This window comes from Nocardia sp. NPDC050378, assembly GCF_040655675.1.
In the GTDB taxonomy this organism is placed as follows: domain Bacteria; phylum Actinomycetota; class Actinomycetes; order Mycobacteriales; family Mycobacteriaceae; genus Nocardia; species Nocardia coubleae.
This window is the reverse complement of sequence record NZ_JBFAKI010000008.1, coordinates 1-55167: the sequence shown is the minus strand read 5'-3', so window position 1 is coordinate 55167 and position 55167 is coordinate 1. Positions and strand designations below refer to the sequence as shown.

Below are 55167 nucleotides of genomic sequence, written 5' to 3'. Positions count from 1 at the left end.
CGAATCCGGTGTCCACGCCACCGTGATGCCCGAGGCCGGACTCACCAACCGCGCGACCGTCTCCTCCGGCACCGGCGGACGGATCGTGTTCGCCCGCCTGGCCTGGCCCGGCTACACAGCCACCCTCGGCCCGAGCGAGATACCGACCCGCGCGGTGGCGGGCACCTTCCTCGCCGTCGACATTCCGCCCGGCACGCACAATGCCCAGCTCACCATCACCTGGCGACCACCCGGCCTGTCGATCAGCCTTACGGCGGCGCTGCTCGCCGTGCTCGGCATCGCGGCGCTGCACTGGTGGTACCGGCGCGCGGACGAACCGACGGTCGAGGAGCCGGCCGCCGAGCGCCCCCGCGTCGCGGTCAGCTGATCGCGGCGGCCAGGTGCGGCCAGGCTTCGTGCAGGTCGGCCTCGAACTGACCCCAGGTGTGCGAACCGGTCGGCCGGTGCACGTGCACTGCCGGGATACCCAGCTGGGCGAGGCGCCCGGCGAAGGCGGCCGTGCAGGCGCCCGCGATGGTCTCGAGCGGCGGCATCGGCAGACCACGGTCGGCGGCGCCCGGTGCGCCCGTCGCGGCGGCGAGGAAGATCGACTTGCCCGCGAGCCGACCGGCATTGGCGAACACGTCGTGCTCGCGCCAGGTCGGTCCGCCCGGCACGCCCCACATGTTGCCCGGGTTGCCGCCGCCGCGCACGGCCTGGGCGCTCGCCATCGCGATACCCATCGGGTCGGCCGCCCACGGGCATCCGCTCAACGCCGCCACCGCCGAGAACCTCGGACCGCCCTGGATCGCCAGATCCAGCGCCGACGCCGCGCTCATCGACACACCGGCGATGGCGTTGCGGCCGTTGGTGCCGAGCGCGTCGTCGATCACGCCGGGCAGTTCCTCGGTCAGGTAGGTCTCCCATCGCACGCGCCCGACGGCGGGATCATCGGAGATCCAGTCGGTGTACAGGGTGAACGCACCGCCGACCGGCATCACCACATTGACGAACTTGTCGGCGAAGAAGTGCCGCACATCGGTGTTGTCCCACCAGGAGATGCCGTCGGCGCCACCGCCCGCACCCGTGAGCAGGTACAGCGTCGGCGCACCCGCGCCCGCCGCCTTGATCACCTTGTTCTGCACGACCCGCCCCATCGCGGGTGAGTACACGTCGATCTGGGCGGCCCGGCCGCCCAACGGCACCTCCCCCGTCACATGAGCCCCCGGATCGGCTGACGCCCGGCCCCCGCCGACAACAGCAACGATCGCGCACATCACCGCAAGCCACACCCTCGATGTAGTCACCGATCCGGTATACCCCCTGCTCCCGGGTTCGACACCGAAACACACGCGGTCGGCCGACACCGCCACCGGATGGTGACCAGGGTCACTGCGACCTGGACGTATGACCTATGAGGTGCTGGTGAGCTGCTGTTTCCGCCGACAGCCGAGCACTCGGCGCCCGGAAAACCAGATGATTTGTGTCGGTGGTGACCGGAATACTTGCCCGCGCCCGATGAGTTGGACCGACGGCCCCCGTCTTCTTTCTTGTGGTGCCCGCACACCCGCCGTTCCCCGCCCCGGAGGTTTACCCGAATGCCAGCCGACATATCCGCACCTGCCGCGAAGGAGCGGACGCCCACTGTCATCCGGGTCCTGGTGCTCGCGACCTTCGTCGTGATCCTCAACGAGACCATCATGATCAACGCGATCCCCCGGCTGATGGAGGATCTGAAGGTCACCGAGGTGGCCGCGCAGTGGGTGTCCACCGCGTTCATGCTCACCATGGCGGCGATCATCCCCACCACCGGCTGGTTCCTGCAGCGGGTCACGACCAGGACGGCCTACGCCACGGCGATGGCCACCTTCATGGCCGGCACCGTGCTCTCGGCCGTCGCGCCCACCTTCGCCGTGCTGCTCATCGGCCGGATCATCCAGGCCGGTGGCACCGCGGTGATGATGCCGCTGCTGATGACCACGCTGATGACCGTCGTCGCGGAGAAGGACCGCGGCCGGGTGATGGGTAACGTCACCCTGGCCATCTCGGTCGCGCCCGCGATGGGGCCGGTGGTCTCGGGGCTGATCCTGCAGGTGAGCGTGCCCCAGATCGACTCGTGGCGACTGCTTTTCGTCGTGATGCTGCCGATCACCGCGATCGTCACCTGGCTGGGTCTTCGCCAGCTCGAGAACGTCGGCGAGCCCGCGGCCGGGGCCATCGACCTGCTCAGTGTCGCGCTGGCGGCGCTCGGTTTCGGTGGGCTGGTGTACGGGCTCAGCAAGTTCCACGGTGACGACTACACGACCGCGATCGCGATCGTCGCCGTCGGCCTGGCCCTGATCGGCGCGTTCGCGCTGCGTCAGGTGCGGTTGCAGCGCACCGGCACCCCGCTGCTCGACCTGCGCGTGCTGCTCGCGGGCACCTACACCAAGGCACTCGTGCTGATGTCGGTCGCGTTCCTGGCGATGATGGGTTCGATGATCCTGCTGCCGCTGTACCTGCAGAACCTGCGGCACCTGAGCCCGCTGGAGACCGGTCTGCTGGTGATGCCGGGTGGTCTGGCGATGGGTCTGCTCGGGCCGACCGTCGGCAAGCTGTTCGACAGGTTCGGTGGGCGCGTGCTGGTGATCCCCGGCTCGATCGGCATCACTGTCTCGCTGGCGGGCTTCACCCAGATCTCGACGGATATGCCTTACTGGCAGCTGCTCGGCCTGCACATCCTGATGATGGTGTCGCTGGCGGCCACGTTCACCCCGGTGTTCACCCTCGGCCTCGGCGCCCTGCCGATGAACCTGTACTCGCACGGCAGCTCGATGCTCGGCACCCTGCAGCAGGTGGCCGCCGCGTTCGGTACCGCGCTGGTGGTCACCGTGATGTCGGCGCGCAGTACCTCGCTCATCGATGCGGGCACCGACCCGGCGACGGCCGGCCTGGACGGTATGCGCCTGGCCTTCGGTGTCTCCGCCGTCCTCGCCCTGATCGTCATCGCGATGGCGGTGCTGCTGCCGGCTCGCGCGGCGGCCGACCCACACGCCGCCCCGATGGTGCGGGACGCCGAGGAGGAAACCCCGGAGCTGGTCAAGAACTGACCTGATCCCCGCGAAGCCCCCGTTCCTCGTGGACGGGGGCTTCGTCGTTGTCCCGGCCGGTCAGGCCGCGGGACGGATGATGATGTCGCCGACGGTGTTCCGCGCGTGCAGGCGCACCGACTCACCGTTCGGGGCGACCGGCACGATCGTGTTGCGCACCGCGCCGACGGTCGCCTCGGTCTCGAGCTGCACGGCGGTGCCGGGGCGGACGCCCACCTCCAGTTCACCCATGGAGGTCTCCACCCGGATCTCGCCGCTGGTCACCTCACCGATGCGGATGTCGCCCTTGGCGACCTTGGCGGTGACCGGACCCGCGGGCCGTTCGAGGACGATGTCGCCGAGGGAGATCGTCAGGTCGCAGGCGCCGAGCGCACCGTTGCCGCGCAGCTGCCCGACCCCGGCCGTTCCGGTGAGGTGCGAGCCGGTGGGCACCTCGATGGTCAGCTCGATCGACGGGTTACCACCGAACGGACTGTGGGTGCGCCAGCTCTTGGGCGTGACCACCGTGAGCTTGCCGTCGGCGAAGTTCACCTCGGTCTGTTCGGCGACGCGCACGTCGCCCTTCTTGCCCGGATCGGACGGTGCGACGGTGACGACGGCGTCGGTGCGGTCGGAGGCGATGACGGTGACGCCTGCCGACAGGACATCGACGCTGACGGTGACCGGTGCGGTGGTGGCGAAGGTGTACATCGGGTGCTCCTCGGTGGATCCGTTCGGTTGATGACCATACTGTCGCGACCGGCGCTGACACGAGGCTGACACCACCCTGACGCACCCGGGGACACCATATCCGGACAGACGACCAGCTGTGGTGGGCATCGCCCGGTCACCCGGTGCACAATGGGCGACGTGCAGATCGGAATGCTCGGGCCGCTGGAGATCCGGACAGCAGACGGTGGATCGATAGCGATACCCGGCGCCCGACTGCGGGCACTGCTCATCGCCCTCGCGCTGGAACCGGGCCGCGCCATCCCCAAATCCCGGCTCGTCGACCTGATCTGGGACGAACAACCTCCGGCCGACGCCGCGAATGCCTTGCAGGCGCTGGTTTCCCGGCTGCGCAGACTGCTGCCCGACGGTTCACTCGAGGTGCGAGCGGGCGGGTACCGTCTCGCCGTCGACCCCGGCGCCGTCGACGCGGTGCGCTTCGAACGGCTGCTCGATGAAGCGCGCGGCACCGACGACCTGCGTCAGGCCGAACTGCTGCGCGAGGCACTGGAACTCTGGCGCGGCGAGCCCCTGCAGGATGTCGCCGACAGCGCCCCGTTCGACCCGGTGGTCACCCGTTTCCAGGGGCTGCGCCTGGCCGCGATGGAGGACCGGTACGAGGCCGAGGTGCGGCTGGGTCGTGGCCCCGAGGTTCTCGCCGAGCTCACCGAAGTCGTTGCGCGGCATCCGGTTCAGGAGCGGCTGGTGGCCGCGTTGATGCGGGCGCTCGGCGCGGCGGGTCGCGGGGCCGAGGCGCTGGTGGTGTACCAGCGCACCCGCGAGGCGCTGGCCGACGAACTCGGCGTCGACCCGTCACCGGAGCTGTCGGAGCTGCATGTCGCGCTGCTGCGCGGCGAGGTCGGTGCCCGGCCCGCGCAACGCTCGACGAACCTGCGCGCCGAGCTCACCAGCTATATCGGCAAGCACGGCGACATCGCCGTGGTGCGCGAACTCCTCGCGACACACCGGCTCACGACGATCACCGGCCCCGGCGGCTCGGGCAAGACCCGGCTGGCGGTGGAAACCGCCCGCACCATGCTCGACGACCTCCCCGAAGGCGCGTGGCTGGTGGAACTCGCCGCCACCGACGCGAGCGGTGACCTGGCTCAGCTGGCCTTCGCGGCACTCGGCCGGCGCGACGCCCTGATCGGCGACACCCCGAACGCCGAACCGCTGGACCGGCTCGTCGCCGCCATCGGCGATCGGGAAACCCTGCTGATCCTCGACAACTGCGAGCACGTGATCGAGGCCGCCGCCACCTTCGCCCACCGGATCCTCGGTGAATGCACGGGTCTGCGCATCCTGGCGACGAGCCGGGAACCGCTCGGCATCACCGGCGAGGCGCTGTGGCAGGTCGCGCCGCTCACGGTGCCGAGGGAGAACGCCGACCCGCAGGCGATCGAGTCCTCCCCCGCCGTCGTCCTGCTGCGCGACCGCGCGAGCGCGGTGCGCGGCGCCCTCGGTTCGGACGCGACGGCTTTGGCGACGATGGCCCGGGTGTGCCGCGCCCTGGACGGTATCCCCCTCGCGATCGAGCTGGCGGCGGCGAGGTTGCGCACCATGTCGCTCGACCAGCTCGCCCACCGCCTCGACGACCGGTTCCGCCTGCTCACCGGCGGCAGCCGCACCGCGATCGCCCAGCACCGCACCCTGCGCGCGGTGGTCGACTGGAGCTGGGAGCTGCTGTCGGACGCGGAGAAGACCGTGCTGCGCAGGCTCGCGGTGTTCTCCGGCGGTGCGAGTCTCGAAGCGGCCGAACAGGTCTGCGCCGACGGTGCGACGGTGCGGGACTGGGAAGTGCTCGAACACCTCACCACGCTGACCGAGAAGTCGCTGCTCACGGTGTCCGAGAATCCACAGCCGCGCTACCGCATGCTCGAGACCATCAAGCAGTACGCCGCCGAACGCCTAGACGAGGCGGGTGACGCCGAATCCGCACGCCGAGCGCACATCGCGCACTTCATCGCCCTGGCGGCCACCGCCGAACCGCACCTGCGCCGCGCCGAGCAGCTCGACTGGCTCGCTGTACTCGAGGCCGACCACGACAACCTCGCCGTCGCCATGCGCACGGCCCTCGCCGCCGCCGACGCCGATGCCGCGATGCGCCTGGCCGCCGCGGCGGGCTGGTACTGGTGGCTGGCCGGGCACAAGGGCGAGGGCACCGAGTTCGTCCTGGCCGCCGCCGAACTGTCCGGCGACGTGGACGACGAGACACGGGCAACGGTGTATGCCCTGGTCGTGCACTTCCTCAGCGGCGGTCGCAGTGGTGAGCACGAGGTCGGTGAGTGGATCCGCAAGGCCAACCGGTACGGCCGCGACAGCCGGGGTGGACATCCCGCGCTGCGGTTCGCCGGTGCGCTGGAGCGCATCCTGGCCGGCCCCGAGCACTATCTGCCCGCGTTCGAATCGCTGCTCGCCGACGATGATCCGTGGGTGCGCGCACTGGCCCGGCTGCAACTGGGCAAGCTGCGCACCGTGCTCGGCCATCCGGGCCGCGCGGCCGACGAACTGCTCGAGCAGGCGCTCGCGGAATTCCGTGGCATCGGCGAGCGCTGGGGGATGTCGTTCGCGCTGACCGAACTGGCCAACCGCACGGCCATGCGCGGCGAATTCGATGCCGCCTGCGCGCTTTTCGACGAGGCGATCGCGGTGGTCACCGAGGTCGGCACGCTCGAGGCCGTGGTGCGGATGCGCGCACGCCAGGCCCAGCTGTACTGGCTGCTCGACGACACCGAGGCGAGCGAGGCGGCGCTGGCGCACGCGCAGGAGTGCGCGGACCGCACCGGCTGGCCGACGTCGCTGGCCGAGGTCGCGCTGGTCCGGGCCGAATTGGCCAGGTGGAGCGGCGAACCCGTGCTCGCGCAACAGCAGATGGAACTGGCACAGAAACTGCTCGGTGACGAGGCCGGGCAACCGGTGGTCAGCGCCATGGCCCACGATCTGCGCGGCTATCTCGCCGCCGATCTCGACGAGGCGCGTACCAGCCACCGCGCGGCCTTCCAGGCCGCATCGAGCGCCGGTCACGCGGCGCTGCTGGCCCAGATCCTCGTCGGAATCGCGGATCTGGCCTTGCGCGCCGGACAACCGGAGCAGGCCGCCCGCCTGCTCGGTGCCGCCACCGTCACCCGCGGCGTGCCCGACCTGTCGCTGCCCGACGCCGCCCGCATCGAGGAGTGGACACGCCGAAGCCTCGGCGAAGCGGGCTTCGCCGAGGCGGTGGCTCGTGGGTCGGCGTCGGATGTCGCCGAACTGGTCGAGCTCACACTCGCTTGCTGAAGGTCGAGCGCGACCACACATAGCCGATCACCGCGAAGCCCGCACACCAGGCGAAGGCGGCGGCGGTGTGGCCGCCCGACGGCGTGCCGGCCAGGAAGCCGCGCACCGATTCGATGATCGGCGTGAAGGGCTGGTACTCGGCGAACTGCCGCACACCGGGGCCCATCTTCTCGGCGGGCACGATCGCGCTGCTCAGGAAGGGCAGCATGAGCAGCGGAACCACCGACATGCCCGCGGCCTCCGGGGTCTTGGCGGCCATGCCGAGAGCGACGGTGAGCCAGGCGGCGGCGAAGGCGGTCGCCAGCAACACACCGAGCGCGCCGAGCCACTGCACCGCGCTCGCCGGTGACCGGAAACCGAGCGCGAAACCGACGCCGAGCACGGCCGTCAGGGCGATCACATTGGTGACGATGCTGGCCGCGACATGCCCGGTGAGCACGGCACCGCGCGACACATCCATCACCTTGAACCGGTTGATGACGCCCTTGGTCATGTCCGAGCTCACCGACACCGCCGTGCCGGACAGGCCGTAGCTGATGGCGAGCATGAGCATGCCCGGCACCGCGTAGTCGATGTAGTTCTCGCCGACATCGAAGGCGTCACCGAAGACGTAGACGAAGATCAGCATCATCATCACCGGCATCAGCGCGGCGTTGAAGATGGTCACCGGGCTGCGGGTGATGTGGGTGAAGTTGCGCCGCAACATGACCGACGAATCGAACAGCGCGCTGGACAGTGGATTGGACGTGGTGGTGCTCATCAGGCTTCGGCCTCCTGGGTTGCGCGCCCGGTGAGGGCGAGGAAAACGTCGTCGAGATCGGGGGTGTGGATGGAGACCTCGTCGGCCTCGAGGTCGTGGGCGGCGAGCCGGTCCATCAGGGCGCGAAGGTTTTTCGTTCCACCGTCACCGGGGACGCTCAGGGTGAGCGAGTCCTCGTCGGGGGTGGAGCCGGCCAGGGCACGGGCGGCGGCGGCGAGTTCGGCGGCGCCGCTGAAGCGGAACTTGATGTGGCTGCCGGGCATTCGGCGCTTGAGTTCGCTCGCGGTGCCTTCGGCGACGATGCGGCCCTGGTCGAGGACCGCGATCTTGTCGGCCAGCTGATCGGCTTCCTCGAGGTACTGGGTGGTGAGGAAGATCGTCACGCCCTCGCCGGTCAGTTCGCGCACCATGTCCCACATCGTGCGGCGGCTGCGGGGGTCGAGGCCGGTGGTCGGTTCGTCGAGGAAGATGATCCGCGGCTTGGTCACCAGCGTCATCGCCAGATCGAGCTTGCGGCGCATACCGCCGGAGTAGCTGCCCGCCTGCTTGTTCGCCGACTCGACCAGATCGAAGCGCTCGAGCAGGTCGGCGATCACCCGCTTGGCCGCCGCCCCACGCAGGCGGTGCAGGTCGGCCATCAGCCGCAGGTTCTCCGCACCGGTGAGCAGGTCGTCGACGGCGGCGAACTGGCCGGTGACGCCGATGGCCTTGCGGACCGCCTTGGTCTCGGCCATCAGGTCGTGGCCCGCCACCCGCGCCGTGCCCGCGTCGACCTGAAGCAGCGTGGTGAGCACATTGACGGTGGTGGTCTTGCCCGCGCCGTTCGGGCCGAGCAGGGAGAAGATACTTCCCGCTTCCACGGTGATGTCGATCCCGTCGAGAACCTTCTTGTCCCCGTAGGACTTCCGCAGCCCCGAGGCCACCGCCAACGTCGCGGGCTCCGTGGTGAGCACGGTGATAGCCAACGAACTACACCGCCGCCTCACGTTTCGCGCCACCACCGTCCCCTGGTTCACGGCCCAGTATCAGGGCGGCGGCCTCGCACTGATCGGCCTCGCCATCACCACAGCCGCCCTGGCCGCCCTCGAATCCTTCGCCCCCACCCTCGGCGCGCTCACCCAGGCCGCCGCCATGCTGGCGATCATGGCCGCCGTGGGCCTTGCCCGCTTCCTTACCCTCCGCTATCTCGTCTTCTGACACGTTCCCCGAGTCAGATACCGGCGGCTCGGACGACAGCGTCGGTGAGGCGCGGGGAGAGGGCCGACATCAGTCGCAGCACTCCGGCGTAGACGGGGTACAGCTCGACCGGCTGATCTCGGACAGCGGTGAGCACCCACTGCGCGGCCTGGTCGGGAGTAAGGGCCGCTTGGCTGTCGTACTCGGCGGTGGGACTGATCATCGGAGTGCGCACGAGCGGGAATCCGATGGTGGTCACCTTGATACCGGTGCCGTGGCATTCCGCGCCGACACTGCGGCCGAAGGCGGCGAGCGCGGCTTTGGAAGCGTGGTAGGCGCTGAATTTCGGCATCACCCCGGCGGTGGTTCCCCAGGTACCGATATTGATGATGTGGCCGCGGTTCACCAGGCGCAGCGCGGGAAGCATCGCCAGCGTCAACCGGACGGGCCCGAAGTAGTTGACCGCCATGGTCCGTTCGTAGTCATGAGCCCGTTCGGCGGCGTCGAGCGCCGTGCGCCGGATCGAGCGTCCCGCGTTGTTGATGATGATGTCCGGTACCCCGAACAGGTCGAGCACCGTGGTGGCCAGTGCGCCGACCTGATCGGCGTCCGTCATATCGCACGGCACCGCGTGCGCGCGCCCACCCGCGGCGGCGATGTCGGCGCAGACCTGATCGAGGCGCTCCCGATCGCGGGCCACGGCGACGATCTGGGCACCGTGGCTCGCCAACAGCCGCGCGGTGGTCTCACCGATCCCCGACGACGCCCCGGTCAGCACGACAACTTTCCCGCTGAGGTCGACCGGCCCCGAAAGAGCCGCGCCCAGCACGGATTTGGCGGAAGGTGCGGGATTGAGAAGGACCTTCGTCACGGGATTGTTCATTACGCCTGCCCTGGTTCGGAGGTGAGTGGGGCCGACTGCCTCGCAGCGACTCTCCAGCGAATTGACCAAATGGTAAGTTACTTGTTGTATATATCGCCGTCAACAGTCATCGAAGGAGGGGACGTGACGAGCAGCGCGGGAACCAAAGGAGTCCCCCGGGCCGAGCGTGAGACCCAGCTCCTCGACCTCGCGGCCGAGGAGATCGGCCGGGTCGGCTACGCGGGCCTGTCGATCGGCACGGTCGCCGCGCGCGCGGACGTATCCAAACCGCTCGTCTACACCTATTTCGGATCCAAAGACGGTCTGTACACGGCGTGCGTCCAGCGGGCCGGCACCGTCCTCGGCGATGCGATCGACGTGGCGATCGACACCACACCGACCCTCGCGATGGCGGAGCGAACACTGGCCGCGATCTTCACCGCCCTCGAACCTCGCCCCCACGACTGGAAAGTCGTCTTCGACCGCTCCCACCCCGACAGCGGACCCGCCGCCGAAGCGGCCCGAGCGGCCCGCGCCCGGATCGCCGACCAAGCCGAGCAGGGCGTTTCGGCGTTCCTCGCACACCGAGGACAGACGGACCCCGATGACAGATCCGCCCTGGTGGCGGTGTGGACCGGAGTGGTGGCGGCCCTGGTCGATTGGTGGCTACAGCACCCACAGCACTCCGCCGAGGCGATGACCGAGCGCAGCCACCGCCTCGTCGCGAGCCTGCTCTGAACGGCACTGTGGGTTACGACTCGGACCACATCCTCGACGCGACCGCCGAACTGCCGTGATCTAGCGAACCGAAGGAGTGCGCACTTTCGCGGGGCAAGCGCCATCGCGGTGCGGCGCGAAGCCGTCAGTTCCGGGCCGCCGACAGTTCCGCGAGGTAATCGGCGACGGGGCCGGCCGTGAACAATCCGCCTGCCGCGCCCGCGGATTCGGCGGCCGCCGGCAGTAGGGCGGTGTGGGCGCGGGCGATGGTGTCCTGGTCACCGACCAGCAGGGCGGCGCGGCCGAGGACACACCAGAGTGCTTCGGCGTGCGGATCTCTCGGTGGATCGGGCAGGCCGCGCAGGGCGAGGCGCGCGGCCGCGAGGTCGCCGGCTTCGGCCAGGAGCAGCGGACGGATCCACGGCTCCGCCGGGCCCCACCCCGTGCCCGGCTCAGGCCGGAACGGGCGGTGGTGTTGCAGGTGCAGACCGAGCAAGGCCAAGGGCAGCAGTCCGTCGGCCAGCCCCGGCATCCCGGACCCCGGCAGCAGTTCGGCGGCGCGCCGGTATGCGGACCGCGCCTGATCGAAAGGCTCGGTGACCGCCGTGCGTAGGGCTCGATACCAGGTGGTGAAGACACCGACCAGCGGCAGGTCGTGCCGGGCCGACAGCTCGTCGGCCGCCCGTGCGTGAGTGTCGGCCAGCGTGAGATCACTTGTGGCACAGGCAGATTGCAAGTTGATCAGGTGACCGAGGACGGCGGTGCGCACCAAGCCGTGCTGCTCGCCGAGGGCCACGAGACGCTCTCCGAGCACCGCACGTTCGGCGGCCAGACCGGTACGGGCGAAGCTCTGCATATAGACACCGTTCAAGGCATAGGCCAACAACGGCGCATCCCCCATTTCGCGCGCCGACCGTTCGGCTTCGCGGGCGGCGCGTTCGGCGCGCGTTCCGGCGTCGATGCCGCGCGACTCCACCGCGATCGTCGCCAGCAGTCGGCAGCGCAGCGCGGCGGGCCCGTCCGGTATCGCGGTGAGCGCGCGTTCGGCGCTGCGGACCAGCGACCGGGCCCGGGCCGGGTCGTCGGAGCGGGGCCACACGGCGGGGACGTCGTAGGCGCCGATCACGCGCGCGGTCAGGATCGGGTCGCCGAGTTGCTCGGCGGCGGTGACGGCCGCGGCGCGATGCCGTTGTGCCGCATTGAGTCCCGCACCCCCGGTGACGGCCAGGTCGCGCATCAAACCGACCGTGGATTCGAGCCGAACACGGTCGGAGACGGTGCTGTCGTAGGCGGCGGTCGCCTGCGCCCACAGCCGGGCCGCGTCACCGCTGCGATCCAGGTAGCCGGCTTGGCGCAGAACGTCTTGTTCCAGCCGGGCCAGGCGAGGACCGGGTTCGAGACCGAGATCGTCGCGCAGCATCGCCCCCGCGCGCCGCAGCACTGTGAGCGCGTCGGCCTGCCGACCGGCTCGATACAACGCGAGCGCCAGTAGGTGCCAGGCGTCTTCGCGCCACGGGTGTTCGACGACGTGCGCGTCCAGGTCGGCTACGGCGGCGGCCGTGTCACCGAGTTCGATCCGCGCCGCGGCCAGCCGCTCGACCGCGAGCGAGCGCAGTTCGGTGAGCCGGCTGCGCGGCGCCAGCGCCCACGGCGCGTCGCCGGCTTCGGCGTAAGCGGGTCCGCGCCACCAGCTCAGCGCTTCGCTCAGCCCGGTCACCACCCGGGCAGGCGGCGCGTCACCGAGCGCTTCGACCGTGTGGGCGAAGCGCCACACGTCCACCGCGTCGTCGGGCAGGCGCATTGCGTAGCCGGGCCCTTCGGTGACCAGCACCCGTGCCGGGGTGCGTGGGGCACGCTCGGGCTCGAGGCCCCGGCGCAACGCGGCGACGAAGGTACGCACCGTGCCGACGGGGTCGCGGGGCGGTTCGTCCCACAGGTCTGCCACCAGCACGTCGACCGGCACCACCCGGCGGTGGGCGGCGACCAGCCTGGCCAGTACGGCGCGTTGTCGCGGCCCACCGAGCGCGACCGGCGCACCGGCCTCGTCGAGCGCCCGCACCGCCCCGAACACACCGATCTCCACCCGACGTACCGTACCGACGCTCATCGGTTGCTCATTCGCGGCACGCACTCTGGACCGGACCGAACGAATGGAGCAACCATGACTTTCCCCCACTTCGAAACCCACATCGTCGAGGTAGCCGACGGGGTGCGACTCTCGGCGGCCGTCGGCGGATCAGGCAGCCCGATCGTGCTGCTGCACGGTTTTCCGCAGACCCGTCTGATGTGGCGGCACGTCGCCGCCGACCTCGCGACCGAACACACCGTCATCTGCCCCGACCTGCGTGGTTACGGCGCGAGCGACAAGCCGCTCGACGACGGCGACACCTACAGCAAGCGCGTCATGGCCGCCGACATCGTGGCACTGGCCCGCGCTCTCGGACACGATCGCTTCGCACTGGTCGGGCACGATCGCGGCGCGCTGGTGGCCTTCCGGGCCGGACTGGATCACCCGGAGGTCATCACCCACCTCGCCTGCTTGGACGTGCTGCCCACCCTCGACATGTGGGATGCGCTGCACGGAACCGCCGGTGCTGTCGGCTTCCACCTATATCTGATGGCGCAGCCGCCGGGTCTGCCGGAACGGATGATCGCGGCCGCGGCCGACGAGTTCTTCGGCTACTTCCTCGACGCCTGGACCCTCGATCCGCAGGCCCTCCCCGCGGAGGTCCGCGACGCCTACCTCGCCGCGTGCCGGGCAGCGGTCCCGTCCATCGTCGCCGACTACCGCGCCTCGGCCACCGTCGACGTCGACCACGATCGCGCCGACCTAGCAGCGGGCAACACCCTCACCATGCCGGTCACCGTGCTGCAACAGGACTGGGGTGCCGCCCTCGGCTACGACGCCACCGCCCTCTGGAAAGCATGGGCCCCCGATCTGCGGCATCGCACGGTCGAGGCAGGACACTTCATGGCCGAACAGGACCCAGCGCTGGTCGCCACGGAGATCCGCGCCCTGCTCACCCGCTGACCCGCTGGTTCTTTCGCCCGGCCGTCCGGTCTCGCAAGCTGAGCAGGAACAGGATCAGCGAGATCACCACTCCGACAGCAAGAACCACGAGCAGCAGGTTCGCGTTCACAGCCGAGGTGTGGGCCGTGAGGTGCGCCCGGTAGCGCAGGTGGATCACGAGGTGCGCAACCGACCACACCGCGTACGCGGCAGTTCCGCTCCGCACGGCCGCCGGGGTCGCGGCCACGGCCGATGCCGCGAGCGGAACGGCCAGTGCCAGATTCATGGCCCCGTAGTCGAGCAACAGGTGCGGGTTGTATTGCATGCCGAGATTCACCCAGGAGAGCGAGAAGAACCATTCGGGGACGGCCAGGATGACGACTCCCAGGCCGGCGGAAACCAGGGCGAAGAACAGGAGCCCACCGCGTACCACCCGCTCCCGCACGCCCGTCACCGTGACACCCGCTCGCGCAGGAACCTCTCGAACGTGACGGTGCCCCGGGGGTTGTCGGGGACGAGATTCCACCCCTGCGCGTAGCCGCGCGCGATCTTGCCCGGCAGCCGAGGCGACAGAATCGGCCGCCGCCGATGCACGACCGAGCGGTGGATCCCGGCCAGCTCACGCAGGCTGTGAATCCGCGGCCCGCCCAGATCCGGTGCACGGCCGGCGGGTGGGTGGATGGCCAGCTCCGCCAGGTGGTCCGCGACCGTGCCGATGTCGACGGGCTGGAATCGGAACTTGTCGGGAGCGAAGGTGACCGGCAACCACCGCTGCACGTCGAAGATGGTGGCCAGCAGATCGTGGAACTGGGTGGCCCGCAGGTTCGTCCACGGCACCCCGCTCCCCGAAATCACCTGTTCCGCCGCGAGTTTGGCGCGGTAGTAAGGCAACGGAATCCGGTCCACACCGACGATCGAGATATTCACCAGATGCGGTGCGCCCCCGGTACGGCTGATCGCCTCGACGAGCCACCGGGCGGCCACCACATCATCGCGACCGTAGGTGGTGGCGCAGTGCACGATCACCTCCACACCCTCGACGGCGTCCGCGAGCCCGGCACCCGTGCGCAGGTCCCCGACCACACGCCTCGTTCCAGGCGCGCGGCTGAGCACCCGGATCTCGCGTTCCCCATCCGCCAACCTTTCGACCACGGCCCGGCCCAGTTTCCCGGTGCCACCGGTGACCAGCACTGTGTTCATCTCGACCTCACTTCCTGCGGACGATCCACGTTCACCGGTTCAGAACCGGGCACGGCCCTGAAATGTGACAGGTAGGCACGACTGTGACGCACCTCGCAGTCCAGTAGAGCGGCCTGCTTCGAATAGTGTCGCGAGCGATGGAGACGCCGGAAACCGTCGACGCCCGCCGCGCGTCGATCTTCGAAGAGCATCGGCCGCGCCTGTTCGGCCTGGCGTATCGCCTGCTCGGCTCCGCCGTGGACGCCCAGGACATGGTGCAGAGCGCCTATCTGCGCTGGCACGACGCCGACTGGGTCGAGACACCCGGCGCCTGGTTGTCCAAGGTGGTCACGAATCTGTGCCTCAACCACCTCACGTCCGCGCGGGCGCGCCGCGATTCCTATCCGGGCCCGTGGCTGCCCGAACCGGTGCTCACCGATTCCGGTGTACTCGGTCCGCTGGAGACGGTCGAGCAGCGTGAGTCCGTGTCCATGGCGTTCCTGGTGCTGCTGGAACAACTCACTCCCACCGAACGTGCCGTCTTCGTGCTGCGTGAGGCATTCGGCCATTCGCATGCCGAGATAGCCGACATTCTCGAGATCGACGCCGCGCACTCACGTCAGCTGTACCGCCGCGCCGGGGCGCATCTGGCGGGCAGCCGTAAGCGTTTCGACGCCGACGAGTCCCGGCATCGCCGGATGGTCACCGAATTCTTGGCCGCGGCCACCACGGGCAACACGGCGCGACTGCACCGCCTGCTGGCCGAGGATGTGGTGGCCTGGACCGACGGCGGCGGCGCGACCGCGGCTCGTCGTCCGATCCTGGGCCGTGAGCGTGTGCTGCGCTATCTGATCGGTGCGGGCCGTCGCCTCGAGGCCGCGCGGGTCACCGTCGACACCGCGATGATCAACGGCGAACCCGCCGCGCTCGCCTTCGACGGCGACCGGCTCGCGGCCGTCCTCTCGTTCGAACTCGTGGACTCGCGCATCGTGGCCGTTCGCATGATCGTCGCCGAGGCGAAGCTGGCCTTCGCCGCCGCGGCTCTCGGCGGAGCAGTGCCCGAATAGCTGAGATTCGACTGCCGGAAACAGCAGAAGGGGTGTCGCGGAATAAGTCCGCGACACCCCTTCTGCCGTACCAACTGTGGAGCTAAGGGGAATCGAACCCCTGACCTTCTCGATGCGAACGAGACGCGCTACCAACTGCGCTATAGCCCCGTGCGGCTCTGGCGAACCGCGCTGTGACACTGTATCAGGCGGTGCGGCCGGATACCGAATCGGTGTGCTGACCTGCTGTTCTGCCGGTTATTCGCCGACGGCTCGACCGAGGTCGGAGACCCGGTGGCGTAGGGCTCGGGCGGTGGCCGGGTCGAAGGTTTCGAGGTGTTCGAACATCGGATCCTCGTCGTCGGTGTCTAGCAGGGTGGAGCGGCGGCGCAGGGCGCGGGCGGTGTCTCGGTCCATGGTGCGGCGCGTGGTGGCCGCCTCGGGGGTGGCGGTGGCGGTTTCGCGGGTGCGGCCGCGCGCGAGGCGGGCCATGCGGCGGCGCCGGATCTCCTCCTCGACGTGCACCTGCTTGCGCAGGTACGCCAGGTAGCCGGCGAGCACGGCGGCGGACAGGCCGCAGGCCCACCAGAACATCGAGTTCAGCAGCAGACCGAAGGCCGCGAACAGGATGACGGCGATGATGAGGCCGAGCACCGCGCGCTGGCGGAAGCTGTAGCGGGCGGCGCGGGCGATGGCGTCGGCCTCGGGGTCGTAGCCGCCGCGTCCGCGCCGCGACGGCACGAAGTCCTCGTCGTCGTCGACGGCGGCGGGTTCGGGCAGGTCGTCGAGGCGGGCGGGTGGTGCGGGTGGGATGCGCGCCGAGACCGGCGGCTCCTCCGCGACGGCCTCGACCGAATCCGGTTCGGCCGCGGCGTCGTCGGCCTCGGCGGCGGTGAGTTCGGCGGTGTCGTCGGGTTCTTCATCGGGGCCGTGCTCGATGTCGTCGAGTTCTGCTGTGACGGTGGGCTTTTCGTCATCGCCTTCGGTGACGGGCTCATCGGTCGTCATCCGATCCTCCGAATCGGTACGGTGGGGGCGCTTGGTCAGCACACGGGGGCGATAGTCGGGGTCACTCTCGTGTCCGCCCGCCGCCCCGATGCGAATCCGTCGTTCGGCCCCGCCACGGTGCAGCACGCGCGTGGCGAGTGCGGCGTCGGTGGTGCGGCGGATCCGGGGATGCCGGTCCGCGAGGATCGGGAACAGGACGAATACCCACAGAACGACCAGTCCGATCCACAGGATCGAATTAGGCATCGCGGTCATCACCTCCCGTCCCCGCCAACGTGTTGTCCGTCCGTGGACGCACTACCGACGTCCGTAGGTTAATTCGGGCACGCGCGCCCGTGTGGCAGGCGCGCCGTGCACACCTGCCACATGAGTAACAGAATTTTCACGGCAGCGCCGCTCGACCCTCCCTGACCAGGCGATCCACGACCGTGCCCATGACCTCTTCGACAGTCAAGCCCACCAGCAGGTGATCGCGCCAGGCGCCGTCGACGTCGAGGTAACGACGCAGCAAACCCTCTTCCCGGAACCCCACATTGCGCAGAACGGCTTGGCTGGCAAGGTTTTCCGGCCGCACCGTGGCTTCCACCCGGTGCAGGCCGACGGGCCCGAAGCAGTGGTCGAGCCCGAGCCCGAGCGCCGCCGTCGCCACCCCTTGGCCGCCGAGATCCTTGGCCACCCAGTACCCGATCCAGGCCGACCGCAGCGCCCCGCGCACGATATTGCCGATGGTGAGCTGCCCGCTGAACTGCCCGTCGACCTCGATGACCAGCGGGATCATCGCCCCGCGTCGCGCCTCGGCCTTCAGGCTCGTCCACAGCGACGGCCAGTTGGAGGCGTGGTTGCGTGCCTCCCAACTGCCGCGGCCGGTCGGTTCCCACGGTTCGAGGTGGTCGCGGTCGCGCAGCCGGATCCGGCTCCAGGCGGCGGCGTCGCGAAAACGCACCGGCCGCAACGTGACCTGGCCGCCGGCCACGATCACCGGACCGAGACGAGCAGGCCACCCGGGATGCTGACCGGCCCGGAAGACGTTCATGGACTCCACTTCTCAGCCGCGCTGCGCCAGGAACGCGACCCGCACCTCGTCACCGGTGCGGAAATCGGTGTCGTCGGGTTCGACCACGATCAGACTGTTCGCCTCGGCCAGCGTCGCCAGCAGGTGCGAGGAGCCGCCGTTGCCGTTGCCGAGCGGCTGCACCAGGTAGTCGCCGGTGGCCTCGTCGCGCAGCAGCTGGGCGCGCAGGTAGCCCTTGCGGCCCGGCATCGAGGTGACGGGAGTGATGGTGCGCGCGTTGACGATTCGCCGCATCGGCTGACGCCGCCCGAGCGCGATGCGGATCAGCGGCCGCACCATCACCTCGAACACCACGAGCGCGCTCACCGGGTTCGACGGCAGCAGGAAGGTCGGCACCTCGTCGCGCCCGAGCCGCCCGAAGCCCTGGACGGACCCGGGGTGCATGGCCACCCGATCCACCTCGAGCTCGCCGAGCCCGTCGAGCGCCTCGCGCACCTGCTCCGAGGCCCAGCCGCCGACCGCGCCCGCGATCACCACGACCTCCGAGCGCACCAGCTGGCCTTCGACCACATCGCGCAGCCGACGTGGGTCGGCGCTGACGATGCCCACCCGGTTCACGTCGGCGCCCGCGTCACGTGCGGCGGCGGCCAACGCGTAGGAGTTCACGTCGTAGACCTGGCCGGGGCCGGGTGTGCGGTCGATATCGATCAGTTCGCCACCGATGGAGATCACCGACAACCGAGGGCGCGGATGCACGAGCACCTTGTCCTGACCGACGGCGGCGAGCAGGCCGACCTGGGCCGCGCCGATGATGGTTCCCGCGCGAACCGCCACGTCACCGGGCTGTACGTCGTCGCCCACGCGGCGCACGTAGTCACCGGAGCGGACGGGTTCGAACACCTTGATCCTGGCCCGGCCACCGTCGGTGAAGTCGACTGGGAGCACCGCGTCGGCCAGGGTCGGCATGGGCGCGCCGGTGTCGACGCGCACCGTCTGCCTCGGTTGCAGACGGATCGGCTGACGCGAACCCGCCACCACCTCACCGACCACCGGCAGGGTGAGATCGATGAGTTCGCCCTCTTCGTCGCGCACCTCGGCACCGGCGGCGCTCACATCGACACTGCGCACCGCGTAGCCGTCGATGGCGGCCTGGTCGAAGCCGGGCAACGGCCGCTCGGTGACCACGTCCTCGGCGCACAGCAAACCCTGGGCCTCGGAAATCGCCACCCGGACCGGCCGGGGCGCGACCGCTGCCGCGGTGACCTTGATCAGCTGATCCTCAACCGAGCGCATCGAGCTCCTGTGTGTATCGGCGACGGCTTCGCCGGTTCCCATCGTTTTACGCGACCGGCGCTTGCGGGTCCCATTCCGGGCTGAGCCGGAACTTCAGCCACTCGCGCAGTTGCGGCCCGTATTCGTCCCGCTCGAGGGCGAAATCGACGGCAGCTCGAAGATAGCCGCCCGGGTTGCCCAAATCGTGGCGCGACCCACGATGGACGACCACATGGACCGGGTGATCCTCGGCGATGAGCAGGGCGATGGCGTCGGTGAGCTGCAACTCGCCGCCCGCGCCCGGCTCGATGCGGCGCAGGGCGTCGAAGATCGCGCGGTCGAGCAGGTAGCGGCCGGCGGCGGCCAGCGTCGACGGCGCGTCGGCCAGGTCGGGCTTCTCGACCATGCCGCGCACCCGGAGCACATCGGCCTCCGCGCCCTCGGCCAGGTCTTCCACGTCGAACACGCCGTAGGCGCTGACCTGCGACTTCGGCACGTCGATCGCGCACAGCACGGTGCCGCCACGCTCCCGACGGACCCGGCTCATCGTCTCGAGCACACCGCACGGCAGCACGAGGTCGTCGGGCAGCAGCACCGCGATCGCGTCCTCGTCGGCGTCGAGGACGGGCTCGGCCTGGGCGACGGCATGACCGAGACCGAGCGGCTCCTCCTGCACGACGGAGGTGACGTCGAGCAGCCCCGGCGCCTTGCGCACCTTCTCGAGCAGCGCGAACTTGCCGCGCTCGGCAAGGGTGCTCTCGAGGACGAGGTCCTCGACGAAGTGGGCGACCACGCCGTCCTTGCCGGGCGAGGTGACGATCACGAGGCGGTCGGCGCCGGACTCCGCGGCCTCGGCGGCGACCAGTTCGATGCCGGGCGTGTCGACTACCGGCAGCAGTTCCTTGGGCACCGTTTTGGTCGCAGGCAGAAACCGCGTTCCGAGTCCGGCCGCGGGGACAACCGCAGTGCGGAAACCGGAAGTCTTGTCTGTCATGCGCATACCCTATCCATTCAGCGTGCCGTCCGATCGCCCGTCGCGACGATCCGGCGTCGGCAAGAGCTTAGGGTGGTCGCTGTGGAGATGCCCGGTGAGCGCACGAAATATGCGTGGCGACGTGAGATCCTGGCCACCCGGGCCGCCATGGGACCCGCCGAACACGCCCGTGAGGCGAGTGCCCTCGCGGCCACCGCGGCCCTGTTGGCCGGGGCCGATGAGGTGGTGTGCGCCTACGTGCCGACGAAGACCGAGCCGGGCGATCTGCGCATGCTCGACGCGCTGCGCGAGCGCGGCGCCACAGTGTTGCTACCCGTCACCGGAGAGCCGGGACCGCTGAGCTGGGCGCACTACGCGGGCGCCGATTCGCTGCGCCCCGCGCGCTACGGCCTGCTCGAACCGATCACCGAGACCTTGCCGCCCCCGGTGGTCGCCGAGGCCGCCACGATCCTCGTCCCGGCACTCGCGGTCGATCGGCGCGGCGTGCGCCTCGGACGCGGCGCCGGGTACTACGACCGCACCCTCGGCGTGGCGAGCGCGGGCGCGCGGTTGATCGCGGTGGTCCGGGACATCGAACTGGTGGTCGAGTTGCCCGAGGAACCGCACGACCATCGGATGGGCTGGGCGTTGACGCCCGAGGCGGGCCTGAGCGAGCTGGGTGATCCCCGCGCACGAGCGGCGGAATGAAACGGCGATTGGCGAGGTTGGCAGTGTCGGCGGTAGAGTGCTAGATCGACGAGACTTGCGGAGGATCCTGTGCCAACTTATTCGTACGCGTGCACCGAGTGTGACAACCGCTTCGACATCGTTCAGTCCTTCTCCGAGGATTCACTGACGGAATGCCCGCAGTGCACGGGGAAGCTGCGGAAGCTGTTCAACTCGGTCGGGATTGTGTTCAAGGGCAGCGGTTTCTACCGCACCGACAGCCGGGGTGGCGCGTCGACCGCGAGCGAGCCCGCGAAGTCCTCGGACGGTAACGGCAACTCCTCGACGAGCGGGTCGTCCTCGAACGGGTCGTCGTCGAGCGCCGCCGCTCCCGCCGCCGCCAGCTGAGCGAAGAGTTCTCCACACCCCCGAGTTGTCCACAGGCGGGCCTTTCGCCGTTGTCGGTGCTGTTGCCGCGTTCCTAGGCTTCGGGCATGACTCGCAGCCTTGCCGACCTGGGACGTGGCAGCTCCTGGCGGTTCGCCCTCGGTAATCGCCCGGCCTGGGCCGATGCCCTGCTGGTGCGGCGCATCGTGGCCGCCGCGCTCGCCGTTGTCGCCATCGTCCTTTTCGTGCGCGGCGACCCGGGCGGGGCGCGGCAACCGGTAGTGGTCGCGGCCCATGACCTGTCACCGGGACGGGTACTCACCGCTGCGGACATACGGGTCGATCAGCACGAAACCCGAACGCTGCCCGCCGGTTTCGCCACCGATACCGCTCCCCTGCTCGGCGCCACCCTCACCGGCGCCATGCGCGCGGGTGAGATGTTCACCGATCTCCGGGTGGTCGGTCCCCGCTTGGCAGCGGCCGCGGCGGGCACCGACGACGCCCGCATCGTGCCGATCAGATTGGCCGACTCGGCGGTGGCCGAGGTGTTGCGCGCGGGCGACCGGGTGGACGTGGTCGGTGTCGACGACGCGGGTGGATCGGGTGGCGATCCGGCCGCGCGCGTCCTCGCCACCGATGCGGCGGTCGTGCTCGTCACCGCGACGGCCGACCGAAGGGCAGAACGGGTGGTGCTCGTCGCGCTGGCCACCGAGTACGCGACCGCCGTGGCCGGTGCTTCGTTACGCACCGCGCTGACCGTGGTGTTCCATTGACCGACGCGGTTCGCAGGCAGGACTGCTGCGTTTCAGGCCGCGTCGGCCAACGTCACCGAGAACCGCGGCCCCCGGCCGCCGATATTTCAGCCGAGGCTGAAGGGCTGACCCCACAGCGTCACCCAACTGATGACATTGTCGGTCTCGACCTCCACGCTCACGAACGAACGCGCCTGCGCGTATCCGCCGCAGCCGGACAGGCCGATGGTTTCGTCGGCCCAGGTCACCGAGCCGTTGGAACCCTTGAATTTGTTGTTCTTGGAATGCGATTCGTTGCCGTAGTCGTCGGCCTTCTCGAGATCGAGCACGTAGAACGACTGCGCCTGGCCCGGTCCGAGCGACAGTTCGCCGCCGGTGCCGATGCCGGCCGACGGGTTGCCCTGGTCGTCGACCGCGCCCTCGCCCTCGCCGCTCACGCCACCACCGGCGATATTCACCTGGCAGCCGACGGTGTAACCGGGGTAGATCTTGCCGCCCGACGCGTCACCACCACCGGACACCGACACCTGGGCACTACCCGACACCCACGCGTTGCGGTGCACCGGAGTCGAACCCATCGACGGACTGATGGTGGCCGATTCGCCGACCATCTTGATGTTCACGACGGTACCGTCCGACAGCGTTTTGGTGATCTCGCCGCCGGGCAGCGGCACGAAGGTGTCGGCATGGGCGGCGCCAACGGAGAACAGCCCGATGGTGCAGGACACGGCGGCAGCCACTCCCGCCGCCCGCGTCATACTCTTGCGATTGATCATCTCAGTAGACCCCTCGAGGGTGAATTCGATCGAGCTGGCAGGGTTTTCGGCGGTCGTCCGGTTCAGCCGATGCTGAACGGCATGCCGTAGAGCGTGGTCTTGGAGTAGTGGTCGCCGATGATCTCGACCACCGTGTACGCGCGGGCCTGGGCGTAACCGCCGCAGCCCTGCACCTGGATCTCGGCGTCCTGATAGTCGATGGCGTAGACGCCGGGCTTGGTGATGTCCTTCGAACTGATCTGCGCGAACGCGACCTCACCCGGGCCGAGGTTGAGCCCGATCGAACCGCCGGCGCTCACGCCGCCGGTGCTCACGCCACCGGACACACCGGCACCGATCGCGTCGTCGGCGATGCTCACCTGGCAACCGACGATGTAACCGGTATTGAGCTGCGAAGTGCCGTGTGTGGACGAATTATTGGAGCCGGGACGACCGGACGGACCGTTCCACGGCCCGGGCTCGCCCTCCGGTGTCTGCTGGACATCGGCCACGACGCTGCCGCTCACCCAGGCCACCCGGCCCGCGCCGTTGGCGGCGAGCGAGGGCGAGATGGTCGCCTTCTCGCCCACGCGGGTGATGCTCAGACCGGGGCCTGCCTTATGACCGTCGGGCAGCGGCACGAAGGTATCGGCGTCGGCGGCACCGGCCGACAGCAGGCCGATCGCCACCGCCACCGCGGCGCCTGCGCTCCAGGCGCCGCGACGCACACGGTTGGTGCGGTTCTCGCTCATTGTTCCCCTCGAGGTGTACGCAAGATCGACCTCGACCATCGAGGCCGATATCTGTAGTGCGCCCGGACCCAGCTGGGGTGTGCCACAAGGACAAAGCACCGCTGGCAACAGGACGAAAAGGGTCCCGCCGGGAGGTGGATCGAGAAGCTGGCGGTCACCGGATCGGCGCGAGCTCAGCCGATCGGCGAACGAAACGCGGACGAATCCGACCGCGAGTGCGGCCGATTCGCAACAAACATAATGAGCGACCCCCACGATGTCCAGCGCCGAGGCGGATGACGTGCTCACCAGAACGGGCCGGCCGCGAAAGCGACCGGCCCGTCAGGGGTTCGGAAATCGAACCGATCAGCCGAGGCTGAAGGGCTGGCCCCACAGGGTGACCCAGCTGATCACATTGTCGGTCTCGACCTCGACGCTCACGAAGGCACGAGCCTGCGCGTAGCCGGCGCAGCCGGACAGGCCGATGGTGGTGTCCGACCAGGTCACCGAGCCGCTGCCGTTCTTGAACTTGTTGTTCTTGCTGTGCGATTCGTTGCCGTAGTCGTCGGCCTTCTCGATGTCGAGAACGTAGAACGACTTCGCCTGGCCGGGGCCGAGCGAGAGCTCGCCGCCGGTGCCGACGCCGCCCGCGGCATTGCCTTCCCAGTCGGACTCGACATTGCCCTCACCGGAGACACCGCCGCCGGCGATGTTCACCTGGCAGCCGACGGTGTAGCCGGGGTAGATCTTGCCCGCGCCACCGGTGGAAACGGTGACCTGCGCGCTGCCCGACACCCACGCGTTGCGGTGCACCGGCGTGGAACCCATCGACGGGCTGATGAGGGCCGACTCGCCGACCAGGCTGATGTCGACGACGGTGCCGTCGGACAGGGTCTTGGTGATGTGGCCGCCCGGCAGCGGCACGAAGGTATCGGCATTGGCCGCGCCCGTGGAGAGCAGGCCGACAGCCACGGAGGCCGCGGCGCCGACGCCCGCCATCCGCGCCATGAACTTACGGTTGATCATAGGATTTGTCCCTCGAGGAGTGAGTTCGCCGTAGCGAGAAGAGGATTCGTACCGGTTCGAAAGACGTCAGCCGATGCTGAACGGCATGCCGTACAGGGTGGTCTTCGAGTAGTGGTCGCCGATGATCTCGACCACGGTGTACGCCCGGGCCTGCGCGTAACCGGCGCAGCCCTGGATCTCGATCTCCGCGTCCTGGTAATCGATCGCGTAGACACCCGCCTTGACGATGTCCTTCGAGTTGATCTGCACGAACTTGACCTCGCCCGGGCCCAGGTTCACGCCGATCGAGCCACCCGCGTTGACGCCGCCGGTGCTCACGCCGCCGGACACACCGGCACCGATCGCGTCGTCGGCGATGCTCACCTGGCAACCGACGATGTAGCCGGTGCTGAGGATGGAGGTGCCGTGCGAGGAAGAGTTGTTGGAGCCGTCGCGGCCGCTCGGGCCGTTCCAGGGGCCTGCCTCGCCCTCGGGGGTCGCGGTGACGTCGGCGATGGCCGAGCCCGAGACCCACACGACGCGACCTGCGCCGTTGGCCGCCATCGACGGCGAAATCAGGGCGTGCTCGCCGGTGCGGGTGATGGTCACCCCGGGGCCTGCCTTCTGACCGTCCGGCAACGGCACGAAGGTATCTGCGTTGGCGGCACCGGTCGACAGCAGGCCGATGGCCATGGCGGCCGCGGCAGCGCCGACGCCCGCGGCACGGGCGCCGCGGCGCACACCGGTGGTGCGGTTCTCGCTCATACTTCCCCTCATCAGTGTTCTCTAACAGCCGGTCTCGGCTTTCGTGACCGGACGGGTGGACCTCACAGGCCCAGCTCAGTGTGTCGCCCCTTTGTTGCCGTTACGTAACCGACTGTTATTTCGGCGATACGGCCGGGGTCGGCGGAGCTACCCGAGGGTAGGGCTGCACCGGATGTTCAACGCACAGAAGTTGAGTACTGCGGGGACCGATTGTGGTGGGTCTGGATGGCGAACATTAAACGCTGCGTTCTGGTTCCAGCAACCGTAGAGTTCGTAAATTTCACTGTGACACCCAGCACAAGTTCATACATCGCCACATGCTTTGACATGCATAAATGCCTTGAGCTTCGGGTTTGTCAAGTGGGATGAACAGCTCCGCTTCCCGGACCGCAAACCGTCGCTTATACGACAAAGGACCACACATGAAGTGTGGTCCTCGGAAAATGTAGCCGCTTCGCAATGGGTTAATACTGGATTAACCCCGGTTGGCTATCACGTAGCGGGAAAGGCAGATAACGGGGCGGTCACCCGTGATGCGGCGGTATTTGCGAACGCAGCCACTCGTCGTCATCGGAACCGCGCGAACCGTCCCCGCGCTCGTCAGCGGTGGTTTCGGGCAGCACATCGCCGAAGATCCGCGCGAGCCGGGCCGCTTCGGCGGCCTTGCGCCGCGCGGCCTCGCGCTCCTCGGGCGATGTGCTGTCCGACGCGTTCATCGAATCACTCGTCCAGACCGGAGAGTTCGCCGATCACCCGGCTCGCCAGCGGGCCGAGGGTGGCCATGCCGTCGCGCACCGCCGAGCGGGTGCCCGGCAGGTTCACCACGAGGGTGCTGCCGGAAATACCGGAGACCCCACGCGACAGACCCGCGTCGAGCGATCCGGCCACGCGGCCCGACGCGCGCAGCGCCTCGGTGATGCCGGGCAGTTCCCGGTCGAGCACCTGGGCGGTGGCCTCGGGGGTGACATCACGCGGCGACATACCCGTGCCGCCGACCGAGATCACCAGGTCCACACCGCCGATGACGGCGGTGTTGAGCGCGTTGCGGATCTCGACCTCGTCGGCCTGCACGGTCACCGAGGCGTCGACCAGGAAGCCCGCTTCGTTGAGCAATTCGGTGACGAGCGGGCCGAGCGAGTCGACGCCGCCGTGCGCCGTCCGGTCGTCGACGACCACTACAAGTGCCCGCCCTGCCACGGGAGCATCGATGTCCATGGTCATCACCGTAGCGCCTACGCACGACAGTGCCGCGTTCGATCGCATCATCGGCCGCTCTCCGCCGCGGCGGCCGTGAGCGTGACGTCCACGGTCTTGGCGTTTCCGCCCTGTTCGTCGGTGTAGGTGATCTTCACGGTGTCTCCTGGCTGGCGGGAACGGACGGCGGCGATCAGCGCGTCACCGGAATCGATGGGCCGATCGTCGAGGCGGGTGATGATCGCGCCCGCCGGGATACCCGCCTTGGCGGCGGGCCCGTCCGGGGTCGCCTCGAGTACCCGGGCGGCCGTGTCGAGCGGACGCAGTTTGATCCCGATCTGGGCGTAGGTGGCCTTGCCGGTCTTGATGAGTTCGTCGGCCACGCGGCGAGCCTGGTCGACCGGGATGGCGAAGCCGAGGCCGATGGACCCGCTCTGCGCGCCCGACATCTCGCCGCCGAGGCTGGCGATGGCGGTGTTGATGCCGATGAGCTTGCCCTGGCCGTCGACGAGCGCGCCGCCGGAGTTGCCCGGGTTGATCGCGGCGTCGGTCTGGATCGCGTCGATGACCGGGTTCACCTGGCTGGGTGTGCCCTCACCGCTGGTCGAGACGGGCCGGTTGAGCGCCGAGACGATGCCGGTGGTGACGGTGCCTGCCAGGCCGAGCGGCGAACCGATGGCGATCACCGGCTGGCCGACCGCGAGTCCGTCGGAGGTGCCGAGTTCGATCGGGGTGAGGCCGGTCTTGTCGGCCTTGATGACGGCCAGGTCGGAGACCGGGTCGGCGCCGATCATGGTGGCGGGCGCGGTGCTGCCGTCGCTGAACACCACCTCCATCTTCGCCCCCGATCCGGCGCCCGCGGCGACGTGGTTGTTGGTCAGGATCAGCCCGTCCGAGGACAGCACGACTCCCGACCCCTCACCGGAGGCGCGGGTGCCCGCGACCTTGATCATCACCACGCTCGGCAGCACCCGCTGCGCGACCGCCTGGGTCGACCCGGCGGGCGCGTTGGCGGCGTTGTTCACCTCGGGTCGTGGCGCCTCGAGCGCGTTGGTCACCGGCGCCGGATCGGAGTCGGCGGCGAGCACGCCGACCACGCCGCCGACGCCGCCGCTCACCAGCGCCAGCGCGGTGGCTCCGGCGATCAAGCCGAGCCGCAACGGCTTTCGCGGGGCCGCGGGCGGGGCGGTGTAGGGCTGCTGGGGGTACGGCTGGGGTACGTAGCCGTGCTGCGCGGGCCCATACGGGTGGCTACCCGGCACGGTGGCGGGGTGATCCGCCTGTCCCGGGCCGTGGCCGCCGAGGGGATGGTCGGCGGGCCGCTGCTGGGGATCGTCGTTCATGGTCACCTTCTCTCACGCTTGCCGACAAGCTTGGCGACGGCTACTGAGAAGCGCCTGAGACCGGCCCGTCAGTTGCCCGAGACTCGGTTCACGGTGCCTCGTCCGGTTCCACTGCCGCGGGCGCCGCCTCACCGGGCAGAACGATGCGGACCAGGGCGCCGCCCCGATCGGAGGTGTCGATGGCGATGGTTCCGCCGTGCTTGGTCACCACCTGTTTCACGATCGCGAGCCCGAGCCCGGAACCGGGCATCGACCTGGACGCGGTGGTCCGGTAGAAGCGTTCGAACACCAGCTCGCGTTCGCCCGGCGGGATACCGGGGCCCGCGTCGGCGACCGCGAGTTCCAGCAGTCCCGGGCCCGCGGGGCGCATGGTGATCCGCACGACCGCGTCGGGCGGACTCCACTTGGCCGCGTTGTCGAGCACATTGAGCACCGCGCGTTCCAAGCCCGCCTCGTGGCCGTAGACGAACCAGGGCAGCAGGTCGGCGACGAAAGTGATGCCCGCACGACGCCGCCGCGCGCGTTCCAGCGCCCGCTCGGCCACCTCGCCGAGATCCACCCGCTCGTAGACGGTTTCCGGGGCGTCCTCACGGGCCAGGTCGACGAGGTCGCCGACGAGGGTCGACAGCTCCTCGATCTGGGCGACCACGTCGGCGCGCAGCTCGACCATGTCCTCGTCGGGCACCCGTGGCGCGCCCGGCCTGCTCGAGGCGATGAGCAGTTCCATATTGGTGCGCAGCGAGGTGAGCGGGGTGCGCAGCTCGTGGCCCGCGTCGGCGACGAGACGGCGCTGCCGGTCACGGGACTCGGCCAGGGCGCGCAGCATGGTGTTGAAACTCTCGGTGAGCCTTGCCAATTCGTCGTCGCCGGTGACCGGAATCGGGGTGAGGTCGTCGGTGCGGGCGACCCGCTCGGTCGCGGCGGTCAGGCGCGCGATCGGGCGAAGACCGGTGCGGCCGACGGCGGTACCGGCCGCGGCGGCGAGCACCACACCGCAGGCGCCGACCACGAACAGCAGCCACGCCAGCCGGTCGAGCACCTCGCGGGTGCGGTAGAGCTTCTGGGAGATGATGAGCGTGGCGCCGCTGTGCGTGCGCGCCGCGAGCACACGCTGGTCACCGACGGTGCGCAGCGAGGAGTTGAGTTTGCCGTCGGCCACCGCCAGTTCCTGGGCGCCGACCGGCGGAATCGTCTGCTGCGGCGGCATATACGGCTTGTGATCGGCATAGATCAGCGCGACGCCGACCTCGTTGGAGTACAACCCGGCGAGCACGATCGACTGGAACCCGATCGACTCGAAATTGTTGTTGATCATGGTCGCCGCACGCGCCTCGAGCTGGGCGTCGACGTCGGCGTAGAGGGCGCGCGCGACCATCGCGTAGGCCGCGATCGAGGTGACGGCCACCGCGATCAGCACCACCGAGGCGGCCAGCAGGGTGACCCGCCAGCGCAGCGACACCGAGCGGGTGAGCGGCATCGGTGGGCGCATCTCGCCGGGGTCGAGCGGACGGCCGAGCCCGGCGACCACCGGTTCCTTGTGTGCCATGCCCGCGGCCTAGGGAGGCGTCTCGCGCAGCACGTACCCGACGCCGCGCACGGTGTGGATCAAGCGTTCCTCGCCGTCGGCCTCGGTTTTGCGCCGCAAATAGCCGATGTAGACCTCGAGCGCGTTGCCGGAGGTGGGAAAGTCGTAACCCCACACCTCTTCCAGGATCCGCCCCCGGGTGAGCACCCGGCGCGGATTGGCCATCAACATCTCCAGCAGCGAGAACTCGGTACGAGTCAAGCTGATCGAACGTTCGCCGCGCGAAACTTCGCGAGTGACCGGGTCCAGCGACAGATCAGCGAACACCATGGCTTCGGATGCTTCGCCGAGATCGGGTGCCCGCCTGCGCAGCAAAGCGCGTAAACGCGCGAGCAATTCCTCCAGCGCGAAAGGCTTCGGCAAATAATCGTCGGCACCCGCATCGAGCCCCGCCACGCGTTCGGAGACCGAATCGCGCGCGGTCAAAACGAGAATCGGCAGATCGTCGCCCGTACTGCGCAGCCGGCGGCACACTTCCAGGCCGTCCAGACGGGGCATCATCACATCGAGAACGAGCGCATCGGGCCTGGCTGTTGTGACTTTCTCCAAAGCGTCCATGCCGTCGACGGCCAGGTCGACGGTGTAGCCGTTGAAGCTCAGTGATCGGCGCAGTGATTCCCGCACCGCACGATCGTCGTCGACAACCAGAATGCGCATGTGCTCAGTTTGCCGTTACCGACTGAGAACGTACTGAGAGGGGCCGTCGCGGCGCCGATCGTCGCGGCCACGCCGGGCGCCGCGTCGTATGTTGTGAGTCTTGACAGAGCGGGTCGAATCGTCGTCGCCTCAGCGCATATTCGGCGAATATCGGCATATCAGGCCCGGATTGCCGTTGACCACCTGGCACGGTATCTTTCCTGCGATAAAAGAAGACCTTCAGTTGGTTCTGCGCTCGCATCGGTCCGCGACCTCCCCCGCGCGGGCCGGGGTCACACGTGGAAGCAGAGGCAACGCACGCGGATGGAACCTGCATCGCGCTCCTGGCAATTCAGCCTGTCGAACTGGTCGGTAACGCGCAAGGTCGGTGTGGTTCTCGTGCTGCCGGTGATGCTCGCGACCACGTTCGCCGTGCTGCGCATCAATGCCGAACTCGAGACCATGACCCAACTCGGTGCGGCGACCGAACAGGCCGCCGTCATCCGGCCCGTCGTCAAATTCGCCACCGCCACCGAACAACTCGCCGTCGCCGCGACCGCCAACTGGGGTGCGATCGCCGACCCACAGACCGACGCCGCGCTCACCACCTACGATCAAGCCCTCGCCGAGGTACAGAGCGCGCTGCGCATGGCGAGCATCGATCGAGCCGTCGCCGACGAACTCACCGCCGCGACCACCACCGGCGCCACGCTGCGCAATACGGTGCGCAGCGGGTCGCCCGCGATGGTCGGCGAACAGACCGACGAGATCGGTGAACGCATCGGCAACGCCCTCGCCAAGACCCCGGTGGTCGAGGACTACGTCGTGCAGCGCTACTTCCTGCAGCTCACCGCGCTGCACCAGGCGCGGCGGGTACTCACCCGGGAACGCACGCTCGTCGTGTCGCCCGACGCCGGAACGAGCCAGAGCGCTCGCGCGCGGATGCTGGTCGAGCTCGGCTCCGAGCAGACCATGATCAAGACCTACGCGATGATCCTGCCCGGCAACGCGGGCAGCATGGCCTCGCTGCTCGACGCGGTCCAGACCAGGATCAGCGTGTTCAGCCAGAACAACGGCGACCCGACGACCAACGCGGCGGTGCTCAACACCCTGCAGGTCAGCGCCGACACCTACGCGGCGACCATCTCCGGTCTGCTCGACGAGATCGACAAGACCCTCGACCTCAACACCTCGACCGCCCAGACCGCCGCGCTGCGTGAGGCCACCCTTGTCCTGGGCATGCTGCTCTCCGGACTGGCACTGGCACTCGCGGTGGCCCGCACGCTGGTCGTGCCGGTGCGCAGGCTGCGCCGCGACGCGCTCGAGGTGGCCCATGTGAAGCTGCCCGACGAACTCGCCGTGGTGCGCAGCGGCGGCGCGACCCCCGAGATCGCGCCGGTGGGCGTGCACTCCACCGACGAGATCGGCCAGCTCGCCCGCGCCGTCGACGAGATGCACGAGCAGGCCCTCAACCTGGCCGCCGACCAGGCGCGCCTGCGCCTGCAGATCGGCAACATGTTCGAGACGCTGTCGCGGCGCAGCCAGTCACTGGTCGAGCAGCAGCTCGCGCTCATCGAGGAACTCGAGCACGACGAGGACAACCCCTCGCGCCTGCAGACCCTGTTCCGCCTCGACCACCTCGCCACCCGCATGCGCCGCAACGGCGACAACCTGCTCGTGCTCGCCGGTACCGCGCTGCGCCGTGGTCATCTGCCGCCGGTACCGCTGTCGGACATGCTCTGGAGCGCGGTGTCGCAGGTGGAGGACTACCAGCGCGTCGAGATCGGGAATGTGCCCGATGGTGTGGTCGCCGGTGAGTCGGCCGTCGACATCGAGCACCTGCTCGCCGAGCTCATCGACAACGCGCTGCGCTACTCGCCGCCGAGCACGTCGGTGGCGGTGATCGTCGGCCGGGCCGTCGACGGCGGGTACCTGATCGAGATCACCGACCGTGGCCTCGGCATGTCGGCCGACGATCTGCGCACCACCAACGAACGGCTCGCCTCCGGTGGTGAGGTGACCATCGAAACCGCCCGCCGGATGGGTCTTTTCGTGGTCGGCAGGCTCGCCAAGCGGCACACCATCACCGTGAGCCTGCGCCGCACCAACGGCTCGGCGCCGCAGCCGGGGATCACCGCGAGCGTGCATCTGCCCAGTGCGCTCGTGGCTCCCGCGCCGCCCTCGTCGGGCCCGGCCACCGGCCCCAACCCGCTGGTGTCGACCGGCCCGAATCAGCTTGTCCCGTCGGCATTCACGACCGGTCCCAATCCGACCTTCCCGGCGGGCGCGCCGAATCCGCTGATCCCGGCCGCGAACGCGCTCGTGCCGCCGCAGTACGGTGCGACCACCGGTGCCTACGATGCGAGCGAATACCGGGCACCACTCACCAAGGCCGGACTGCCGCAACGGGTTTCGGCGTCAACACCCGAACCCGAGCCCGTCGAGGAGACACCGAGCGGGCTGTGGGCCGAGCACCCGGTCGAGGACCTACCCGTGCCGAAGTCCGAGACCACCGGACTCCCGCAGCGCACCCCGTCCGCGTCCTGGCCGGTTCCCCCACCCGTCCGGCCGACGACGGACCAGCCGACGACCGACTGGCCGCTGCCGACCCGCGACAGCTCCGACGAAGCGCCGCAGCCCGATTCGAACGGCCGCGCGACGGCGGAGCCGAGCCCGTCCGCGCCCGTCCGCCTGCAACCGCTCGGTGGCGCCCGTTCCGACTCGACCGACCCGGATTCGCTCCACGGCGGTCCGGCGTCTGCCGAGTCGCCCGGCCCGCGACCTTTCGACGCGCCCCGCGACCCGGCCGATGCGACGCGGTCGGCTCGCCCGCGACTGCCCGGAGACAGCCGCACCGACACCACCGAGGCGACCCCGCAATCACTCGATGACCGCCCCCGGGATCCGTCGCTGACGACCGGCCACGGGCTCGACGACAGCGGATCGGACTCCGACGCGGTGCCGCCCACCCTCGCGGCACCGCTCGACGCGGCGGCGCGGCGACCGGATTCCGCCGCGCGCCTGCAGCCTCTCGACGTCGCGTCATCGGAGCAGGCCGAGCCCGGCGAGGAAGCCGCCCAGGACCCCGTGCCCACCTCCTCGACCAGGTTGCAGCCGGTCAACGGTGAGGCGCCGACGCCGATCTATCAGCGCATGGTTTCCGAGTGGCTCGTCGAACCTTCCACAGCCGCAAGCGAATCCGCGTCGAACGGGGCATCATGGAGCTCCCCCGGCGACGCGGGATGGACGGCGGCGGCCAGTGCGGACAAGCCGCCGACCTCCGCACGCACCTCCGGTGGCCTGCCGATCCGTAAACCGGGCGCACAGCTGGTGCCCGGCGGACTGGCACCCGCCGAGGAAGCGGGCGCCCGCGATCCCGAGGAGATCCGCAACAACTTGACCCGACATCTCAGCGGCGTCCGCAGTGGCCGTGCCGAGATCCAGTACAACGACGGAGGCCTCGAATGAGCAACGCGCACCCCACAGACGAGAATCTGAACTGGCTGGTCGCCCGCTTCACCCGGGACGTGCCCGGCGTCTCGCACGCGGTGCTGGTCTCGGCCGACGGGTTGCTGCAGGCGACCAGCCCGCATCTACCCGCGGACCGCGCCGAACAACTCGCCGCGGTGACCGCGGGTCTGGCGAGCCTGTCCGCCGGTGCGGCGCAACTGTTCGACGGCGGCAAGGTGATGCAGTCGATCGTCGAGATGCAGCGCGGCTACCTGCTGGTGATGAGCGTCGGAAACGGTTCGCACCTGGCGGTTCTGGCCAACAAGAGCCATGACATCGGCCGTATCGGTTACGAGATGGCACTGCTCGTCGACCGGGTGGGCTCGGCGGTCACCGCCACCGCCCGCTCCGCCGGCTGAGGTGAGATGTCGAGCCCGTACGGATCCGAAATCCGGCCGACCACACGCGTCAGGCCCTATGCCCTGACCGCAGGCCGCACCGAACCCGCGATCGCGCTTCCACTGGAGGCGGTCGTGGAGACGGTTTCCTATACCGCACACCTGGAATGGCCCGCAGGCGATCTACGAAGTGAGATAGTGCGCCTGGCCACACATCGCCTCTCGGTCGCCGAGATAGCGGCATACCTGTCACGCCCACTGGGTATGGTCCGGGTGATGATCGGCGATCTCGTTGTGGGCGGGATACTTCGAGTGCACTCGACGCTGACCGAGCAGGCGAGCTACGACGAACGCCGATCACTGATGGAGAGGACTTTGCGTGGACTCCGTGGCCTCTGAGGGCGCACCGCGCCAGCAGGCACCCGAGCAACGGGTCGCCTCGACGAAGATCGTGGTGGCGGGCGGTTTCGGCGCCGGGAAGACGACCTTCGTCGGCTCGGTGTCGGAGATCGTTCCGCTGCGCACCGAAGCGATGGTGACCCACTTCTCCGACGGCATCGACGATCTCGCCGAGACGCCGGAGAAGGAGACCACCACCGTCGCGATGGACTTCGGCCGCATCGTGCTGCCGGGCAACCTGGTGCTGTACCTGTTCGGCACGCCCGGCCAGAAGCGGTTCTGGTTCATGTGGGACGACCTGATCCGCGGTGCCATCGGCGCGGTGGTGCTGATCGACACCCGCAGGCTGGAAGACAGCTTCGCCGCCGTCGACTTCTTCGAGGCGCGCGGGCTGCCGTTCCTGATCGCGGTGAACCGCTTCCCGAACGCCCCGCGTTTCCCGATCGCCGAACTGCGCGAAGCGCTGTCGGTGCGCGAGGGCATCCCGATCGTCGACATCGACGCCCGCAACGCCGTCGAGGTGCGTCAGGCGCTGGCGGCGGTGACCGAATACGCCATCGCCCAGCTCGAGCCGCAGCAATTCGAGGGAGCTGGCAGGCGTGGTTGATCTGCTCGCGACCGGAGCGGAGGTGTTCGGTCGCGGTACGGGTGTGGCGTGGCTGGCTTTCGATCTGTCGGCCGTCGGCGCGGTCGTCGCGTTTGCGTGTGTGCGCCACGCCAAGTACTCGGTGCGGTTCCGCATCGTGTGGCTCACGATGGCCGCCGTCTCGCTCGGGGGCGTCGGCCTGTGGCTGGCGAATTCGGTCGCGCTGCTCGGCATTCACGTCGAGGGCAGCGCGGTGCGCTACAACCTGGCCCTCGGCACGGCCTCGGCCGCCATCGCGGTGATCGCCGTGTTCGCCGGATTCCTGATCGGCGGGCGCAAGCTGGATCTGCCTCGGCTCGTGATCGGCGGGCTGACGATGGGGCTGGGTGTCGGTCTGTCGACCTATCTCACCCTGGACGCGCTCGCGGTGCAGGGCACCGTGGAGGAGTCGCTGGGCCTCATCGGGCTCGTATTGCTGATGTCGATGGCGCTGTGCACGGGCATGCTGTGGGCCGGTCAGACGGTGCGGTTGATCGCCCTGCGCGCGGTGCTGTCGTTGCTGTTCGCCGTTGGGGTCGCGGCGCTGTACTACACCGCGGTCGGCGCGCTGGAATTCGACGTGAACCCCGGCGCTCGCACGCCCGACGGGCTGCAGCTGTTCGACCTGGTGTTCCCGATGTTCGTGCTCGGTTCGCTCGGCCTCACGGTGCCCATCACGGCGATCCTGGTGGCACCCGATCGGCGCGACGCCATCGAGGCCGCCGAGAAGGCCGAAACCGTCGGCGCGCGATAACTGGCTAACGTCCGGTTTGCCGGAATCTTTACCGTCTTCCGCCCCGCTGCCCGAATGCGGCCCGGCGGTGGTGGATTCGGGCGAAAACCGCCCCTGAAGTGGCGATGAGCGGGTTCTCCTTGGTAGGAGAACCCGCCCTCCCGCACGAGAGTACATACCCGTGCAGGACTACGCATCAGTGATTCAGGAATTTTCCTGTGCCGAAAAACAAACCCCGAGTTGGTATCTGGGCATTCAGCAATCGTTCGGCAAGCTTTTCCGGGCGGCAAGTCCACGTGGCATGCGCCACACCGGTAACCGGGCGATTGCCCCGACCTCCCGGACAAGCTCCTGACCAGGCATTACCAGTGGCCAGTAAGCCCCCTGGACACCCCGTCTTCCAGCTCACCCCGCAGACGGTGCGTTAGGCCCACATCCGGGCCTCGCGCGGGTTATCGTGCCCCCAGGGCGCTTTCGTCTCGCCCGGCACATCCAAGGTTCGTTCGAAGGAGTTCGCATGGCCGTCAACGTGGTGCTCGACAAAGTTCTCGACAAGGAATACGAGAACAAGACGCTGAAGGAAATCCTGTCCGCGCCGCCGTCGGCCCTCGCCGGGCTTGCCGCAGGCGTCGATCAGCAGCTGCTCGACGCGCTGAAGATCAAGACCATCGCCGACCTCGGCACCAACAAGTACATCAAGCTCGCCGTCGCCCTGGTCGCCCTCGCCGAGCAAGAAGGCTGAAACATCGGCGGCTGACAACGGCCTGCCCTGGTTCATACCTGGGCAGGCCGTTGCATTTTGTCCGATACCCCGCTTCGGGTTGTCCCCTCCGAACCGGCTCTCGAACACCTCACAGAAGGTCAGGAGATCCGCGCGGGATCGATCAGGCCCTTCCGTACGGCACCAACGATACGACGTGGCACCCGATATTCGACACCCGCCACGGTCACCGGGACGAGTTGCGGCGCCTCGGCCTTCCACTGCGAACGCCTGCTCCTGGTGTTCGAGCGCGACATCCTGCGCTTGGGAACCGCCATGCCTCAGCCCTCCTTGCCCGGGCGCGAACGCTTGCCGTAGCGGCGCTCGAACTTCTCCACCCGGCCCTGGGTGTCGAGGTTGCGCGCGGTGCCGGTCCAGAACGGGTGCGAGTCCGAGGTCACGTCGACGGTGAGCAGCGGGTAGGTGTTCCCGTCCTCCCAGTCGACGGTCCGGTCGCTGGTCGCCGTAGACCGGGTCAGGAACTTCTTGCCCGTGTTCGCGTCCTCGAACACGACCGGGTGGTAGTCGGGGTGGATGCCCGCTTTCATGCCGTTTCTCCTCTCGGGTTGGTGCGCTCGCTCGCCGCGGCCGGAGCCTCGGCGGGGTCGGCGCACGGGTCTTCGTGCCATTCGCCGACGGGGTCCTCCCACAGCGCGACCCGCTCCGGGGCGCGATCGACGGGCAGCAGTTCGTCGTCCTCCACCAGCGCCCAGTGCAGGGCGTGCCGGATCTCGGCGGGGTCGGCGTCGTGGGCGAGGATCACCAGCGACACATCGCGGTCGCCGAACCGGTCGTCCCAGCCGAGCGCTGCCATCGCGCGCCGCGCCGGATCGACTTCGGCCTGCTCCTCGGGCGTCATCGCGGCCAGCCACTTGCCCGCCCCGCCGACGCGCAGCCCACCGCCCGCCGACTCGAGCCACACCACCTGGTCGGGCTGGGTGGCCAGCCAGATCCGGCCGCGCGCGGTGACCACACCGTCGAACAGCACATCGAGGGCGTCGTGCAGCCGGGCCGGATGGAACGGCCTGCGGGCGGCGAACTCGATGATCGACACACCGCAGTCGGTGCTCAGCGGCGGCTGACCGCGCAGCAGCGGTGCGTGGGCGTCGAAGATACGGCCGCGCCGGGCATAGTCGGGCACGCGGGTGAGCAGCGCGCCGATCTCCACGGCGTCGAAGCCGGACAGGTCGGGAAGCCAGGCGGTCGGTGCGCCGGGCGCCAGCCGGGTGAGCACCGCGTCGAGGCGTTCGCGGTCGAGGGGCTCCACCCCGTCGGCGAGCACCACGAGCGCGTCGGCGAAGTCGACCTGGCCGACGGCCACCTGGGCGACGGTTCGTTCGTCGTCGGCCGAGGCGAGACCACGGTCGGCCAGTGCCTCGTCACCCGTGGCGTCGGCGAGCCACTGGTTGCCGTCGACGCAGGTCAGCACGGCCTCGATGCGCACATTCCGGCCGGCGGGGCCGTCGACCCGGTCGGCGACACCGGTCACCTCGACGGTCTCGATCGCGTGGCACAGCGCCTCGGCCTCGATGGCCGGGTCGAGGGCCAGCACGATGCGCCGCACCGGCTCGCGGGCGGCGAGGGTGCACAGCATTGGCAGCAGATCGGCGCGCAGCGTGCACGACACACAGCCGTGAGCCAGCTCGAGCACCGTGGTTGTCACGTTGCCCGCGGTGCGCACCGTGCGCCGGACCACGCCCTCGCGCAGTTCGGCGAGGTCGTGGTGCACGACGACCGTGCCCGCATCCTCGCTCAGCACCGCCGCGATGTGCTCGACGCCGGTCATGGCGGGTCCGGCGAAACCGGCCAGCAGCACCACGGGTGTTCTCCGGTCGGACTGGTCAAGCACCCGGTACCCCTTTCGATAACGATTTTCATTTACTTCGAGGGCAACGGTACAGTGCGGAATAAGCATTGTCGAAAATGGTTGTCATAACCGTGGAGGGAGGTCGCATGTCGGCCCACTGCCAGGTCACCGGACGCAAGCCCGGCTTCGGAAAAGCCGTCTCGCATTCGCACCGGCGCACGAACCGCCGCTGGAACCCCAACATCCAGCGCAAGACCTACTACCTGCCCAGCGAGGGCCGCCGCGTCACGCTGACGGTCTCCGCCAAGGGCATCAAGACCATCGACCGCGACGGGATCGAGGCCGTAGTGGCCCGCATCCGCGCTCGCGGCGACAAGATCTAGGAGCACCCATGGCCTCGAAATCGACCGAACTGCGGCCGATCGTCAAACTCAAGTCCACCGCGGGCACCGGCTACACCTACGTCACCCGCAAGAACCGCCGCAACGACCCCGACCGGATGGTCCTGCGCAAATACGATCCCGTCGTGCGCAAGCACGTGGACTTCCGCGAGGAGCGCTGATGGCGAAGAAATCCAAGATCGCTCGTAACGAGCAGCGGCGCGTGATCGTCGAGCGCTACGCCGCGCGCCGTGCCGAGCTCAAGGAGATCATCCGCAAGCCGAGCACCGGCGACGACGAGCGCGCCGCGGCCCAGGCCGAACTGCGCGCCCAGCCCCGCGATGCCAGTCCGGTACGATTGCGCAATCGGGATGCAGCCGATGGCCGGCCACGCGGCCATCTCAGGAAGTTCGGGCTCTCCCGGGTACGTGTGCGCGAGATGGCCCACCGGGGCGAGCTCCCTGGGGTCCACAAATCGAGCTGGTAGACACCCACTGATCTCGTGAGAAGGAAAATCCCATGGCAGTGAAGCGAGCACCGTCCAAGAAGGCACGCGCCGAGCAGGGCCGCAAGCCGAAGAAGAACCCGCTGATCGCCGCGGGCATCGAACACGTCGACTACAAAGACGTCAACCTGCTGCGCACCTTCATCTCCGATCGCGGCAAGATCCGTAGCCGCCGCGTCACCGGCCTGACCCCGCGCCAGCAGCGTCAGGTCGCCGTCGCGGTGAAGAACGCGCGCGAGATGGCGTTGCTGCCGTTCACGACCACCAAGTGAGCTCGTGACAGACGGCCCCGGAGCTGGTGCTCCGGGGCCGTTTTCGTGCCGTGGCTAGGGTGGACGCCATGACACCGCTGTCGCGCCGCTTCGCCCTCGTCGCGAGCCTGGCCGTGCTGTTCGCACCGGCCTGCGCGAGTTCCGGGGACTCCACACCCACCCCGGCACCGACGAACACCCGCCCGGAAAGCACCGGTCCCGGTGTCGGCCGGCCGTTCACCGCCGACCCGAACCTGGTCGACCCACGTCCACTGCCGTTCCCCGCATGGCGGCGGGTGGGCGACGCGACGATCGCGGTCGACTTCCAGACCGGCAATCCCCAGTGCAACGGAGTCGACGCCACCGTCACCGAAACGGCCGACACGGTCACCGTCGCACTGCGTGCCGGTACCCCCGCCGACGCCGTCGGGAGAATGTGCACGATGGAGGCCGTTCTCGGCACGCTGGAGATCACCCTGGACGCGCCGCTCGGCTCCCGGCAGGTCCTGGACGCCGCCTGAAACGGCAGCGGGTGCCGCACCGTGACGGCGCGGCACCCGCTGCGGGGCAAGCGAACTCAGTGCGCGAAGTGACGCGCCCCGGTCAGGTACAGCGTGACGCCCGCTTCCTTGCACAGTTCCACGGTGTCCTTGTCACGGATCGAGCCACCCGGGTGGACGATGGCGCGCACGCCCGCGGCGACCAGGATCTGCGGGCCGTCGGAGAACGGGAAGAAGGCATCCGAGGCGGCGACCGAACCCTTGGCCCGCTCCCCCGCGCGTTCCACGGCGAGCTTGCAGGAGTCGACCCGGTTCACCTGACCCATGCCGACGCCGACAGCGGCGCCGTCGTCGGCCAGCAGGATCGCGTTCGACTTCACGGCACGGCAAGCGCGCCAAGCGAATTCGAGGTCGGCCAGCGTGGTGGCGTCGGCGGGATCACCGGCGGCGAGGGTCCAGTTGGCCGGGTCGTCGCCCGCGGCGTCGAGCACGTCGCGGTCCTGCAGCAGCGCACCGCCGCTGATCGGGCGCAGTTCCACACCCTTGCGGCGCGGCGGCTCGGCGACCAGCACCCGCACGTTCTTCTTGCGCTGCAGCACCTCGACGGCACCCGGCGCGTAACCGGGGGCCACGATCACCTCGGTGAAGATCTCGGCGACCTGCTCGGCCATCTCGACGCTCACCTCACGGTTGGCGGCGATCACGCCACCGTAGGCACTCACCGGATCGGTGGCGTGCGCCTTGCGGTGGGCCTCGGCGATATCGGCGCCGACGGCGATGCCACACGGGTTGGCGTGCTTGATGACCGCCACGGCGGGCTCGTCGAAGTCGAATGCGGCGCGCCAGGCGGCGTCACCGTCGGTGTAGTTGTTGTACGACATCTCCTTGCCGTGCAACTGCTGCGCCTGCGCGATGCCGACGGTGCCGTCGTTGCTGGTGTACAGCGCCGCGGCCTGGTGCGGGTTCTCGCCGTAGCGCAGCACCGCGGCCCGCTCCCACGAACCGGCGACCCAGCTCGGGAACTGCTCGGTCTCGGGCTGCACGGCGGGCACGGCGACCGAGCCCATCCAGCTCGCCACGGCCACGTCGTAGTTCGCGGTGTGCTGGAAAGCCTTGGCGGCCAACGCGGTTCGCTCGGCGAGGGTGAAGCCGCCGGACTTCACGGCCGCGAGCACGTCGTCGTAGTCGGTGACGTCGACGACCACGCCCACCGACGGGTGGTTCTTGGCGGCGGCACGCACCATCGACGGGCCGCCGATGTCGATCTGCTCCACGCACTCGTCCACACCGGCGCCGCTGGCCACGGTCTGGGTGAACGGGTAGAGGTTGACCACCACCAGCTCGAACGCCTCGACACCGAGCTCGACGAGCTGGTCGAGGTGCTCGGCGCGACGGGTGTCGGCCAGGATTCCGGCGTGCACGCGCGGGTGCAGCGTCTTCACGCGGCCGTCGAGGGTCTCCGGGAAGCCGGTCAGGTCCTCGACCTTGGTGACCGGAATGCCCGCCTCGGCGATCTTGCCCGCGGTCGAACCGGTCGACACCAGCTCCACGCCCGCGGCGTGCAGTCCGGCGGCCAGCTCGACGAGCCCGGTCTTGTCGTAGACGCTCACCAGCGCCCTGCGGATCGCCTTACGTTCACTCACCGGTGTGCTCGCTCATCTGGTATCTCTGCCTTTCGTCCGTCGGAGACAATGCCTCGCGTCGCGACGGCGGCGATGACCTGCGCCAGCAACCGTCGCTCGACAACCTTGATGCGCTCGTGCAGCGCGGCCTCGTCGTCGCCGGGCAGCACGTCGACCGCCTCCTGCGCGAGGATCGGGCCCGTGTCGACCCCGCCGTCGACCAGGTGCACCGTGCAGCCGGTGACCTTGGCGCCGTAGGCCAGCGCGTCACGCACACCGTGCGCGCCGGGAAACGACGGCAACAACGCGGGATGGGTGTTGATGAACCGGCCGCCGAAGCGTTCCAGGAACGCGGGGCCGACGATCTTCATGAAGCCTGCCGAGACGACCAGGTCGGGTTCGAACGCGGCGACCGCGTCGGTGAGCGCGCGGTCCCAGGCGGCTCGGTCGTCGAAATCCTTGACCGCGACCCGGAAGTGGTCGACGCCCGCGGCCTCGGCGTGTTCGGTGGCCTGGCATACCCGGTCGACACCGACGGCGACGATCTTCGCCGGGTAACCGGGTTCGCGGGCGGCGGCCAGCAGTGCGTTGAGCAGCGAGCCGGTGCCCGAGGCGAGGACGACGACGGTGGCCGGGGTCCGTGCGGGCTTCCACTGGGCAAACGAGGACGTCAGCGCTCTACTCCTGCGTGTGGTCGGGTGGCGGCGATCGATAATGCGCCGGGTCGAGCTTAACGACCGGTGTCCCCGTCACCCTCCGGCAGGTCCGGCTCCACCACCTCGGCGTCGACGATGTCGTCGGTCGGTGGGGTCGTCGAGCCGGGGGCGGCGATGCTCACCTCGGGTTCGTCGTCGATGTCCTCGACGAGTTCGGCGTCGACTTCCACGGCCGGGTCGGCGGGGTATTCGTAGTCGTCGTCGGCGTAGTCGTGATCGTCGGCGTAGTCGTCGTCGGCGCCTTCGTCGTCCGCGCCTTCGTCGTCCTCGTAGTAGTAGTCGTCCTCGTCGTAGGAGTAGTCGTCGTATTCGACGGCCGGTGCGAGGAAGCGGCGGGCGAAGACCATGCCGACGAAGCCGCCGAAACCGAACCAGGTGACCATCAGCACGACCAGCATCAACAGATCGGGCCCCACCCAACCGACGGCGCCGAGCCGACCGCTGCTCAGGATCGACAGGACCAGGAAGGTGAGGGTCGACAGGCCGGCACAGGTGAGCGTCGCCCACGGCGCACCGGGGCGGTCATCGCTCGTGCGGCCGAGTTCCACGCCGCCGAGCACGCCGACGGCCAGCGGCACGAGCAGCAGCACCGGCCACCACGCGGCGGCGGGACCGGTCGGCAGCGGGATCAACGCGGGCACCGGCGGTACCTGCCCGGCGCTCACACCGAACAATCCCACCGATCCGATCCCGAACTGCACCGCGGCACCACTGAGCATCCCGGCGGCGCCGACGATCACGTTCGGCAGGTAGAGCAGCGAGAGCAGCGTCATGCCGAGCACATCGGTCACATCGTGTGCCTGCTGATACGTCTCGCCGACGCGGGACAGGTGCGTGCCGAACGAGATCACCGTCGCCAGCGCCGCGCAGCCGAGCACGCGCAGCACGGTGCGGCGGGCGGCGCGCGCTCCGAGTACCGCCCACTCCGGAATTTCCACGGGCAGGAGCGCACACAGCGAATCCCAGGCGCGGGCGCAGATCCCGGCGGCAGCCGCGGCCAGGTACAGCACCAGCACCCAGCCGAAAGCGGTGACGACGCCGGGCGGTTCGAGTGGCGTGACGCCCGCGGCATCACCGACAACGGCCAGGCACACCGAGGTCATGACGAGCGGTCCGGCGAGTACGGCGGCGGTGAGCCAGCCCAGGTCGACCGGCGTCGGCCGGTTCGGCACGGCCCGTGCGCATTCGCGGGCGGCCAGCCACACCAGCACGACGGTCGGTACCAGTGGAAGCAAACCGAGGGTGGTCCGGCCGACGGTGAGCGGAATCTGATGAGCCGCAAGCCAGGTCGCCGCGACCGCGCCCGGCGCACTGGTGAGCTCGGTGCCCGAGGTGAGCATCACCAGCAGCACCACGACGATCATGGCCGTGAGCGCGCAGATCGTCGGCCGGGCGGCGACGAGCAACAGCGTCCGCGCCCGGTCCGGCGGCAGCGACCACCAGGCGGGTTCCGGGCCGGAGGGTGCGGCGGTAGTCTCCCCGCCGCGTGACCCGGAGGTCCGGCGCACGAGGGCGTTACGGGAGCTCATGACAATTCAGCGTGGCAGCTTCCCCGGCGGGCGCGGGTCAGGCGCGCCGCGAGCCCACAGGCACACCCTGTGGGCTCGCGATCGGAACCTGTGGCCACGACAGCCGTCGGTTTTCCTACTTCTGGTCGTCGCTGGGACGGAACGCGGTGGTCGCGTCGGCCGCCGGGTCGGCGTTCTGCTCGCCACCGAACGGCTGACTCTGCCCGGGCTGCGGAGCCGAACCCTGCTGTGCGCCACCGTAATTGGGCGCACCGAACGGCTGACCACCCGGCTGACCGGTCGGCTGGCCGCCGAAGGTCTGGGTGGCGCTCTCATCGGGACGCGGCTGCGCCTGCGGGGCCCCACCGTAAGGCTGCTGCTGCTGCGGCGCGGCGCCGTACTGCTGGCCGTAGGGCGACTGCTGCTGCGGCTGACCGTAACCCTGCTGCTGACCCGGCTGACCGTAGGACGGCTGCTGCGCCTGCGGCATCGACGGCGAACTCTGCTGGCCGTAGGGCGACTGCGTGGGGTACTGCCCACCGGTCGAGGCCTGGCCGTAGCCACCCTGACCGAAGGACTGCGGCTGACCCGGCTGGCCGTATCCCTGCTGCCCGTAACCCTGCTGGCCGTACTGCCCGTACTGACCCGGTTGCTGCGGCTGCGCGGGCTTGGGCGCCGGCGGCTTGATGATGCCGAGCTGGAACAGCAGCGCGACCACGAGCAACACGGTGACGACGAACGCGAAGACCGAGACGACGAAGGCGCCCCACTGCAGTTCCGCGCTCTCGATGCTGATGAGCGCCACCACGACGCCCACGAATCCGGCCGCGGCGAGAGCGACGGCCACGGGGAGGTTGTTCAGCTTGGGCAGCAGCGACAGACCGGCCACGATCGCGGCGGCCAGGATCAGCGCCGCGTAACCGCCCGCACTGGAATCGAACATGCTGCTGGTCTCGGTTTTCGCCCCGAGGGAGAAACCGATGAACGGTGCGAAGCCGAGCAGGAAGGTGACAACACCGAGTCCGGCGCCCGCGGCGGTGAGAATGAAGGGCAGCCCCTTGGCGCCACCGTCGTCCACGGACGCAGCCGCGGCGGCTCCGGTGCTCGGGCCCTGCGCGGGCGCGGCGGGTGTCGCGGGTGCGTTGTACCCGGAGCCCCCTGTCGGGTAGGACATGTCGTCGTCTCCTTGTCGAGTCGTGCGCATCGGTCGCGTCGAACTGACTGGTGCCTGATCCGATACCTGACGCTACTGCACGCCACGCCCGCGGTCACCACCTACCGATGCGGGCTGTGGATAAACCACCGCCTGTGGATGAATCGACGAAGGCCGCCCAGGCTAAACCTGAAAGCGGCCTTCGACAGTGTGAAATCAACACTTACGCAGAAGCGATGGACGCCTTCTCCAGGATCTCGCGAGCGAGCGCGGCGGTGGCGGACGGCGTCTTGCCGACCTTCACACCCGCTGCCTCGAGCGCTTCCTGCTTGGCCTGCGCGGTGCCACCACCACTGGACACGATCGCGCCCGCGTGGCCCATGGTCTTGCCCTCGGGGGCGGTGAAGCCCGCGACGTAGCCGACGACCGGCTTGGTGACGTTGGCCTTGATGTAGGCCGCGGCGCGCTCTTCGGCGTCGCCACCGATCTCGCCGATCATCACGATGATCTTGGTCTCGGGGTCCTTCTCGAACGCCTCGATGGCATCGATGTGGGTGGTGCCGATGACCGGGTCACCGCCGATGCCGATCGCGGTGGAGAAACCGAAATCGCGCAGCTCGTACATCATCTGGTACGTCAGCGTGCCCGACTTCGACACCAGGCCGATCGGACCCTTGCCGGTGATGTTGTTCGGGGTGATGCCGACCAGCGCCTCGCCGGGGGTGATGATGCCGGGGCAGTTCGGGCCGATGATGCGGGTCTTCTCGCCCTTTTCGACGTTGTAGGCCCACGCGTAGGCGGAGTCCTGCACCGGGATGCCCTCGGTGATGACCACGAGCAGCGGGATCTCCGCGTCGATGGCCTCGATGATGGCGTCCTTCGAGAAGGCCGGGGGCACGAATGCGATGGAGGTGTCGGCGCCGGTCTTCTCCATGGCCTCGGCCACGGAAGCGAACACCGGCAGCTCGATCTCGTTGCCGTCTTTGTCGGTGTGCTTGACCGTGGTGCCGGCCTTGCGCGCGTTCACGCCACCGACGACGTTGGTGCCCGCCTTCAGCATCAGCGCGGTGTGCTTGGTGCCCTCGCCGCCGGTGATGCCCTGGACGATGACCTTGTTGTCCTTGTTCAGGAAGATGGACATGTTCGGTTCCCTTACTTCGCTGCGGCGAGTTCGGCAGCCTTGTCGGCGCCCTCGTCCATGGTCTGGGCCAGCGTCACCAGCGGGTGGTTGGCCTCGGCGAGGATGCGACGACCCTCTTCGACGTTGTTGCCGTCCAGGCGAACGACCAGCGGCTTGGTGGCCGCGTCACCGAGCACCTCGAGTGCGCCCACGATGCCGTTGGCGACCGCGTCGCACGCGGTGATGCCACCGAAGACGTTCACGAACACGCTCTTGACCTGCGCGTCACCGAGGATCACGTCCAGACCCGCGGCCATCACGGAAGCCGAAGCGCCGCCGCCGATGTCGAGGAAGTTGGCCGGCTTCACGCCGCCGTGGTTCTCGCCCGCGTAGGCGACGACGTCCAGGGTCGACATGACCAGACCGGCGCCGTTGCCGATGATGCCGACCTCACCGTCGAGCTTGACGTAGTTGAGGTCGTTCTCCTTGGCCTTGAGCTCGAGCGGGTCGGTCGCGTCGACGTCGGCGAACTCGAGGTGGCCGGGCTGACGGAACTCGGCGTTCTCGTCCAGGGTGACCTTGCCGTCGAGGGCGAGGATCTCGTCGTTCGGGGTGCGCACCAGCGGGTTGACCTCCACCAGGGTGGTGTCTTCCTTGGTGAAGACCTCCCACAGCTTCTGGATGGTCACGGCCGCGGCATCGAGCACCTCGGCGGGCAGGTGGCCCTTCTCCGCGATCTCGCGAGCGAAGGTCAGGTCGACACCCTTCACGGCGTCGACGGGGATCTTGGCCAGCCGCTCGGGGGTCTTCTCGGCGACCTCTTCGATCTCCATGCCGCCCTCGACCGAACACATGGCCAGGTAGGTGCGGTTGGAGCGGTCGAGCAGGAAGGAGATGTAGTACTCCTCCGCGATGTCCTTGGCCTCGGCGACCAGGAGCTTCTTGACGATGTGGCCCTTGATGTCGAGGCCGAGGATGTTCTGCGCGTGGGTGAACGCGTCTTCCGGGGTAGCGGCGTACTTCACGCCACCCGCCTTGCCGCGACCGCCTACCTTGACCTGCGCCTTGACCATGACCGGCTTGCCGATTTCCTCGGCAATGGCGCGTGCTTCTTCGGCCGTGTCGCAAACACGACCCTCGGACGAAGGCACTCCGTGCTTAACGAAGAGCTCCTTCGCCTGATATTCGAAGAGATCCATGTACTCACCGTCTCGTCTGCGTTGCTATGACAACGTCTTTGTTGGCGGCCCGACTTGCCGTAGCGACTGGTTGCAGGTCGCTCGAGGGGCCAGCTAGCGGGTCGGTCGGACTCTAACTAGTCACGGGGAGGGCTAAACGACCACATTCATCCTAAGTGGCGCAGGTCACGACGGGTGCGGGGAGGTCACCAAAACCGCTGGCCAAGGCTACTGGCGAGTAGTTTTTCGGTGCCGTGGCAGGTCGGAACACCTAAAGGGGGAACGCCCCGCCATCTACTACGTTATGTCGTCGATCGACCTCACCCGAAGGGTCGCGAATCGGTGAGTTATTCCGCAGCATTACGGTGACGAATCTCACAGACAAGTGTAGGTTCTCGACCAGCGCTTGCCACTCTGCAATCGCTTCGTTACCGTCAATGCGGTCGATGTCACAACCAGGTCACGACAACCAGGTCACGACTGGCAGGTCAGGACTGAGGAGGACGACAAGCTTGAGGAACGTCAGGCGTAGCCGATGAACCACCGCTCCACCTTCCCAGTTGAAGATCGCAACAGCTCAGGCCGCCGTTACCGGTACGCCGACGAGTTCACCTCGCACCCGCGAAGCCCCCGCGCCGCCGCGCCACAGCCGCAGCAGCCTGCCTGGCCGAGCACCGATTCCTGGCACACCGAGAACTCCTGGTCCGGGAACGACGCCTGGTCCGACAACGCCGCGTGGACGCCCGCCGAGGACGAATGGACCGCCGACGAGTCGGGCTCCTACGACTCCGGCACCTACGAAACAGACTGGGCGCCCGCCGAACCCGAGACCCCGGCACCCGAACCGCGGCGCGCCGAGCGGCGTGGCGGTGCCCACCGCGTGCCCGCACCGCCCACCGCGCTGAAGGGCCGCGCCGCCGTCATCGCCGTCGCCGCGGGCGCGGTCGTCGCGGCAGGCCAAGCCGCCATGGCCTCCCCGCAGCAGCCCGACACGGGCGTCGACTACGAAGCCGCGGGCCAGATCCACGAGATCGCCGCCCAGTCGATGAGCACCACCGAGGTCGCCGACCACGTCACCGGCTCGTCACCGCAGGTACTCGACGCCACCGCGGTCGCCGACAAGAGCCACTTCGACGACATCCTCGCCAAGGGCCAGAAGTTCGCCGAAGACCTGGCCGCCCAGGAGTCCGCCAAGCTGCGGCCCCTGTTCGCCAAATTCACCACCGGCAACTACACCTCCGGGTTCGGCGCCCGCTGGGGTGTGCAGCACCTCGGCATCGACGTCGCGGGCCCGATCGGCACCCCGATCTACGCGGTCGCCGACGGCACCGTCATCGAGGCGGGCCCCGCGTCCGGTTTCGGCATGTGGGTCCGCATCCTGCACGACGACGGCACCGTCACCATCTACGGTCACATCGACACCGCGACGGTCTCGCAGGGTGAACGCGTGATGGCAGGCGACCAGATCGCCACCATGGGCAACCGCGGCTTCTCCACCGGCCCGCACGTGCACTTCGAGGTGTGGCAGAACGGCACCGACAAGATCGACCCCATCCCGTGGCTCGCCACCCGCGGCATCAGCCTGGGCGCCCAGCGCGACTGAGGACGGGTGACCAGCAGCACGGTTCCGCTTTCCCGTTAGCGGGGTAGCGTTTTCGTATGGCTGGTACGACGAAGTACACGCAGTTCATTGCCCTGCCACCGGAATCGGTGTGGGCAGTGCTGGGGGATCTCACGCAATGGCCCGAATGGAATCCGGGCGTGCGTGCGGTGCGGATGCACGGGCCTGTCGCCGTCGGGGCGACCGGTGACTATGTGCCCAACGGGAAACTCGCCGCGCGCGTGCACGAGCGGTTCGGCGCCCCGTTCACCGTGACAACTCTTGTACCCGAACGTGAGCTGACCATCGAACAGCCCGAACCCGCCGGGACCATGGTGCTCACCTGGCGGCTCGAACCGCGCGCGGGCGGAACGGCGGTCACGCAGGAGCTGCGCTTCAGCGGTGTGTCCGCGGCGGCGATGCGGGCGGCGGCCGGACCGTTCATCGAAACCGGTGCCCGCGTGAACTTCTCGCGCCTGGCCCGGCTCGCCGGCCTCGTCCCGGCCGACGACGCCCTGAACGTGGTGATCGCCGGTGGCACCGGAGCGCTCGGCGCGCAGATCGCCGCCGACCTCACCTGCCGTGGTCAGCGCGTCACCCTGCTCACCCGGCGCCGCAACCCTGGAATGCCGTTCCGGCAGACCGAATGGGACGGCCGCTCGGTCGGCGCCTGGGCCGCGGAACTCCGCGAACCCGGCCGGATCGCGGTCGTCAACCTGGCGGGCAAACTCGTCGACTGCAGGCCGACCGAACGCAATATCGCCGAACTGCGCAGCAGCCGCGTCGATTCCACCACGGCACTGGTCGCCGCCGCCCGCACCCGTGACACCCCGGTCGACTACTGGGTGCAGGCCAGCACCACCGCCATCTGGTCGGACGCGGGCGAAACGCGCTGCACGGAAACAACACCCGTGCCCGAAGGGCTGCCGCAGATGACCGGCGTCGCCGAGCCGTGGGAGCAGGCATTCGACCCGGCCCAGGCCGAGCACTGGACCATCCTGCGCACATCCATCGTGCTCGACCCGGACGCCCCGGCGCTCAAACGCCTGAGCCAGCTCACCAAGGCCGGGCTCGGCGGACGCGTCGGCCCCGGCGACCAATGGTTCAGCTGGATCCACATCGAGGACTGGCTGCGCATCGTGCGCGCCTGCCTCGGACTCGATCCCGAGGTGAGCATCCCCGACGGCATCCTGGTCGCCGCCACCGAGAACCCGGTCCGCAACGCCGAACTCATGGCGACGCTGCGCCGAACCCTGCATCGCCCGGCGGCCCCGCCGACGCCGAAAGCGATCCTGTCGGTAGGCGCCGTGGTGCTGCGCTCGGACCCGGCGCTCGGTCTCACCGGCCGCCACGCCACCTCGGAGGTACTGCCGAAAACCGGCTTCACCTTCCGCTACCCCACCCTCGACGAGGCCCTCACCGACCTGCTCCCCTGCCTCCCCGCGAATTGAGCGTGCCATCGGGGACCTCGACTGTCGGCAGTCGGGCTCACGTCGGACCGTGAGGGCCAGGAGGTGGTTGGGGAGTTACCCATGTTCTTCCGAGATCAGCGGGTCGGCCACCAATTCACAACTTGACGATGGTTCGGCTGAATTGGGGGATCAAGCGGATCTTTCCGGCGGTGCCGAAGTCGATGGTGACGGTCGCCAGTGGGCCGACGCCATCGGCGGCGACCACTCGGCCCAGGCCGTACTTGTCGTCGGTGACCCGGTCGCCCACGGCGAGAACGAGATCGGTGTTGTTGCGCTTCACCGCACCGCCGGGCGCAGGCCTGCGGGTGCCGGTGCCGCCGCGCACGCCCGGCCGCTGATCCCAGCCGTCGCCACGCGTCCAGTCCCGGTCGAACCCGCTGTCCTCACCGCGCCTGCGACCGCGCTGCACCGGCGACACCACCGGTTCGAGCCTGCGCCAATCCAGCAGATGCTGCGGAATCTCCTGCAGGAACCGCGATTCCGGGTTCGACACCGGCTGTCCCCAGCCCGAGCGGACCACGGCACGCGACAGGTACAGCCGCTGACGGGCGCGGGTGATGCCCACGTACGCCAGCCTGCGTTCCTCGGCCAGCTCGTTCGGATCGCCGAGCGCCCGCATGTGTGGGAACTGGCCGTCCTCCCAGCCGGTGACGAAAACGACCGGGAACTCCAGGCCCTTGGCGGTGTGCAGGGTCATCATGGTGACCACTCCGGAGCCCTCGTCCGGAATCTGATCGGTATCGGCGACCAGCGACACCCGTTCGAGGAACGCCGCGAGCGAACCGGGTTCGGGCTCACCGTCGCCCACCTCGGGCAGCAGCCCCTCCTCGCGCGCGGCCTCGGCGTTGTTGAACGCCTCGGAACTGAATTCGCGGGCGACGCTGACCAATTCGTTGAGGTTGTCCAACCGCGCGCCGTCCTGCGGGTCGTCGGAGGCCTCGAGTTCGGCGCGATAACCGGTGCGGTCGAGCACCGCGTCGACCACATTGCCCACATCGGGGTACTCGCTGTCGGCGCGCTGTCCGGCCGCCCGGATCTCGTCGAGCAGGTCGAGGAAACCGGCGATGGCCCGCTGCGCACGAGTATTGAGCAGCGCCACCTTGCCGTCGGCCGCGTCGCGCAGGGCTGCCGCGAAACCGATGTCGCGCTGCTCGGCGTGCACCGCGACACAGGCCTCGGCACGGTCGCCGATGCCACGGCGCGGGGTGTTGAGAATGCGGCGCAGGCTCACGGCGTCGTCGGGGTTCTCCAACACGCGCAGGTAGGCCACCACATCGCGCACTTCCTTGCGCTCGTAGAAGCGGACACCGCCGACCACCTTGTACGGCAGCCCCATGCGGATGAAGATCTCTTCCAGCGCACGCGAATTGTTGTTGGTGCGGTAGAACACCGCCACGTCGCCGTAGGTGGCCTCGCCCGCGTCGACCAACCGGTCGATTTCCTTCGCGACGAACGAGGCCTCGTCGTGTTCGTTGTCGGCGACGTAGCCGGTGATGAGCTCGCCCTCACCGGAATCGGTCCACAGCTTCTTCTCACGCCTGCCCTCGTTGCGGGCGATCACGGCGTTGGCCGCCGACAGGATGTGCTGGGTGGAGCGGTAGTTCTGTTCCAGCAGAATGGTTTCGGCATCGGGGAAATCGCGTTCGAATTCCTCGATATTGCGGATGGTCGCGCCGCGGAAGGCGTAGATGGACTGGTCGGCGTCGCCGACGACGCACAGCTCGCCGGGCGGCACCTGCTCGTCGCCGGAATCGCCGTGGTGGCCGACGAGTTCGCGCACCAGCACGTACTGGGCGTGGTTGGTGTCCTGGTACTCGTCGACGAGGACGTGCCGGAACCGGCGGCGGTAGTACTCGGCCACCTGCGGGTGGTTCTGCAGCAGCGCGACGGTCTCACCGATCAGATCGTCGAAATCGAGGGCGTTGGCCGCGCGCAGCCGCTTCTGGTATTCGCCGTACACGCGGGCGACCAGCGCGGGCAGTTCGGTGTCGTCGGCCTCGGCGTCGCGGGCGGCCTGTTCGGGCCCGATCAATTCGTTCTTCAAATTGGAGATGGCCGTCGACAGTAACCGCGCCGAATATTTTTTGGTGTCGATGTCGAAATCGCGGCTGATCATCGTGAGCAATCGGCGCGAATCGTCGGCATCGTAGATGGAGAAATTCGAATTCAGACCCGGCAGCAAAGCCGCCTGCATGCGGAGAATACGCACACAGCTGGAATGGAAAGTCGACACCCACATGCTCGCGGCGCGGGGACCGACGAGCCCGGCCACCCGCTCCCGCATCTCGGCAGCAGCCTTGTTGGTGAACGTGATCGCCAGGATCTGTCCGGTCTGCACTCCGCGTGCGGCGAGCAGGTAGGCGATGCGGCGGGTGAGCACGGCCGTTTTGCCCGAGCCCGCGCCCGCCACGATCAGCAGCGGCGAACCGGCGTGCACCACGGCGGCGCACTGCTGCGGGTTGAGCCCGTCGAGCAGCCGCTCGGTTTCCTCGGCACGACGCTGTTCGCGCTCCTTGCGGCGCTGTTCCTGCTCGGCGCTGTGCCGGGCCGCCGCCTCGGCCAGACCGCTGCGAGCCGCACCACCGCCACCACCGTCACCCTGCGGTGCGGCGGTGCTGTCTGGTGCCGCGACCGGGGTGTTCGGCGCGGTGGACGACGTTTCGTCTGCGGAGGGAGCGACCGTGATATCCATCGTCTGTCCACGCTACCGGCGGGCACCGACAAGCGGCCAACCGCCGTCGGCGCGGCCACCGGCGGGCAAACCGCGAGTGAACCGGATGACGACCGGTGTCGTACCCACCCGTGTGAATGTTCTCAGCGGATTCACAAACACAACTGTTTTGCATACCTACCGACCCGTGGCAGACTGGGCCGCGTGGTCAGCGCCGCTTCGCCTGTCCGGATCGGCAATCGATCCGATATCGTGGCGGCAGGCGCCCAGCCGGAAAGTTTTTCAGGGTGAAGGAACAGATCGGTAACACGACGTCCGTATCGACCGATCCCAGTTCTGACACGAGGAGATGAATGATGAGCACCCCTGCTACAACCGCCGGGTCAGAGGCGGCACTGCCGCAATCGGAGGCGGAGATCGAGAAGCTTCGCCTCGAAATCGACGAACTCGACGCCACCATCCTCGCCGCGATCAAACGCCGGAGCGAAATTTCGCGGATCATCGGGCGCACCCGGATGGCCTCCGGGGGGCCCCGGCTGGTGCACAGCCGTGAGATGAAAGTGCTCGAACGCTTCAGTGAGCTCGGCCAGGAGGGTCACACCCTCGCCATGCTCCTGCTCCGCCTCGGTCGCGGACGTCTCGGCCGCTAGGCCGAACTCGAACCACGCGGCGGTCGTCCAGATCGCCGCTCACGAAAAGCCGCCCCGGGTGCGACAACATCCCCGGGGCGGTTATTTTTTCGCTCAGGTGAGGGCGATGTACTTGGTGTCCAGGTATTCCTCGATGCCCTCGGTCCCGCCCTCGCGGCCGAAGCCCGACTCCTTGACGCCGCCGAAGGGCGCGGCCGGGTCGGAGATGACACCCCGGTTCACGCCGACCATGCCTGTCTCCATCGCCTCCGACACCCGCAGCGCACGATCCAGGTCGCGGGTGTAGACGTAGCTGACCAGCCCGTATTGCGTGTCGTTGGCGGCGGCGACGCCCTCCTCCTCGGTGTCGAAGGCGACGATCGGCGCGACCGGACCGAACACCTCCTCGCGCAGGATGCGGGCGGCGGGCGGCACGTCGGCGAGCACGGTGGCCGGGTAGAACCAGCCCGGCCCATCGGGGGTCTCCCCGCCGAGCAGCAGCTTCGCGCCGGTGCTCACCGCGTCGTCGACGAGTTCGGCGACGGTCTCACGCTGCTCGGCGCTCACCAGCGGGCCGAGCGTCGTCGACGCGTCCGTCCCCGGCCCGAGCACCACCGATTCGGTCATCGCGGCTACCAGCTTCTCGGTGAATTCCGCGACGACGCCGCGCTGCACGTGGAACCGGTTGGCGGCCGTGCACGCCTCCCCGCCGTTGCGCAGCTTCGCCTGCATGGCACCGGCCACCGCGCTGTCGATGTCGGCGTCGTCGAACACCACGAAGGGCGCGTTGCCGCCCAGTTCCATGGAGGTGCGCAGCAGCCGGTTCGCCGACGACGAGACCAGCTTCTTACCCACCTCGGTCGAGCCGGTGAAGGTGAGCTTGCGCAGGCGCGGATCGTCGATCAGCGGGCCCGTGACGGCACCGGAACGGCTGGTTGTGACGACCGACAGCACACCGTCGGGCAGTCCGGCCTCGCTGCACAGGCGGGCCAGCGCGAGCATGGTCAGCGGCGTCGCCGAGGCGGGCTTGACGATCATCGTGCAGCCGGCTGCCAGCGCCGGACCGATCTTGCGGGTACCCATGGCCAGCGGGAAATTCCACGGGGTGATCGCCAGGCACGGACCGACCGGTTGCTTGGCGACCATGATCCGCCCCGTGCCCGACGGCGCGTGCAGATACCGCCCGTGCACCCGCACCGCTTCCTCGCTGAACCACCGGAAGAACTCGGCGCCGTAGCGCACCTCGTTGCGGCTCTCCCCGAGCGCCTTGCCCATCTCGAGCGTCATCAGCAACGCGAACTCCTCGGCCCGCGCCGTGAGCTCGGTGAACACCGCCCGCAGGATCTCGCCGCGTTCCCGCGACGGCGTTCGCGCCCACTCCCGCCCGGCCGCCACCGCCGCGTCGAGCGCCCGCATCGCGTCCTCGGGCGTCGCGTCGGCGACCTCGGTGATCACCGACCCGTCGGCCGGATTGTGCACGGGAAATGTGGCCCCGCCGGTAGCCTCCACCGCCCCCGACCCGATCCACAAACCCTTTGGTACGAACTCGATCACGTCCCGTTCAGAAACCATGCCCCCACCCTAAGCCGACCCCCCGCCCGAGAAGCCACCAAACGCCACACGAATAACCCGAAAGACCACCCCGAGCCCCCTCGGCCACCAACTCGAATGCCGCCATAACCGCATCCCCAGCCCCGTACAACCCGACCTCGAGGAGGGATCGCCGCGAAGCGGCGGTCGGCGGCCGTCCCGACGATCAGGTGCCGTTGCGTAGGCGACGAAGGAGCAAGCAACGGCGCCTGAT

General features: G+C 69.0%; 56 protein-coding genes and 1 tRNA gene (1 of these 57 only partly in view). 24 read left to right on the top strand and 33 right to left on the bottom strand.

Annotation, left to right across the window (positions count from 1 at the left end; translation table 11 throughout):
- On the top strand, positions 1 to 367 hold the 3' portion of the coding sequence (locus tag AB0I35_RS19150) for a hypothetical protein (RefSeq protein ID WP_357397423.1). 1811 nt of this gene lie to the left of the window's left edge; only the last 367 of its 2178 coding nucleotides appear in the window; its start codon lies beyond the left edge, outside the window; its stop codon occupies positions 365 to 367.
- Here AB0I35_RS19150 and AB0I35_RS19145 read toward each other — a convergent pair.
- Positions 360 to 1286, bottom strand: a complete 927-nt coding sequence (locus AB0I35_RS19145) for an alpha/beta hydrolase family protein (RefSeq protein ID WP_357397422.1) — start codon at positions 1284 to 1286, stop codon at positions 360 to 362. The two genes, AB0I35_RS19150 and AB0I35_RS19145, sit on opposite strands and share 8 nt — an antisense overlap.
- Positions 1287 to 1577: 291 nt before the next feature.
- Here AB0I35_RS19145 and AB0I35_RS19140 point away from each other — a divergent pair, with 291 nt between their 5' ends.
- Complete coding sequence (locus AB0I35_RS19140; protein ID WP_357397421.1) at positions 1578 to 3068, top strand: MDR family MFS transporter; 1491 nt, start codon at positions 1578 to 1580, stop codon at positions 3066 to 3068.
- Between the two features lie 60 nt (positions 3069 to 3128).
- On the opposite strand, the gene AB0I35_RS19135 is transcribed toward AB0I35_RS19140, so the two are convergent.
- On the bottom strand, positions 3129 to 3758 hold the full coding sequence (locus AB0I35_RS19135) for a hypothetical protein (protein ID WP_357397419.1): 630 nt from the start codon (positions 3756 to 3758) through the stop codon (positions 3129 to 3131).
- A gap of 150 nt (positions 3759 to 3908) precedes the next feature.
- Between AB0I35_RS19135 and AB0I35_RS19130 the strand changes: the two genes are divergently transcribed.
- Positions 3909 to 7052 carry a BTAD domain-containing putative transcriptional regulator gene (locus tag AB0I35_RS19130; protein ID WP_357397418.1) on the top strand — a complete coding sequence of 1048 codons (3144 nt, stop codon included), beginning with the start codon at positions 3909 to 3911 and terminating at the stop codon, positions 7050 to 7052.
- On the opposite strand, the gene AB0I35_RS19125 is transcribed toward AB0I35_RS19130, so the two are convergent.
- Both AB0I35_RS19125 and AB0I35_RS19120 read right to left on the bottom strand, forming a co-directional pair.
- Complete coding sequence (locus AB0I35_RS19125; protein WP_357397417.1) at positions 7036 to 7812, bottom strand: ABC transporter permease; 777 nt, start codon at positions 7810 to 7812, stop codon at positions 7036 to 7038. The genes AB0I35_RS19130 and AB0I35_RS19125 overlap by 17 nt on opposite strands.
- Positions 7812 to 8777, bottom strand: a complete 966-nt coding sequence (locus AB0I35_RS19120) for an ATP-binding cassette domain-containing protein (RefSeq protein ID WP_357397416.1) — start codon at positions 8775 to 8777, stop codon at positions 7812 to 7814. Before AB0I35_RS19120 ends, AB0I35_RS19125 begins: the two co-directional genes overlap by 1 nt.
- Between AB0I35_RS19120 and AB0I35_RS19115 the strand changes: the two genes are divergently transcribed.
- Positions 8758 to 9009, top strand: a complete 252-nt coding sequence (locus AB0I35_RS19115) for a hypothetical protein (RefSeq protein ID WP_357397415.1) — start codon at positions 8758 to 8760, stop codon at positions 9007 to 9009. The genes AB0I35_RS19120 and AB0I35_RS19115 overlap by 20 nt on opposite strands.
- 13 nt (positions 9010 to 9022) lie before the next feature.
- Here AB0I35_RS19115 and AB0I35_RS19110 read toward each other — a convergent pair whose 3' ends face one another.
- Positions 9023 to 9871 carry an SDR family NAD(P)-dependent oxidoreductase gene (locus AB0I35_RS19110; RefSeq protein WP_357397414.1) on the bottom strand — a complete coding sequence of 283 codons (849 nt, stop codon included), beginning with the start codon at positions 9869 to 9871 and terminating at the stop codon, positions 9023 to 9025.
- 123 nt (positions 9872 to 9994) lie between these two features.
- Here AB0I35_RS19110 and AB0I35_RS19105 point away from each other — a divergent pair, with 123 nt between their 5' ends.
- Positions 9995 to 10588 (top strand): TetR/AcrR family transcriptional regulator, encoded by a 594-nt coding sequence (locus AB0I35_RS19105; RefSeq protein ID WP_357397413.1) that lies wholly within the window; start codon positions 9995 to 9997, stop codon positions 10586 to 10588.
- A gap of 124 nt (positions 10589 to 10712) precedes the next feature.
- Here AB0I35_RS19105 and AB0I35_RS19100 read toward each other — a convergent pair whose 3' ends face one another.
- On the bottom strand, positions 10713 to 12674 hold the full coding sequence (locus AB0I35_RS19100; protein ID WP_357397412.1) for an AfsR/SARP family transcriptional regulator: 1962 nt from the start codon (positions 12672 to 12674) through the stop codon (positions 10713 to 10715).
- Between the two features lie 54 nt (positions 12675 to 12728).
- Between AB0I35_RS19100 and AB0I35_RS19095 the strand changes: the two genes are divergently transcribed.
- Positions 12729 to 13598: an alpha/beta hydrolase gene (locus AB0I35_RS19095; RefSeq protein WP_357397411.1), complete on the top strand. Its 870-nt coding sequence runs from the start codon at positions 12729 to 12731 to the stop codon at positions 13596 to 13598.
- Here AB0I35_RS19095 and AB0I35_RS19090 read toward each other — a convergent pair.
- Positions 13588 to 14031, bottom strand: a complete 444-nt coding sequence (locus AB0I35_RS19090; RefSeq protein ID WP_357397410.1) for a hypothetical protein — start codon at positions 14029 to 14031, stop codon at positions 13588 to 13590. The two genes, AB0I35_RS19095 and AB0I35_RS19090, sit on opposite strands and share 11 nt — an antisense overlap.
- Positions 14028 to 14777, bottom strand: a complete 750-nt coding sequence (locus AB0I35_RS19085; protein WP_357397409.1) for an NAD(P)H-binding protein — start codon at positions 14775 to 14777, stop codon at positions 14028 to 14030. The genes AB0I35_RS19090 and AB0I35_RS19085 overlap by 4 nt, the downstream gene beginning before the upstream one ends.
- A gap of 137 nt (positions 14778 to 14914) precedes the next feature.
- On the opposite strand from AB0I35_RS19085, the gene sigJ reads away from it, so the two are divergent.
- Complete coding sequence (gene sigJ, locus AB0I35_RS19080) at positions 14915 to 15823, top strand: RNA polymerase sigma factor SigJ (protein ID WP_357397408.1); 909 nt, start codon at positions 14915 to 14917, stop codon at positions 15821 to 15823.
- A gap of 77 nt (positions 15824 to 15900) precedes the next feature.
- Here the strand turns inward: sigJ and AB0I35_RS19075 are convergent.
- The 5 genes from AB0I35_RS19075 to AB0I35_RS19055 all read right to left on the bottom strand — a co-directional run bounded on the left by AB0I35_RS19075 (position 15901) and on the right by AB0I35_RS19055 (position 20088).
- Positions 15901 to 15973: transfer RNA gene (locus AB0I35_RS19075), tRNA-Ala, on the bottom strand.
- Between the two features lie 87 nt (positions 15974 to 16060).
- The gene (gene glpR, locus AB0I35_RS19070) at positions 16061 to 17056 is read right to left on the bottom strand and encodes a gephyrin-like molybdotransferase receptor GlpR (protein WP_357397407.1); all 996 of its coding nucleotides are present in this window, start codon (positions 17054 to 17056) and stop codon (positions 16061 to 16063) included.
- 136 nt (positions 17057 to 17192) lie between these two features.
- On the bottom strand, positions 17193 to 17843 hold the full coding sequence (locus tag AB0I35_RS19065) for a GNAT family protein (RefSeq protein WP_067485934.1): 651 nt from the start codon (positions 17841 to 17843) through the stop codon (positions 17193 to 17195).
- Between the two features lie 12 nt (positions 17844 to 17855).
- Positions 17856 to 19115: a gephyrin-like molybdotransferase Glp gene (glp, locus tag AB0I35_RS19060; protein WP_357397405.1), complete on the bottom strand. Its 1260-nt coding sequence runs from the start codon at positions 19113 to 19115 to the stop codon at positions 17856 to 17858.
- A 46-nt stretch (positions 19116 to 19161) separates the two neighbouring features.
- On the bottom strand, positions 19162 to 20088 hold the full coding sequence (locus AB0I35_RS19055; protein ID WP_357397404.1) for a UTP--glucose-1-phosphate uridylyltransferase: 927 nt from the start codon (positions 20086 to 20088) through the stop codon (positions 19162 to 19164).
- 87 nt (positions 20089 to 20175) lie between these two features.
- Here AB0I35_RS19055 and AB0I35_RS19050 point away from each other — a divergent pair, with 87 nt between their 5' ends.
- From AB0I35_RS19050 to AB0I35_RS19040, 3 genes are all read left to right on the top strand, one after another.
- Positions 20176 to 20775 (top strand): 5-formyltetrahydrofolate cyclo-ligase, encoded by a 600-nt coding sequence (locus tag AB0I35_RS19050; RefSeq protein WP_357397633.1) that lies wholly within the window; start codon positions 20176 to 20178, stop codon positions 20773 to 20775.
- A gap of 69 nt (positions 20776 to 20844) precedes the next feature.
- Positions 20845 to 21141: an FmdB family zinc ribbon protein gene (locus tag AB0I35_RS19045; RefSeq protein ID WP_357397402.1), complete on the top strand. Its 297-nt coding sequence runs from the start codon at positions 20845 to 20847 to the stop codon at positions 21139 to 21141.
- An 86-nt stretch (positions 21142 to 21227) separates the two neighbouring features.
- Positions 21228 to 21893 (top strand): SAF domain-containing protein, encoded by a 666-nt coding sequence (locus AB0I35_RS19040; RefSeq protein WP_357397400.1) that lies wholly within the window; start codon positions 21228 to 21230, stop codon positions 21891 to 21893.
- Positions 21894 to 21979: 86 nt separating this feature from the next.
- On the opposite strand, the gene AB0I35_RS19035 is transcribed toward AB0I35_RS19040, so the two are convergent.
- The 9 genes from AB0I35_RS19035 to AB0I35_RS18995 all read right to left on the bottom strand — a co-directional run bounded on the left by AB0I35_RS19035 (position 21980) and on the right by AB0I35_RS18995 (position 29907).
- Positions 21980 to 22648: an MspA family porin gene (locus AB0I35_RS19035; protein ID WP_067641774.1), complete on the bottom strand. Its 669-nt coding sequence runs from the start codon at positions 22646 to 22648 to the stop codon at positions 21980 to 21982.
- 62 nt (positions 22649 to 22710) lie between these two features.
- Positions 22711 to 23379: an MspA family porin gene (locus AB0I35_RS19030; protein ID WP_357397399.1), complete on the bottom strand. Its 669-nt coding sequence runs from the start codon at positions 23377 to 23379 to the stop codon at positions 22711 to 22713.
- 345 nt (positions 23380 to 23724) lie between these two features.
- Positions 23725 to 24384 carry an MspA family porin gene (locus AB0I35_RS19025; RefSeq protein ID WP_357397398.1) on the bottom strand — a complete coding sequence of 220 codons (660 nt, stop codon included), beginning with the start codon at positions 24382 to 24384 and terminating at the stop codon, positions 23725 to 23727.
- Positions 24385 to 24450: 66 nt separating this feature from the next.
- Positions 24451 to 25128: an MspA family porin gene (locus tag AB0I35_RS19020; RefSeq protein ID WP_357397397.1), complete on the bottom strand. Its 678-nt coding sequence runs from the start codon at positions 25126 to 25128 to the stop codon at positions 24451 to 24453.
- A gap of 524 nt (positions 25129 to 25652) precedes the next feature.
- On the bottom strand, positions 25653 to 25844 hold the full coding sequence (locus AB0I35_RS19015; RefSeq protein ID WP_067485436.1) for a hypothetical protein: 192 nt from the start codon (positions 25842 to 25844) through the stop codon (positions 25653 to 25655).
- A gap of 4 nt (positions 25845 to 25848) precedes the next feature.
- Entirely contained in the window at positions 25849 to 26391 is a 543-nt protein-coding gene (locus AB0I35_RS19010; protein WP_181696798.1) for a MogA/MoaB family molybdenum cofactor biosynthesis protein, read from the bottom strand.
- The gene (locus tag AB0I35_RS19005) at positions 26391 to 27665 is read right to left on the bottom strand and encodes a trypsin-like peptidase domain-containing protein (protein WP_357397396.1); all 1275 of its coding nucleotides are present in this window, start codon (positions 27663 to 27665) and stop codon (positions 26391 to 26393) included. Before AB0I35_RS19005 ends, AB0I35_RS19010 begins: the two co-directional genes overlap by 1 nt.
- 88 nt (positions 27666 to 27753) lie before the next feature.
- A complete protein-coding gene (locus AB0I35_RS19000) occupies positions 27754 to 29211 on the bottom strand; it encodes a HAMP domain-containing sensor histidine kinase (protein ID WP_357397395.1) in 1458 nt (485 codons plus the stop codon).
- A gap of 9 nt (positions 29212 to 29220) precedes the next feature.
- A complete protein-coding gene (locus AB0I35_RS18995; RefSeq protein WP_067485428.1) occupies positions 29221 to 29907 on the bottom strand; it encodes a response regulator transcription factor in 687 nt (228 codons plus the stop codon).
- Positions 29908 to 30210: 303 nt separating this feature from the next.
- Between AB0I35_RS18995 and AB0I35_RS18990 the strand changes: the two genes are divergently transcribed.
- The 6 genes from AB0I35_RS18990 (at position 30211) to AB0I35_RS18965 (ending at position 36233) form a co-directional block, all read left to right on the top strand.
- A complete protein-coding gene (locus AB0I35_RS18990; protein WP_357397394.1) occupies positions 30211 to 33354 on the top strand; it encodes an ATP-binding protein in 3144 nt (1047 codons plus the stop codon).
- On the top strand, positions 33351 to 33755 hold the full coding sequence (locus tag AB0I35_RS18985; RefSeq protein WP_357148187.1) for a roadblock/LC7 domain-containing protein: 405 nt from the start codon (positions 33351 to 33353) through the stop codon (positions 33753 to 33755). The genes AB0I35_RS18990 and AB0I35_RS18985 overlap by 4 nt, the downstream gene beginning before the upstream one ends.
- Before the next feature lie 6 nt (positions 33756 to 33761).
- Positions 33762 to 34133: a DUF742 domain-containing protein gene (locus AB0I35_RS18980; RefSeq protein ID WP_067485423.1), complete on the top strand. Its 372-nt coding sequence runs from the start codon at positions 33762 to 33764 to the stop codon at positions 34131 to 34133.
- Positions 34114 to 34740, top strand: a complete 627-nt coding sequence (locus AB0I35_RS18975; RefSeq protein ID WP_225278646.1) for an ATP/GTP-binding protein — start codon at positions 34114 to 34116, stop codon at positions 34738 to 34740. The genes AB0I35_RS18980 and AB0I35_RS18975 overlap by 20 nt, the downstream gene beginning before the upstream one ends.
- Positions 34733 to 35512: an MHYT domain-containing protein gene (locus tag AB0I35_RS18970; protein WP_357397393.1), complete on the top strand. Its 780-nt coding sequence runs from the start codon at positions 34733 to 34735 to the stop codon at positions 35510 to 35512. Before AB0I35_RS18975 ends, AB0I35_RS18970 begins: the two co-directional genes overlap by 8 nt.
- Before the next feature lie 496 nt (positions 35513 to 36008).
- Positions 36009 to 36233 (top strand): hypothetical protein, encoded by a 225-nt coding sequence (locus AB0I35_RS18965; protein WP_067485421.1) that lies wholly within the window; start codon positions 36009 to 36011, stop codon positions 36231 to 36233.
- A gap of 119 nt (positions 36234 to 36352) precedes the next feature.
- On the opposite strand, the gene rpmF is transcribed toward AB0I35_RS18965, so the two are convergent.
- The 3 genes from rpmF to AB0I35_RS18950 are packed head-to-tail and all read right to left on the bottom strand — an operon-like array spanning position 36353 to position 38100.
- Positions 36353 to 36529, bottom strand: a complete 177-nt coding sequence (gene rpmF, locus AB0I35_RS18960; protein WP_067485420.1) for a 50S ribosomal protein L32 — start codon at positions 36527 to 36529, stop codon at positions 36353 to 36355.
- Positions 36530 to 36532: 3 nt separating this feature from the next.
- Positions 36533 to 36799 (bottom strand): type B 50S ribosomal protein L31, encoded by a 267-nt coding sequence (locus AB0I35_RS18955; protein WP_225278644.1) that lies wholly within the window; start codon positions 36797 to 36799, stop codon positions 36533 to 36535.
- Positions 36796 to 38100: a GTP-binding protein gene (locus AB0I35_RS18950; RefSeq protein WP_357397391.1), complete on the bottom strand. Its 1305-nt coding sequence runs from the start codon at positions 38098 to 38100 to the stop codon at positions 36796 to 36798. Before AB0I35_RS18950 ends, AB0I35_RS18955 begins: the two co-directional genes overlap by 4 nt.
- Before the next feature lie 104 nt (positions 38101 to 38204).
- Between AB0I35_RS18950 and rpmB the strand changes: the two genes are divergently transcribed.
- From rpmB to AB0I35_RS18925, 5 genes are all read left to right on the top strand, one after another.
- The gene (rpmB, locus tag AB0I35_RS18945) at positions 38205 to 38441 is read left to right on the top strand and encodes a 50S ribosomal protein L28 (RefSeq protein ID WP_067485415.1); all 237 of its coding nucleotides are present in this window, start codon (positions 38205 to 38207) and stop codon (positions 38439 to 38441) included.
- An 8-nt stretch (positions 38442 to 38449) separates the two neighbouring features.
- Positions 38450 to 38620 carry a 50S ribosomal protein L33 gene (gene rpmG / locus AB0I35_RS18940; protein ID WP_011211511.1) on the top strand — a complete coding sequence of 57 codons (171 nt, stop codon included), beginning with the start codon at positions 38450 to 38452 and terminating at the stop codon, positions 38618 to 38620.
- Complete coding sequence (gene rpsN / locus AB0I35_RS18935; protein WP_357397390.1) at positions 38620 to 38925, top strand: 30S ribosomal protein S14; 306 nt, start codon at positions 38620 to 38622, stop codon at positions 38923 to 38925. The genes rpmG and rpsN overlap by 1 nt, the downstream gene beginning before the upstream one ends.
- Before the next feature lie 32 nt (positions 38926 to 38957).
- Positions 38958 to 39215, top strand: a complete 258-nt coding sequence (gene rpsR / locus AB0I35_RS18930; RefSeq protein WP_357397389.1) for a 30S ribosomal protein S18 — start codon at positions 38958 to 38960, stop codon at positions 39213 to 39215.
- 68 nt (positions 39216 to 39283) lie between these two features.
- Complete coding sequence (locus AB0I35_RS18925; protein ID WP_357397387.1) at positions 39284 to 39715, top strand: hypothetical protein; 432 nt, start codon at positions 39284 to 39286, stop codon at positions 39713 to 39715.
- Between the two features lie 56 nt (positions 39716 to 39771).
- Here AB0I35_RS18925 and purH read toward each other — a convergent pair whose 3' ends face one another.
- From purH to sucC, 6 genes are all read right to left on the bottom strand, one after another.
- Entirely contained in the window at positions 39772 to 41337 is a 1566-nt protein-coding gene (gene purH, locus AB0I35_RS18920; RefSeq protein ID WP_357397386.1) for a bifunctional phosphoribosylaminoimidazolecarboxamide formyltransferase/IMP cyclohydrolase, read from the bottom strand.
- On the bottom strand, positions 41334 to 41990 hold the full coding sequence (gene purN, locus AB0I35_RS18915; RefSeq protein WP_357148601.1) for a phosphoribosylglycinamide formyltransferase: 657 nt from the start codon (positions 41988 to 41990) through the stop codon (positions 41334 to 41336). The genes purH and purN overlap by 4 nt, the downstream gene beginning before the upstream one ends.
- 56 nt (positions 41991 to 42046) lie before the next feature.
- A complete protein-coding gene (locus AB0I35_RS18910) occupies positions 42047 to 43561 on the bottom strand; it encodes a DUF6350 family protein (protein WP_357397384.1) in 1515 nt (504 codons plus the stop codon).
- A 115-nt stretch (positions 43562 to 43676) separates the two neighbouring features.
- The gene (locus AB0I35_RS18905) at positions 43677 to 44714 is read right to left on the bottom strand and encodes a DUF5336 domain-containing protein (RefSeq protein WP_357397383.1); all 1038 of its coding nucleotides are present in this window, start codon (positions 44712 to 44714) and stop codon (positions 43677 to 43679) included.
- A 202-nt stretch (positions 44715 to 44916) separates the two neighbouring features.
- Complete coding sequence (gene sucD / locus AB0I35_RS18900) at positions 44917 to 45834, bottom strand: succinate--CoA ligase subunit alpha (RefSeq protein ID WP_067485390.1); 918 nt, start codon at positions 45832 to 45834, stop codon at positions 44917 to 44919.
- Positions 45835 to 45845: 11 nt separating this feature from the next.
- The gene (sucC, locus tag AB0I35_RS18895) at positions 45846 to 47012 is read right to left on the bottom strand and encodes an ADP-forming succinate--CoA ligase subunit beta (protein ID WP_067485387.1); all 1167 of its coding nucleotides are present in this window, start codon (positions 47010 to 47012) and stop codon (positions 45846 to 45848) included.
- 514 nt (positions 47013 to 47526) lie between these two features.
- On the opposite strand from sucC, the gene AB0I35_RS18890 reads away from it, so the two are divergent.
- On the top strand, positions 47527 to 48594 hold the full coding sequence (locus AB0I35_RS18890; protein ID WP_357397382.1) for a M23 family metallopeptidase: 1068 nt from the start codon (positions 47527 to 47529) through the stop codon (positions 48592 to 48594).
- A 56-nt stretch (positions 48595 to 48650) separates the two neighbouring features.
- Entirely contained in the window at positions 48651 to 50042 is a 1392-nt protein-coding gene (locus AB0I35_RS18885) for a DUF1731 domain-containing protein (protein WP_357397381.1), read from the top strand.
- A gap of 115 nt (positions 50043 to 50157) precedes the next feature.
- On the opposite strand, the gene AB0I35_RS18880 is transcribed toward AB0I35_RS18885, so the two are convergent.
- The gene (locus AB0I35_RS18880) at positions 50158 to 52755 is read right to left on the bottom strand and encodes a UvrD-helicase domain-containing protein (RefSeq protein ID WP_357397380.1); all 2598 of its coding nucleotides are present in this window, start codon (positions 52753 to 52755) and stop codon (positions 50158 to 50160) included.
- A gap of 335 nt (positions 52756 to 53090) precedes the next feature.
- On the opposite strand from AB0I35_RS18880, the gene AB0I35_RS18875 reads away from it, so the two are divergent.
- A complete protein-coding gene (locus tag AB0I35_RS18875) occupies positions 53091 to 53384 on the top strand; it encodes a chorismate mutase (RefSeq protein ID WP_133733847.1) in 294 nt (97 codons plus the stop codon).
- Between the two features lie 93 nt (positions 53385 to 53477).
- Here the strand turns inward: AB0I35_RS18875 and AB0I35_RS18870 are convergent, their stop codons facing one another.
- On the bottom strand, positions 53478 to 54935 hold the full coding sequence (locus AB0I35_RS18870; protein WP_357397379.1) for an NAD-dependent succinate-semialdehyde dehydrogenase: 1458 nt from the start codon (positions 54933 to 54935) through the stop codon (positions 53478 to 53480).
- Positions 54936 to 55167: the final 232 nt, after the last annotated feature.

What these genes read in the sequence shown, in the direction of transcription:
- AB0I35_RS19015 (WP_067485436.1), bottom strand. Translation starts at nt 25,844, where the DNA reads ATGAACGCGTCGGACAGCACATCGCCCGAGGAGCGCGAGGCCGCGCGG.
- AB0I35_RS19010 (WP_181696798.1), bottom strand. Translation starts at nt 26,391, where the DNA reads ATGCGATCGAACGCGGCACTGTCGTGCGTAGGCGCTACGGTGATGACC.
- AB0I35_RS19100 (WP_357397412.1), bottom strand. Translation starts at nt 12,674, where the DNA reads ATGAGCGTCGGTACGGTACGTCGGGTGGAGATCGGTGTGTTCGGGGCG.
- AB0I35_RS18870 (WP_357397379.1), bottom strand. Translation starts at nt 54,935, where the DNA reads ATGGTTTCTGAACGGGACGTGATCGAGTTCGTACCAAAGGGTTTGTGG.
- rpmB (WP_067485415.1), top strand. Translation starts at nt 38,205, where the DNA reads ATGTCGGCCCACTGCCAGGTCACCGGACGCAAGCCCGGCTTCGGAAAA.
- AB0I35_RS19135 (WP_357397419.1), bottom strand. Translation starts at nt 3,758, where the DNA reads ATGTACACCTTCGCCACCACCGCACCGGTCACCGTCAGCGTCGATGTC.
- AB0I35_RS19050 (WP_357397633.1), top strand. Translation starts at nt 20,176, where the DNA reads ATGCCCGGTGAGCGCACGAAATATGCGTGGCGACGTGAGATCCTGGCC.
- AB0I35_RS18965 (WP_067485421.1), top strand. Translation starts at nt 36,009, where the DNA reads ATGGCCGTCAACGTGGTGCTCGACAAAGTTCTCGACAAGGAATACGAG.
- AB0I35_RS19025 (WP_357397398.1), bottom strand. Translation starts at nt 24,384, where the DNA reads ATGATCAACCGTAAGTTCATGGCGCGGATGGCGGGCGTCGGCGCCGCG.
- AB0I35_RS18955 (WP_225278644.1), bottom strand. Translation starts at nt 36,799, where the DNA reads ATGAAAGCGGGCATCCACCCCGACTACCACCCGGTCGTGTTCGAGGAC.
- AB0I35_RS19140 (WP_357397421.1), top strand. Translation starts at nt 1,578, where the DNA reads ATGCCAGCCGACATATCCGCACCTGCCGCGAAGGAGCGGACGCCCACT.
- AB0I35_RS19055 (WP_357397404.1), bottom strand. Translation starts at nt 20,088, where the DNA reads ATGACAGACAAGACTTCCGGTTTCCGCACTGCGGTTGTCCCCGCGGCC.
- AB0I35_RS18985 (WP_357148187.1), top strand. Translation starts at nt 33,351, where the DNA reads ATGAGCAACGCGCACCCCACAGACGAGAATCTGAACTGGCTGGTCGCC.
- AB0I35_RS19085 (WP_357397409.1), bottom strand. Translation starts at nt 14,777, where the DNA reads ATGAACACAGTGCTGGTCACCGGTGGCACCGGGAAACTGGGCCGGGCC.
- glpR (WP_357397407.1), bottom strand. Translation starts at nt 17,056, where the DNA reads ATGCCTAATTCGATCCTGTGGATCGGACTGGTCGTTCTGTGGGTATTC.
- AB0I35_RS18925 (WP_357397387.1), top strand. Translation starts at nt 39,284, where the DNA reads ATGACACCGCTGTCGCGCCGCTTCGCCCTCGTCGCGAGCCTGGCCGTG.
- sigJ (WP_357397408.1), top strand. Translation starts at nt 14,915, where the DNA reads ATGGAGACGCCGGAAACCGTCGACGCCCGCCGCGCGTCGATCTTCGAA.
- AB0I35_RS19110 (WP_357397414.1), bottom strand. Translation starts at nt 9,871, where the DNA reads ATGAACAATCCCGTGACGAAGGTCCTTCTCAATCCCGCACCTTCCGCC.
- AB0I35_RS18980 (WP_067485423.1), top strand. Translation starts at nt 33,762, where the DNA reads ATGTCGAGCCCGTACGGATCCGAAATCCGGCCGACCACACGCGTCAGG.
- AB0I35_RS19125 (WP_357397417.1), bottom strand. Translation starts at nt 7,812, where the DNA reads ATGAGCACCACCACGTCCAATCCACTGTCCAGCGCGCTGTTCGATTCG.
- rpmG (WP_011211511.1), top strand. Translation starts at nt 38,450, where the DNA reads ATGGCCTCGAAATCGACCGAACTGCGGCCGATCGTCAAACTCAAGTCC.
- AB0I35_RS18995 (WP_067485428.1), bottom strand. Translation starts at nt 29,907, where the DNA reads ATGCGCATTCTGGTTGTCGACGACGATCGTGCGGTGCGGGAATCACTG.
- AB0I35_RS19130 (WP_357397418.1), top strand. Translation starts at nt 3,909, where the DNA reads ATGGGCGACGTGCAGATCGGAATGCTCGGGCCGCTGGAGATCCGGACA.
- AB0I35_RS18905 (WP_357397383.1), bottom strand. Translation starts at nt 44,714, where the DNA reads ATGTCCTACCCGACAGGGGGCTCCGGGTACAACGCACCCGCGACACCC.
- AB0I35_RS19095 (WP_357397411.1), top strand. Translation starts at nt 12,729, where the DNA reads ATGACTTTCCCCCACTTCGAAACCCACATCGTCGAGGTAGCCGACGGG.
- AB0I35_RS18910 (WP_357397384.1), bottom strand. Translation starts at nt 43,561, where the DNA reads ATGAGCTCCCGTAACGCCCTCGTGCGCCGGACCTCCGGGTCACGCGGC.
- AB0I35_RS18990 (WP_357397394.1), top strand. Translation starts at nt 30,211, where the DNA reads ATGGAACCTGCATCGCGCTCCTGGCAATTCAGCCTGTCGAACTGGTCG.
- rpmF (WP_067485420.1), bottom strand. Translation starts at nt 36,529, where the DNA reads ATGGCGGTTCCCAAGCGCAGGATGTCGCGCTCGAACACCAGGAGCAGG.
- AB0I35_RS19065 (WP_067485934.1), bottom strand. Translation starts at nt 17,843, where the DNA reads ATGAACGTCTTCCGGGCCGGTCAGCATCCCGGGTGGCCTGCTCGTCTC.
- AB0I35_RS18880 (WP_357397380.1), bottom strand. Translation starts at nt 52,755, where the DNA reads ATGGATATCACGGTCGCTCCCTCCGCAGACGAAACGTCGTCCACCGCG.
- AB0I35_RS19035 (WP_067641774.1), bottom strand. Translation starts at nt 22,648, where the DNA reads ATGATCAATCGCAAGAGTATGACGCGGGCGGCGGGAGTGGCTGCCGCC.
- AB0I35_RS19030 (WP_357397399.1), bottom strand. Translation starts at nt 23,379, where the DNA reads ATGAGCGAGAACCGCACCAACCGTGTGCGTCGCGGCGCCTGGAGCGCA.
- rpsN (WP_357397390.1), top strand. Translation starts at nt 38,620, where the DNA reads ATGGCGAAGAAATCCAAGATCGCTCGTAACGAGCAGCGGCGCGTGATC.
- AB0I35_RS19005 (WP_357397396.1), bottom strand. Translation starts at nt 27,665, where the DNA reads ATGAACGACGATCCCCAGCAGCGGCCCGCCGACCATCCCCTCGGCGGC.
- AB0I35_RS18885 (WP_357397381.1), top strand. Translation starts at nt 48,651, where the DNA reads ATGGCTGGTACGACGAAGTACACGCAGTTCATTGCCCTGCCACCGGAA.
- sucD (WP_067485390.1), bottom strand. Translation starts at nt 45,834, where the DNA reads ATGTCCATCTTCCTGAACAAGGACAACAAGGTCATCGTCCAGGGCATC.
- AB0I35_RS19040 (WP_357397400.1), top strand. Translation starts at nt 21,228, where the DNA reads ATGACTCGCAGCCTTGCCGACCTGGGACGTGGCAGCTCCTGGCGGTTC.
- rpsR (WP_357397389.1), top strand. Translation starts at nt 38,958, where the DNA reads ATGGCAGTGAAGCGAGCACCGTCCAAGAAGGCACGCGCCGAGCAGGGC.
- AB0I35_RS19000 (WP_357397395.1), bottom strand. Translation starts at nt 29,211, where the DNA reads ATGGCACACAAGGAACCGGTGGTCGCCGGGCTCGGCCGTCCGCTCGAC.
- AB0I35_RS19020 (WP_357397397.1), bottom strand. Translation starts at nt 25,128, where the DNA reads ATGAGCGAGAACCGCACCACCGGTGTGCGCCGCGGCGCCCGTGCCGCG.
- sucC (WP_067485387.1), bottom strand. Translation starts at nt 47,012, where the DNA reads ATGGATCTCTTCGAATATCAGGCGAAGGAGCTCTTCGTTAAGCACGGA.
- glp (WP_357397405.1), bottom strand. Translation starts at nt 19,115, where the DNA reads ATGCGCTCGGTTGAGGATCAGCTGATCAAGGTCACCGCGGCAGCGGTC.
- AB0I35_RS18875 (WP_133733847.1), top strand. Translation starts at nt 53,091, where the DNA reads ATGAGCACCCCTGCTACAACCGCCGGGTCAGAGGCGGCACTGCCGCAA.
- AB0I35_RS18890 (WP_357397382.1), top strand. Translation starts at nt 47,527, where the DNA reads ATGAACCACCGCTCCACCTTCCCAGTTGAAGATCGCAACAGCTCAGGC.